Raw genomic sequence first — 52,471 nt, 5'->3', positions numbered from 1 at the left:
ACATGGTCACCAAGTGGGGCATGAGCGATAAGCTGGGCCCGCTGCAGTACGAGCAGACGCAGGAAGGCTACCTTGGCATGGGCGGCAGCCAGCGGACGATGGGCTCCGACGAGACCAACAAGCTGATCGACGCGGAGATCAAGGCGCTGGTCGAGGGCGCGCACGTGCGGGCGACCGAGATCCTTAAGGGCGAGGAGGACAAGCTCCACCTGCTGGCCCAGGCCATGCTGGAATACGAAACGCTGACCGGCGACGAGATCCGCGACCTGCTGGACAAGGGAACGATCGACCGGCCCGACAAGCCTGCGGCTCCGACGACCAGGCCGGTTCGTGGGTCGGCGATCCCGAAGTCAGGGCGACGGTTCGGCGGCGAGGCTCCACAGGGCGCGTAACCTAGCGCCGGACGTTGGGGGGCGGCTGCCAGCTTGTCTTCCCGGCTCGCGGCCAGTCCTTCAGCCTTCCGCCCGGAGGAACGCCGCCAGCGGCGTCAGGCTATTCAGGCGCGGGTCCCGGAATGGCGCTGGATGCCGGCTGGGCAGCGGTGGTTGTGGGACGCCTGGCTAGGGCGTCAGCGATGCGCGGCGCCACCGCGATGCCGTTGATCTTACCGACTTGCTCGATCGTCCGCCTGAGATCGGCCTCCCACGGCGCGCCCGGCGGCGTTTCCGCCAGCAGCACCAGCCAGTCGTCGATCGCGCCCTGGTGGTCGCCGCGGACATCGCGGTTCACCGCCAGGAAGTACCGCGCCCGCGCGTCCTTTGGATCGAGCTCCGCCGCCTTGCGGAACGCGGACAGCGCGCGCGGCGGCATGGGGCTGTTGGCGCTCGCCATCACCAGAGCTTCGCCCAGGCTCGACCACAGCGCTGCGTTGCGCGGGGCCGCCCCTGTCGCGCTGGCATAGGCTCTGGCCGCATCGGGGAAGCGGCCGGCGTCGAAATAGGCGAACCCCAGCCGTTGCCAGCCCGCCGCATCGCCGGGATTGGCGCGGGCTGCCGCCTCCAGCGCGGCCAGCGGGTCGTTCGCACCGGGTGTGGCAGATTGGCTCGCACTGCGGTCGGACACGAGCCGCCAGCCGATCGTCCCGGTCGCCAGTACCACCGCGGCGAGCGCCACCCATGCCCCTTTGCCGACCGGTCTGCGCACGCTGTTCCCCTTTGTTCAATGCAGCTGCGAGTAGCAGCGCCGCACATTCCCGGCAAACGCGCCCGCCGGCGTGATATGTGGGGATACCCGAGCGGGTAGGGCAGTGGCCGGCGCGGTTCCGACCAGGCCGGGAGGCGGCGGGGCCTAGCTCCCCATCGCCATCCAGGTGATGATGCCGGCGAACAGCCCGATCGCCACCCACGCGAACAGGCTCAGCGCCAGCATCCGCCAGATGCCGCCCGCCCGGCTGACCCCATAGGTGCCGCGCAGCTGGCGGTACATGTGATACGGCGCATAGAGCAGCAGCAGGCCCCCCGCCGCGCCCGCGTTGACGTAAAACAGGAGGCTGGCGACCGCCACCAGCGCGATCATGAAGCTGATCGAATAGGCCACGAACACCGTGTGGTCGTACCCCCGGAAGCGGCGGTTGAAGGGAAACAGCAGCCACACGAACGGCACGCTCAGCGGGATCAGCATCCAGCTGTATTTGTAGGCGCTGGTCTGCGCCTTGTAGATGGCGAGCTGCGGGTTTTCGCGGACGTGATCGATCGTCCGCGCCAGCTTGCTGTCTTTGGGGATGGGCGATTCGGTGAAGCCGTCTTCGAAGTCGTTCTGTACCGTCCCGACGACCGCCGTCATGGCCTGCTGATCCTCCTTGACCGAACGCAGACGTTCCTCAAGTGCCGCGCGCTCGGCACCCGTGGCCGAGGGGAGCTGCGCCTCGATCTCGTCGATCTGCCGGCGTTTTCGGCCTGCACGGCCTTGGCCTCTCCCAGGTTCGAAACAGCGGGATCGAACCCGCCCAGCATCGAAAACAGCGCGAAGCTGAGGAACACGACGAACAGGAACAGCGCGATGGGGCTGACGTAGCGGGCGCGCCGGCCGTCGATATACTCGCGCGTCAGCTTGCCGGGCTGCCAGGCGAGCATGGGGATAGTGCGCCAGGTCTTGCCTTCGAAATGCAAAACTCCGTGGAGCAGATCGTGGAAGAACGCGCCCAGCGTGCGGTGAACGTGTGCCCGCTGGCCGCACGCGTGGCAGTGCGATCCTACGAGCGGGGTCGCGCAGTTGAGGCAGGCGCCTTCGTGCGTACGGCCGTCGGCCGCATCCCCCCGTTCGCGCTCGACCGCGCCGGCGACTGACGCGCCGGTGCCGATGTCGGCGAGGCCGCCGGCGATCCCTTCGATGTCCCCCGTCATGCGCGCATCTTGCCCCACGCGAACCGCCGCGACTAGCGGGAACAAACATAGAACTTCGGAGGTTTTGTGGCGGTATCAGGAGACGAACCGATGACTGTCCAACACCCTAGCGAACACCCGAAGAGCGAACCTGTCTCGAACGCGGAAAAGGACCCGGCGGACTGGGTCACCGGCGGCGAACCGATGACCGGTGCGCAAGCGAGCTACCTCAAGACATTGACGGAAGAAGCGCACAATCCCGATGCCTACGACACCGAACTGACCAAGGCCGAGGCATCGGAGCGGATCGATGCGCTCCAGGAAGAAACCGGGCGCGGCAGATAACGGATGCCCGCGTAGCGGACACGAAAAGGGCCGCCTTCGCAGGCGGCCCTATTTCATCTGGGCGGAAGCCGGCGATCAGCCGTCGTAATCGCCGCCGACGCTGGTCGAACGCACCGGAGCCGCAGCGGTGATCCGCAACGCTTCGGCCGACTGGCTGAGGCTGCCGATCTCGTCTGCTTCATCCTCGTCATCGGGCAGGATCTTCTGCAGGCCCACGACGACCGATTCGTGCAGTTCTTTCGGACGCACGGTCTGGTCGGCGATTTCGCGCAGGGCGACGACCGGGTTCTTGTCACGGTCGCGGTCGACGGTCAGTTCGGCCCCGCCGGAAATCTCGCGGGCGCGCTGAGCGGCCAACAGGACGAGATCGAAGCGGTTGGGAATCTTGTCGACGCAATCTTCGACGGTAACGCGCGCCATCGGGCACTCCGAATAAACAGGTGTCTGCAGGAAAGCGCGCCAACTACCCGCCAGGCGTCGCCAAGTCAAGAAAATGCCTCTAGGCGCATCGCCGATGGAGTATGTCGACCCGCCCCCGTTCGAGATCGCAGCGCAGGGTCAGAAACTGGTGTTCTACCCGGGCGGCAAGGATCGCCTGGCCGCGCTGCTGGCGTTGATCGAAGGCGCGTGCACTACGATCCGGATGTGCTTCTACATCTTCGCCGAGGATGCGAGCGGGATCGCAGTGCGCGATGCCCTGGCGGCCGCCGCCAGGCGAGGGGTCAAGGTCAACCTGATACTCGACGGGTTCGGGGCAGATGCGCGGAAAGAGTTCTTTGCACCCATGTGCGACGCGGGGGGCAGCTTCTGCTGCTTCTCCCCCCGCATCTCGCAACGCTATCTGATCCGCAATCATCAGAAGATCGTCATCGTCGACGGCAGGACCGCGATGATCGGCGGCTTCAACGTGGAAGACAGCTATTTCGCGCCTCCGGACGCCAACGGCTGGAACGATCTCGGCATTGTGGTGGAAGGGTCAGCGGTCAGCGACCTGTCGCGCTGGTTCGATCAGCTCGACGCGTGGACGGCGAACCCGCGTGCCAGCTGGCGCGCGATCCGGCGCATGGTGCGCGCCTGGCAGCCGGGCCATGGCCCGGTGCAGGTGCTGATCGGGGGGCCGACGCGCGGGCTGTCGAGCTGGGCGAAATGCGTGCGCAGCGACCTGCACAGCGCCGACCGGCTGGACATGCTGATGGCCTATTTTTCGCCTTCCAACCGCGCCCTTCGAGCGATCGGCCGGGTCGCGCGGCGCGGCCACGCCAGGCTGGTGATGGCCGCGAAAAGCGACAACGGCGCGACCATCGGCGCGACCCGCTCGCTGTACGATTTCCTGCTGAAGCGCCGGGCCGAAATCTGGGAGTTCGAAGCGACCAAGCTGCACACCAAGCTGATCGTGATCGACGACAAGAGCTTCATCGGTAGCGCCAATTTTGACATGCGCAGCCTCTACCTCAACCTGGAGGTCATGCTGCGGATCGAGGATCGCGCGATGGCGGATCGATTGTCGGAATTCATCGACCACCTGATCCCCGCGTCGACCGCGATCACCCCCAGCCTGCACAAGTCACGGGCAGGATTGCTCAACCGCGTGCGGTGGAATGTCTCGTGGTTCCTGGTGGCGGTGGTCGACTACACTGTCAGCCGGCGGCTGAACCTGGGGCTGTAGGGCGCCCGCTCAGTCGTAGCCGTAGCTGTTTGCGCCCTCGGCCAGGTCGCTGAAGCGGGTGATCTTGGCTTCGAACTTCATCCGCACCTTGCCGGTCGAGCCGTGACGCTGCTTGGCGATGACGAGCTCGGCGAGGCCGAACACCGGGTCCATCTTACGGGCCCATGCCTCGTGGGCGTCGTGAACTTCCTGCGGATCGTCCGCGGCGGGCCGCTTGGGTTCGGACGCGGCGATGTAATAGTCTTCGCGGAAGATGAACCACACCATGTCGGCGTCCTGCTCGATGGAGCCGGACTCGCGCAGGTCGGACAGGATGGGGCGCTTGTCCTCGCGGCTTTCCACCGCACGGCTGAGCTGGGACAGCGCGATCACCGGCACGTCGAGTTCCTTGGCGAGCGTCTTGAGACCCCGGCTGATCTCGGAAATCTCGTTGACCCGGTTGTCGTTCGCCCGCCCGGTCCCCTGCAGCAGTTGCAGGTAGTCGACGATGATCAGGCCAATGTCGTGCTTGCGCTTCAGCCGGCGCGCACGGGTACGCAGCGCCGCGATGGTCAGCGCGGGCGTGTCGTCGATATAAAGTGGCAACTCGGACAGGCGCTGGCTGGCGAACGACAGCTTCTGGAATTCGTCGCGGCTGAGCTTGCCCATGCGCAGCGCCTCGCTCGAGATTTCCGCCTGCTCGGCCAGGATACGCGTGGCGAGCTGGTCGGCGCTCATTTCCAAGCTGAACAGCGCGACCCCGGCGCCGACCGAATCCTTTTCGGCGATCCCGTCGCGCCGGTCGCGCAGCAGCCGCTCGGCACAATTGAACGCGATGTTGGTCGCCAGCGACGACTTGCCCATGCCGGGGCGCCCGGCGAGGATGATGAGGTCGGAATTGTGCAGTCCGCCGACCTTGTCGTTGATCGAGGTGAGGCCCGTGGTCTTGCCCGAGACATGGCCGCCGGAATTGATCGCCTTCTCGATCATCCCCAGCGCTTTGCGCGTGGCGGAACCGAAGCTGGCGGCCTCGGTCGCGGTGGCGGCGCCCTCAGCGACTTCGAACAGCGCCGCCTCGGCTGCTTCGATCTGCGCCATCGGGGCGACGCTGTCGCTGGTGTCGAGCGCGCCTTCGACCAGGTTGCGTCCCACGCTGACCAGTTCGCGCAGCAGCGCCAGGTCATAGATCTGCTCGGCCAGTTCGCGCGGGGCGAGCAGGCCCTGCCCGTCCGCAGTAAGGCGGGCGAGGTAGGTGATTCCGCCCAGTTCCTTCAACGCCTCGTCAGCCTCGAAATACGGCTTCAGGGTCACGGGGGTGACCACCGCATTGCGGTCGAGCAGCGTCAGGATCCGGTCGTAGACCCGCTGGTGGACCGGTTCGAAGAAGTGCTGCGGACGCAGCGGGGTGGGCAGTTCCTCCAGCACCCGGTTGTCGATCAGCACCGCGCCCAAGAACGCGGCCTCCGCCTCGATATTGGCGGGCAGCGCGCGAACGGGGGACGAATCATTTGCTGGCGCCGCGGGGCGCATCAGGAGGTCGGTCTGGGCCATGCGCCCCTCTTGCTGCATCGCGGCGCCTGCGCAAAGCGCCTTTGCGATCACCACGGCGCACAGCCCTGTGGAAACGCTTGCCGCCAGGGGCGCGGTTCTGCGAAAGCGGGCCACAATGGCCGCGCACGAAGAGACCTGGCGGATCGCCAAGATCACGCTCGACGAGGATACGATCCTCTGGCGCAACGCGGATGTCGAACAGGAACGGCGGGTCGCGATCTACGACCTGATCGAAGAGAACACCTTCAAACCGCTGCGCGCGGTGGCTGCGGGGCATCATGGGCCGTACGCGCTGAAGCTGGCGGTGCAGGACGGGCGACTGGCGCTGACGATTGGCGACGAATCCGGCGAGCCGCTGGAAACGCTGATCCTGGGACTGGCGCGGTTTCGCCGCCCGATCCGCGACTATTTCGCGATCTGCGACAGCTATTACCAGGCGATCCGCAAGGCGACCGCGGCCGAGATCGAGACGATCGACATGGCCCGCCGCGCGATCCACAACGATGCCGCCGACCTGTTGCTCGACCGGCTCGCCGGGAAGGTTGAAACCGATCACCTCACCGCACGCCGCTTGTTCACCCTTATCTGCGTGCTCCATATCCGCGGCTGAGAACTAGGGTTTCGGGGCAGGGGCGCGATTCGTGGCAGGCAGGAAAAAGAGCATCGGCTGGCGCGCGCGCGTGCTCGGTGCATTGCTGCTGGGCCTGCTGGCGGCAGGAGCGTGGGCATGGTGGAGCCTGCAGCACTGGACGCCCGACCCGCGCGACTACCCTGATCAAGGCGCCCAGATCGGCGCCGCCGACGGCGATGTGCGATTCGGCACCTTGAAGGCGCTCGGCGGGGGGTTCGTCTATCTTGATGCTAGCAACGGCGCGCGGGGCAGCGATCCGCGCTTCGCCGCCAATCTGGCTGCCGCGCGCGATGCGGGGCTGAAAATCGGCGCGGTGCACCGGTTCGATCCCTGTGCGATGGCCGATGGGCAGTCGGCCAATTTCGTCGTGCTGGTGCCGCGCGGGCGTGACCTGCTGCCCCCGGCGATCGCGCTCGATGCGCTGGGTGACGAGTGCGGGGTGCGCGAAGCGGCGGTCGAAAGCGAACTGATGACGCTGATCAACCAGATCGAGGCGCACGCCGGACGTCCCGCCATCCTGCAGGTGTCGAAGACATTCGAGGACCGTTATGGCCTCGCCGGGCGGCTTGAACGCAACCTGTGGGTCGTCGGCACGTGGGCACGCCCCAGCTACGCGGGGCGTCCGTGGCTGATGTGGACCGCGAACACCGCGCTATCCACCGAGGCGGCCGACGAGGCGCTGCGCTGGGTGGTGGTGCGTCCGTGAGATTTGCCGGCTAAGGGCAGGGCATGACCGAATCCGAACTCATCGCCGCTGCCCGCACGGCCGCCGCGCAATCCTATTCACCCTATTCCAATTTCCCGGTCGGCGCGGCGCTGCTGTTCGATGACGGCAGCGTGGTGACCGGCACCAATATCGAGAACGCCAGCTACGGCCTTGGCCTGTGCGCCGAGACCGTGGCGGTGGGCAAGGCGATGGCGGGCGGCAAGCGCGGCGGGCTGGTGCAGGTGGCGGTGACCGGCCCGGGCGCCGAGCCGATCACCCCCTGCGGGCGCTGCCGGCAGGTGCTCAACGAACTCGCGCAGCTGGGCGGGACCGATCCCGAAGTGCTGTGCGTGGGGCCAGACGCGGTGAACCGGGTCAAGCTCAGCGCCCTGCTGCCCCACGCGTTCGGGCCGGCCAGCCTGGGCTAGGCCGTCTCCAGCCACTCCAGCAGGCTGGCGAGGCAGTCGCGCGCCAACAGCTTGGTGCGTTCCGGGCTCCACCCCTGCGCCGGATCGGGCAGGTCGTCGTTGTCCTTGAACGGCATTTCCAGCGTCATCGCGCAAGCGCCGAAGCGTTGGGCAAGCTGGTTGGTGCTCATCGACAGGTTGGCCGTGCCGGGCTTGGACTTGGCGTAACCCTTGGCGCTCTGGAAGTCGGGCGTCCGCCGTTCCAGGATGCTCTGGTAGCGGTAGTACCGGTCGCCCAGTTCGTCGGTCCACGACGGGATCCCCTCGAACCCCGCCAGGAACACCGCGGCGATCGCCTCGTCCCCGTGGACGTCCATCGCGAAGTCGACCCCGGTTTCGTCCATCGCATTGCGGATCGCGAGCACTTCGGGCGACTTTTCCGGCGTCGGCTCGTGCCACTCGCGGTTGAGGTTGGTGCCGGCCGCGTTGGTCCGCAAGTGGCCACGTCGGCTGCCGTCGGGATTGCAATTGGGCACCACGTGGAACGCGCACAACTGACGCAACCTGCGTGCCACAGGGTCGGCGGGATCGGTCAGGCACTCCAGCGCGCCTTCCATCCACCATTCGGCCATCGATTCGCCCGGATGCTGGCGCGCATAGAGCCACACCTGAGTGGAACCATCGCCCATTTCGAGGCAATCGAGCGGCTGGCCATCAAGCGTGGTGCCGAGGTGGCGATAGCTCACGCCTTCGGCCGCAGCGCATTCGGCGACGAGGTCGTGGTGGCGCTCCATCGAATAGGGCGCGAAATAGGCGAACCAGGCGATGTCGCTTGCCGGGGTGTAGGTGATCGTCAGCGTGCCGCCGTCGGCGTCCTTGTCATAAGTGGTGTCGGCGCGGCCCCAGAAGTCGCGGTCTTCCGACACGCAGGCGCGGTAGCCGGGCCAGCCTTCGGGGTAGGCGGAACTGGCGAGATCGACGATCCGCAAGGTCAGCTGGCGGCCCTTCGCGCCGGACACGCGGAAGTGGAACCACTGGCGGAATTCCGACTGGTGATCGGCCGGAATCGACAGGCGCGCAGTGGCGCCCTCGATGCCGAGAACTTCGATGTTGCCGCTGTCGAACCGGGCGTCGATGCGGATGGGGGAGTCTGTCTGGGGAGCGTTCATCGCGCCCCGATAGTCGCTCCCGATTCGCCTGGGAAGCCGGAGAACAGCTTCGCCGCCATTTCAGCCGACAGGCGGCGCGGTTCGGCGTCCTTCGACCGCTCGCCCGGACGGGCCTGGGCGCGGCCTTCCCACAAGTGGGTGCCCGCCGTATCCACAATCGTCACGGCCAGCGTGCTGTCCAGCGTGTCGCGAGACTTGTTGCCGCCGAGCAGGAAGCCGAGCCCCAGCCCCAGGTTGACCCCGCTGCGCCGGCCATACCAGCCGCCGCCCGAACCGACCCCCACGCCAACACTGACGCCCGAACCCGACTGCGCGCGCTGGTTCTCCAGCACGAGCTGATCGAGAGTCACTTCGGCCACCCGGGGCGCATCGGCCACGACGGTGAACCCCTGACGGGACAGCGCGGCAGCGACCGCATCGAGCCAGATCTGCGTTTCGAACGTGCCGGGGGTAAGCCCCGCGCCGGCACGCACCGCGATCGGACCCGGCATCGCCGCGCCAACGGTCTGCGCGGTGTGAAAGCGGGTGACCTCGACCGGCGTGGCCGCCGCCGCGGGAGCGGCGAGCGACAGCAACGCGAGCGCAGGCAGAATAGCCTTCTTCATGATGCGAAACCCCTTGGGATGGAGCAAGACGTGGATGTATGCCCCGAATATTGCAGCGTATTTACGCGATCGGGCATGGCCGCGCGATGAACGCCTTGCCGTTTGCGCGCGTTCGCTTACCGCACGCCGCATGACTCACGCGCACGACCCGCAGACTACTCCCGTCCTCGTCACCGGCGGGGCCGGCTACATCGGCAGCCACGCCGTGCTCGCGCTGCGCGACGCCGGATATCCGGTGGCGGTGATCGACAACCTGACCACGGGTTTCCGCTTCGCAATTCCCGATGACGTGGCGTTCTACGAAGGGGATATCGAGGATGCCGATCTGCTCGCCCGCATCTTCGCCGAACGGAACACGCGCGCCATCATGCACTTTGCCGGATCGATCGTGGTGCCGGAATCGGTCGAGAACCCGCTGAAGTATTATCACAACAACACGGTCAAGAGCCGGGCACTGATCGAAGCGGCCGTGACTGCGGGGGTACCGCACTTCATCTTTTCCAGCACCGCGGCGACGTATGGCATCCCGGACACCGACCGGGTGTCCGAAACCAGTCCGCAGGTGCCGATCAACCCGTATGGGTGGTCGAAGCTGATGACCGAGCGGATGCTGGCGGACACCGCCTTTGCCCATCCGCTGAATTACTGCGCCCTGCGTTACTTCAACGTGGCCGGCGCCGACCCCCAGGGGCGTAGCGGACAATCGACCGCGGGCGCCACGCACCTGATTAAGGTCGCGGTCGAAGCGGTGCTGGGCAAGCGCAGTCATGTCAGCGTGTTCGGGACCGACTATGACACTCCTGATGGAACCGGGGTGCGCGATTACATCCACGTCTCGGATCTGGCTGCGGCGCACGTCCATGCGCTGGAGGCGCTGATCGCGCAGCCCGGCCGGTCGCTGCAGATGAACTGCGGCTATGGCCGGGGGTTTTCGGTCACGCAGGTGCTCGACGCGGTGGACCGGCTGACCAACTGCCCGATCGAACGGCGGATCGAGCCCCGCCGCGCGGGCGATCCCGCCAGCCTGGTGTCGGACAACGCGCGCATCCTGGAAACCCTGCCGTGGCGGCCGCAGTACGACGACCTGCCGACCATCATCGGCCATGCGCTGGCGTGGGAAGAACGGCTGGGCGCACTGCGCGGCAGCTAGGCGCTACCCACCCGCGCGCGCCGCCAGCCAGTCGTCGCGGCGCACGAACGCGCCATCCGGCTGGCGGAAGAACGCGGCCTGCTTGCCGGCCGTTTCGGACAGTTCGGGCCAATGCTCCATCCGGTCGGTGCCGAACGTCAGCGACAGGAACACTGATCATTCAGGCAGGGTGCCGACTGCGGTCGAATGCAGGAAGCGCGTGCCGAACACGATGCCGTGGCCCATCCGGTAGTCGTACATCCGCTGCCGGCCGCGGGCATCCTCGTAGGTCAGGCCCATCGCCTCTGCATTGGGCGTGAGCGGCGCCATCAGCGTAAAGGCGTGATTGCCTTCGGTCGCCCAGTCATAGTGCATCCCCAGCGCGTCGCACCGGCTGCGGGTGACGAAGAACCCCGCATAGAGCCGGATTGCCGCGTCATGCGGAATGAACGGGGCAACCAGGCTGGCAAGGTCGAGCCGGTGGTACAAAGCCTCGAACCAGCGGTACGAGGGCTCGTCGGCATGGCTCAGCCAGCGGATGTCGCTGCCCCAGGTGGCGGACGGGCTTTCGGTGTAAAGCCGCACGCCGCTGGTCAGCGCATACGTCTCGCCGACGCATGTCATCGCCCGCGTCTCGGCCGCCAGTTCCGCTAGCTCGGCCAGGATGGCGGTGTCGATATCGATCTCGAGCGCATTGGCCGCCATCAGCCGGGTGTTGAGGAACACCTCTTGCCCCGGCTGGCGCAGCACGTCGCGGTAACGCGGGTCAGGCAAGGACGTGGGCGCGGCCATCGCCGGGTGCCGTGCAGCGGGCGGTACGCGAACGCAAGCGGCGCCTCCTTCGCAGGGTTGACTCGGCGCGGGACCGCCCCTAACCGCCGCGCTTCATTTTTCGAGTGATCCCGGCGTGCCGGGGCAATGGAACCAGCCATGAAAATCCGCAACAGCCTCAAGTCCCTCAAGGACCGTCACCGCGATTGCCGCGTGATCCGCCGCCGCGGCCGCACGTACGTGATCAACAAGACCAATCGCCGCTTCAAGGCCCGCCAGGGCTGATACGCGGCCAGGCGAGCCGTTCGCGGCCGCTGGCGATCTTGAAAGCCCCCGCCGCCGCGGGGGCTTTTTGCGTGTCTTGCCGGCAGACAAAAAAAGGGGTCCCCAGCCAAGGCTGGAGACCCGTCAAAGTGCACCCGAAAGTCGGAGAGGGGACCGGGTGATCGAAAGGATTACCTGGCGTTGCAGCGCGCGAGGTCTTCGGCATCGAGCGCCTTGCCGCCGGCGGTGAAGGTGTTCACCGGGCCCACCGCCTTCACCAGGCGGGCGCAGACGATGGCGGGGCGGCTGGTGCCCTTGCCGGCAGCGCATTCGGTCTCGGCACACTTCCACGCCACCCCGCCTGAGATGGCGCTGGTCTTGGCGGCGGGCGCGGCCAGTTCGGCACGGTAGTACGCGCCTTCGGCAGCATAGGCGGGAGCCGGCATCACAGCGGCGCCAATGGAAAGAGCCGTCCAGGCGAACGCGGCAATCGCGGCGAGGGGCTTGGCGGAACGGGGAAGAGCAAGGGTCATGGGTCGCATCCTGAGCTGAGCTTCAATTGCCAAACGAGTTTCGATTTGATACCCGTTGCGAATCGCTACCTAATCGAAGGCAATTTGAGTTGCAACCGAAAACTTACTTTTCCCTACAAGCTGCGGGTAATGGCGCTACAACATGGGCAACGAGAGGATCATCATGGACAAGATACGCGAACCCTTGCGCGACCTGAATGCCTGCGGCCTGCCCGAGGCACTCGAGGTGATGGGGGAACGCTGGTCGTTCATGATCCTGCGGGCGAGCTTCAATGGGCTGCACCATTTCGAGGAATTCCTGACCGAGCTGGGCATTGCCCGCAACATCCTGTCGAACCGGCTCGCCAAGCTGGTCGAGCACGGCATCCTCGATCGCCAGCCATGCGCCGACGATCGCCGCCGGATCGAATACCGTTTGACCGAGAAGGGTTTTCACCTCCTGCCCGCGATGGTCGCGCTGCGTGAGTGGGGCCAGCGCTATGGCGGCGGATTGGCCGAAGACCCGGTGCTGGTTGACGAGCAGGACCGCCTGCCCATCGGGCCGGTGTCGATCCTCGCGCACGACGGACGGGTGCTTTCGGGCAAGGATCTGCGGTTCGTTCAGCGGGCCGATCTGGGCAAGCGGGCCGATGGAACCCAGGCCCGGCCGGCGGCCGGGTTCGACCGGGCGCAGTCCGACGAGTCCGCCGCGCGCCAACCCCGCGTCGCCGCCGCCCGCTGACCGCTCCGCGCACACCTGACGGCCGCTACATCGTGGTGCGGGGCCGCTTGTGGCGCGCGAGCAACCCCGGCCTCCCGGAAGACGAGCGCGATCTACTGGTACAGGCGCTGATGGCCGCGCGCCGCGCGGTTCGGGACGCCGCCGGAGACGAGACCGCGCGCAAGGCCGCCCGCGCGCAGGTTCACGAGGCCAAAGTCGCGCTGGGTGAGCGAGGCCCAGTCTGGTGGAGCGACGGCGCGCCCGATTTCAACCGCAAGCTGGCGAAGAACACGCCCTATGCCGAGTGGGCCGAGCGGGTCGCCTCCGACAGCTGAGTGCCGCCCCTGTCGCGTCCTTCCTTTTCCCCCGCGCGCGAGCGCGGCTAGGTTGTGCCCGCGTGATTGGGCGAGGGGGTGCTCCGATGAAGAAAGTGCGCTGGGCGGTTGCCGCCGCGGCGATGATGCTGGGCGGGGCGTGGGCTTCCGCCGGGCAGGCGGACCAGACGCCTGGCGCTCGCACCACGATCGCGGCGCTCGACCTGCCGGGCGTCGTCGCAGCGCTCAACGAAGACCGGGCGGCGCTGACCTATTACCTGGCGGAGCTGCATCGGCGCTATCCGGACAAGGTGGAAGCGCCGGACATGGCCGGGCTGCCAGCGCTTGGAGCAGCGTCGGTTGCTGCGCTCCGCGCGATGAGCGACGATCAGGTCGCGAGCGAGATCGAGCGCGTGTCGGCAGAGGTGGACCGGCTGGTGGCCCGGGGGGAAGCGCTCAGCACCCCGGCCGCCGCGCCGCCTCCGGCCCCGGTCTCCCGCCCCGCGGTGGCTGCCGCCAGCGAAGCCGGCAGCGACAATCCGTATTGTTACAAGATGTACGGCAAAGCCTATTCGCTGTGCGCATCCGACGATCGCGGCTGCAAGATGATCGCGGCGAACGACTGGGGCATCTGCAAGAAAACCGGCCGCTGGCCCTGACCGGCAGGCGCCGGGGCAGGTTCACCCACGCCGCTGTTCGTAGCTTATACGAATCCGCACCCACTCGCCCACCAGCACCCGGCCGCCGACCTGCGGAGGGCGGACCTTGAACTGCCATGCCGCGGCCAGCACCGCCCGGCCGATCTGCGACCCCGAGGGATATTCGTCTTCCAGCTCGCAATCCTCGACGCGGTAACCGGGCGCGGTCTTGCAGGTGATGAGCGCCCAGCCGGGGCCGCTCGCGGTGGAGAGATACCCACGCAGCTCGCTGTCGGTCGGTTCGCGGTACCAGCGTGCGCCATAGACCGGCTCCCCGCCCGGCCGGCTGCCGACCCGCTGCGAATCTCCGCTCGACGGGCGATTAGGTGGGCCGATCGGGCCTTGCATGTCGTCGCGCACCACCGCGCGGGCCTTTGCCGTCGAGGGCGCGGGCGCCGCCTCCTGGCGGGGTGATGCCGGGATGATCGTGGCGGGCGGCGGCAATGGGATCGGCTCGCTGGTCGGCCGCGGCTGAACCTCCATTGGCACGATCTCGGGCTGGGGCGCGGGCACGGCTCTGGGCAAAGCGGTGGGCGGTGCCTCCTGCTCGGGCTGCGGGGGCTGGTCCGGAGCCACTGGTTCGGGCGCGAAATCAATTGTCGTCAGCGCCGCGGGAGCCTCTCGCTTGCCCGCCCCGGGGCCCAGCGTAAGCAACGCCAGGAACAGGGCCAGCTCGATCCCCAGCGCCAAGGCCAGACCGCCCGCGCGCCGGCGCAGCCCGGGCCAGCGCGCGTCCACCCGCGCCAGCCACGCGGAGCCGTTCGCCGGGGTTTCAGCGCGATCGGCTGATGTATGCTCGGCAGCGATCATGCGAACTCAGGCCATGCGACCGATTGGCGGCGCGGTCTAGGCGCGCGGAGCGACCCGGCGGTAACTCAACGCCTCGGCCACGTGGATGCGGCCGATCTGCTCAGCCCCGGCCAAGTCCGCGATCGTGCGGGCGACGCGCAGCATCCGGGTATAGCCGCGCGCCGACAACCGCATCGCCTGCGCCGCCTGCATCAGCAGCCCGGGGCGCCCGCCTCGTCAGGGGTGGCGAAGCGGTCCAGCGCCTCCCCGTCCAGCTCGGCGTTGGTGCGCGCGCCTGTCTCGCCCGCGCGGGCGGTCTGGATCGCGCGTGCCGTCGCGACGCGCGCGGCCACTTCCGCGCTGCCTTCGGCGGGCGGCGGCAGCGCGAGGTCGGCGGCGCTGACCGGGTCCACCTCGACATGCAGGTCGATCCGGTCGAGCATCGGGCCGGACACCTTGCTCTGGTAATCCGCCGCGCACCGCGGCGCTCTGGAACAGGCGAGCGCCGGATCGCCGAGGTGCCCGCAGCGGCACGGGTTCATCGCCGCGATCAGTTGCACCCGCGCCGGAAAGCTGACGTGCGCGTTGGCGCGCGCGACATCCACCTTGCCGGTCTCGATCGGCTGGCGCAGCGAATCGAGCACCGCGCGCTGGAATTCAGGCAGTTCGTCGAGGAACAGAATGCCGAGGTGCGCCAGGCTCACCTCGCCCGGCTTGACCCGCAGGCCGCCGCCGGTGAGCGCAGCCATGCTGGCCGAATGATGCGGCGCGCGAAACGGGCGCTGGCGGCTGATCTTGCCGCCTTCCAGGATGCCCGCGACCGAGGCGACCATGCTGGTTTCCAGCGCCTCGCCCGGCGTCAGCGGCGGCAGGATGCCGGGCAGGCAGCTCGCCATCAGCGACTTGCCCGCGCCGGGAGGGCCGATCATCAACAGGTTGTGCCCGCCCGCCGCGGCGATCTCCAGCGCGCGCTTGGCAGTTTCCTGGCCTTTCACCTGTTTCAGGTCCGGGCCGTAGCCCGGCTCCGCGACCTCTCCCGCCGGCGGATCGGGCAGCCGCTGAGTGCCCTTCAGATGATTGAGCAAGCTAACGAGATCGGGCGCGGCGAGGACCGGGACGCCGCTCGCCCAGCGCGCCTCGCTCCCTTGCGCGGCGGGACAGATCAGGCCGGCTTCCTGTTCGCTGGCGTGGATCGCCGCCAGCAGCACTCCGGGCGAGGGGGCGATGCGGCCATCCAGCGCCAATTCGCCAACCGCGATCCAGTCACCCAGCTGCTCGGCGTCGGTCACGCCCATCGCCGCCAGCACCGCGAGCGCGATCGGCAGGTCGTAATGACTGCCTTCCTTGGGCAGGTCGGCTGGCGACAGGTTGATGGTGATCCGCTTGGGCGGCAGCGACAGGCCCATGGCGGCGAGCGCCGCATGGACCCGCTCCTTGCTTTCGCCCACCGCCTTGTCCGGCAGGCCGACGAGGTTGAAGCGCGGCAGGCCGGGCGCGACCTGGCACTGCACCTCCACGGCGCGCGCCTCCAGCCCGAGATAGGCTACCGTCCTGACGAGTGCGACCACGAAACCCCCTGCGGCGCGGGTGATGGCGGAATTCGGGCGCCAAGTCGAGTGGCCGAGCGGTGCGGCCGACGAATTCGCAGGATGGTCAACGAATTCGCAAGCATGGCTCTTGGCAATTCGGCAAGCAGGCGGGGCGCACCTGAGTCCGATGCGCCGGTCCGCGATCCTTGCCGCCAGCCTGTTCGCGATGTTCGCGGCGCCCGGCCACGCGCAAAGCTTCGTCGTCCGTCACACGGTCACGGTAGAGGAATGGGTGGACGCAGGTGCCGAGCGGCTGGTCGCCGCCCGCGCCGCCGCGCTCGCCCAGGGGCCGGCATATGGGCCGTTCCGCGTGATCGACGGGCGCCGCGCTGCGCTGGTCGAAGCGACCGATGGCGCCTCGCCTGACTATTTCGCCGCCTTGCTGCGCGATCACCCGGACATCGCCGTGCTTGAAATGGTCGAGTGCCCCGGAACCGACGATGACGGCGCCAACCTGCGGCTGGGCCGGATGATCCGCGCCGCGGGTATCGCCACGCACGTGCCAGCAGGCGGTTCGGTTCGCTCAGGCGCGGTCGAGCTGTTCCTGGCCGGACGGACCCGCGCGATCGACGATGGGGCGGAGTTCGCGGTCCATGCGTGGCGGGACAGCGACGGGCTGGGTCCGGGCGACTACGGCGCGGATTCGCCGGTCAACCGCGCCTACCTCGATTACTACCGTGAGATGGGCCTGGCGCGGCCGCAGGCGTTCTACGACATGACCAACGCCGTACCGAATGACACCGCCCGCTGGCTCACCGCACAGGACATGCGCGAATGGGTGGGCGAGGGGCAGCCGGGCGGCACGGCGACAACCGCGCCGACTGCGGGCTCCGCGCCGGCGATCGCCTATCTTGACTTGGACCGCCGCTTCCCATAGTGGCGCCCACCTGACGGGCCTCCCGCGTGGGGGCCCTTTGCATTTAGACATCCGAGGATCCGATGAAGCGGACATTCCAGCCCAGCAATCTCGTGCGCGCCCGTCGCCACGGTTTCTTCGCCCGCAAGGCGACCCCCGGTGGGCGCAATATCCTGCGCGCCCGTCGCGCGCGCGGCCGCAAGAAGCTCTGCGCCTGACATCTATTCGGGCGCGCCTCCGCGCGCTCGTCCTCGCTGCTGTTCCTTCGGGGCTGTTGCGGGCGGCCGTTCGGCCTTGCGGGCTCCCTGGCCGGGAGCCCGTTTTAGTGCGCCCCGTTGCGCCGGTGTATTAGCCACCTATATCGCTTGATATGACCGTCGAGATCATCCGCAAGCGGGCCGATTTCATCAGCGCGAATCGCGGCATCCGCGTGGCGCGGCCGGGGTTTGTGCTGCTGGCGCATCCCAATGGCGGGCGCGGAACGCGGTTCGGGGTCACCGTCACCAAGAAGATCGGCAACGCGGTGGTCCGCAATCGGATGAAGCGGCGCTTCCGCGAATTGCTGCGCGCGGCGTTGCCCTCCGCCGGTCTCGCCGATCACGACCATGTGCTGATCGGCCGCGATGGGGGGGTGGAGCGCGACTTTGCCCTGCTCCGCGAGGAACTCGCCCTCGCGCTGTCCCGCGCGGCGGCGGGCAGGGGCGATCCCCCGCGCCGGCGCAAACCCCCAAGCTCCAAGCCCCAAAGCGCCGGGCGTTGAAGCAGGCGCTGATCCTGATCGCGCGGGCGTGGCAGTGGGGCCCCAGCCGTATTCTGCCGCCAAGCTGCCGCTACGCGCCCTCGTGCTCCCAGTACGCGATCGAGGCGCTGCAGAAGCACGGCGGATTGAGGGGTGGATGGATGGCCATGAAGCGTATAATGCGCTGCCACCCCTGGGGCGGGCACGGCTACGACCCGGTGCCCTGATGGCCAGACACTACCGCCAGACACGACTAAGCTAGACCGGGATCGATCTCTTTGGACAACCAGCGCAACCTTCTTCTCGCCGTGGTCCTGTGCGGACTGCTGCTGTTCGGCTGGGATGCCGGGACGAAGTGGTTTTACCCGCAACCCGCCGAGAGCGTGAAGACGCAGGAGCGGATCGAAGCGGCGGCCGACAATCCCGGCGCCGTCGTCCGCACCCGCGAGGGCGGCCTCACCAATCCGGCGGCCGAGGCGCTGGAGCGGCGCGATCTCGCCACCGCCCTGAAGAGCCCGCAGCGGGTGCGCATCGCCGGACCCGAGATTGCCGGCTCGATCGACCTCGTCGGCGCGCGGATCGACGACCTGACCTTGACCGCTCACCGCCAGACGGCCGACCGGGATTCCGGCCCGGTGCGCCTGTTCAGCCCCGCCGGCACGCCGGCGCAGCACTTCGCCCAGTTCGGCTGGGTCGGCAATGGCGTGAAAGTGCCCGATGCCAACACGGTCTGGCAGGCAACCGAGGGCCCGCTGTCGCCTGGTCGTCCCGTCACGCTGACCTGGGACAACGGGCAGGGCCAGCGGTTCGGGATCGAATTCGCGATCGACGAGAATTATCTCATCACCGCCAAGCAGACCGTCGCCAACGCCGGTGCCGGGCCGGTCGTGGTGCAGCCGTTCGCGCTGATCAACCGCACCAGCCAGACCGCCAGCATCGACCAGTGGACCATCCACTCGGGCCCGGTCGGGTATTTCGGCAGCGGGGTGAATTTCGGCAACAATTACGAGGACGTGGCGGAGGCCGGAAAGGTCACGCCCGAAGGCGACGCCGGCTGGATCGGGTTCACCGACATCTACTGGCTGTCGGCGCTGGTCCCGCAGTCGAACGCGACGGTCGACGCCGATTTCCGCTCGCTCGGCAATGACAAGTTCCGCGCCGACGTGATCTACAACCCTCTGACCGTGCCCGCCGGGCGCCAGATCGCCCGCACCACCCGCCTGTTCGCCGGCGCCAAGGACAGCCAGGTCCTGGGCGATTACGAACGCGCGGGCATCGCCGGGTTCGACAACGTGATCGACTGGGGCTGGTTCGGGATCATCGAGAAGCCGATCCTGTGGCTGCTACGCACGCTCTACGGGCTGGTCGGCAACTTCGGCCTCGCGATCATCCTGCTGACCGTGATCGTGCGCGGCGTGATGTTCCCGATCGCGCAGAAGCAGTTTGCCAGCATGGCGGCCATGCGCGCGGTCCAGCCCAAGATGAAGGCGATTCAGGAACGCTACAAGGACGACAAGGCCAAGCAGCAACAGGAGATCATGGGGCTCTATAAGAGCGAAGGGATCAACCCGCTGGCTGGATGCCTGCCGATCCTGCTGCAGATTCCCATTTTCTATGGTCTGTACAAGGTCCTGATGGTCGGCATCGAAATGCGCCACAAGCCGTTCGCCTTGTGGATCCAGGATCTCTCCGCTCCGGACCCCGCGCATATCCTCAACCTGTTCGGTCTGCTGCCGTTCACGCCGCCCAGCTTCCTGGCGATCGGCGTGCTGGCGGTGCTGCTCGGCATCACGATGTGGGCGACGTTCCGCCTCAACCCGACGGCGATGGACCCGATCCAGCAGAAGATGTTCTCGATCATGCCGTGGGTGCTGATGTTCGTGATGGCGCCGTTCGCGGCAGGATTGCTGATCTACTGGATCACCTCCAACATCCTGACGCTGGCCCAGCAGAGCTATCTGTACTCCAAGCATCCGCAGCTGAAGGCGCAGGCCGACAAGGACAAGGTCGACCGCGACCGGGCCGTGGCGCGCGACGGGAAGGTCAAGGGGTGACCCCCGAAGACGCGCAGGCGGAGCTGGAGGAGCGGGCGCGGCGGCTGCTGACCGGCAAGGTCGAATTCCTGCTGTCCGCCCCCAAGCTGGAGTTTCTGCCCGAACCGGTCGTGCCCGAAATTGCTTTTGGCGGGCGTTCCAACGTGGGCAAGAGTTCGCTGCTCAATGCGCTGACGAACCGCAAGAGCCTGGCCCGCGCGTCGGTGACGCCGGGCCGGACGCAGGAGCTGAACTTCTTCGAAGTGGGCGAGCCGCTCGCGCTGCGGCTGGTGGATATGCCCGGCTACGGCTTTGCCAAGGCCCCGCTCAACGTCGTCGAACGCTGGAAAATGCTGGTGCGCGATTATCTGCGCGGGCGGCTGGTGCTGAAACGCGCGCTGGTGCTGATCGACAGTCGCCACGGCGTGAAGGACGTCGACCGCGAGATGATGAAGATGCTCGACGAGGCGGCCGTGGGCTATCGCATCGTCCTGACCAAGGCGGACAAGATCAAGGCGAGCGATCTTGCCGCGGTTCACGCCAGCACGCTGGCGGAAGCGCGCAAGCGCACCGCGGCATTCCCGCACGTCCACGTCACCAGCTCCGAAAAAGGCATGGGCATCGCCGAATTGCGCGCAGCGGTCTTGGCTGACGCGGAAAGCTGAGCGGGCGGAACGATTGCCGGGCGGTGACCGTATTCTTCGGCAACCGGGACCCGCTGGTGGGTCGCCGCGCAGGAGACGAGCGCTGCCCCCGCCCACCAGAGAGCACCTGCTGGACCGCTCCCCGTTCGCCGAGCGGCTGAACGGCTTGCTCGCCCACGCGTGGGCACGCGGCTGGTGCGAAGACCCCCCGCTGACGGCCGAGGCGTTATGGGCCAAGGCCTCTCGCGGGTTTCAGCACGCCGACGAGGCCGGTGGCCGCAGTGCCGACGAGGTCGAAGACTTCCGCACCCGGCTGGAGCGCTTGACCGACAGCATCCGCGGTGACGCCGATCTCAATCCGCTCGGCCGGACGATCGCGCATGGCCAGTTGGTGCGGGTGATTCGTCAACGCCTCGCGCTCGGGCGGCTATGGCGCGCCCGGCCCCACCTCCTGGACACCCAACTGGCACCGCCGATCATCGTGGTGGGCCAGATGCGGTCGGGCACCACCCGCCTGCACCGGCTGTTGTCCGCTGACCCACGCTTCAGCTCCACCCGCTTCTGCGACAGCTGGCTGCCGGTGCCAAGCCGGGTCGACCTGCGCCGGTGGCAGGGCGCGGGCGCGCTGTGGTTCGCGCGGCTGCTCAATCCCTGGCTCGACACCCTGCACCCGTTCGGCTCGGCCCGGGCGGACGAGGAACTCGGCTGGTTGGCGGCGGCGCTCGACCATTGTGCGTACGAGGCGCAGTGGAGAATTCCCGCATTCACCGCGTGGAGCGAGGCGCGCGGCGCCCTGCCGGTCTACCGCGAATTCGCCCGAATTCTCGCCACCGATGCCGCGCACCGGCGCAACGCTGCCCTACCGCGGGTACTGAAAGTGCCGCAATTCAGCGAGGATCTGGCCGAGCTGTTGCAGGTCTTCCCCACCGCCCGCGTGATCCGCTGCCAGCGCGATGCCGAAGCGGTGGTGACCAGCGCGGTCTCGCTGTGCGCCAACCAGATGGCGATGCAGAGTGACAGCATCTCGGTCCCCGAGCTCGAGCGCGAGGCCCGGCGCAAGCTCGCCCTGCGTGAAGCGCGCACCAACGCGGCGCTGGCGCGCTTTGCCGGGCGCGTCGCGACGGCCGGATTCGACGCCCTCCAGCGCGACTGGCGCGGCAGCATCGCGGCGATCTATCGCACGCTCGGGCTAGAAGTCACCCCGGCGGCGTGGGCGGCGATGGAGCGCGAATGCGCGGCTGCGGCCAGCGACCCGCACCACCACCATCGCCAGGATCTTCAGCGGCTGGCGCCCCGCCGGCTGGACCCGTCGCTGTCCTGACGTTCGCTCAATCCATCAAAGGAGTCTCACCAATGTCCGATCGCCGCACCGCACAGCTTTACCGCATGATCCTGCCCGACCACACGTGCCCGTTCGGGGTGCGCGCGAAGGAACTGCTGGAAAGCGCCGGTTACGAGGTCGACGACCAGATCCTGTCCTCCCGCGAGGAAGTCGACGCCTTCAAGGAAAAGCACGGCGTCGAAAAGACCCCGCAGGTGTTCGTCGAGGGTGAACGGATCGGCGGCAGCGAAGAGCTGGAGCAATACCTCTCGCGCTAGCGGCTACCAGTCGCCGGGCCCGTGGGTCCAGGCGGTCGCCAGCCGCAGGAACTTGTCACCGCAGTCTCCCGTCATCAGCTCGCCGAATTCGATCGTCTGCGCCAGGCATTCCGCGCTCAGCGGCTCTTCGAACCGCAGCCCGCAGCGGATATCTCCCTTCCACACCACGCGGGCGAACACTGAGAAGTTGAGCCAGCACAGTCGGCCGTCCTCTAGCGGACGCGCCTGCTTAAGGCGGATGCACGCCCCGCTGGCGGAGATGTCTTCCAGCTGCACTCGCGTGTTGGCACCCGGCGTGACGAACCTGGCTGACAGATCGAGCCGATGACGCAAATCCTCCCGCCGGCCGACCAGGATGTCCTCAGCAGCCGGCAAGGACTGGGGGATTGCCAGGTGAGCGATTGGAAGTGGCGCGACCCGTTCCATCGTCAGCGCTGCCTTAAGTCAGCGAAATCGTCGCGGCCGCTCCCGCCGGGCGGCCTGTCAGCCATGACGCATCGCGCCACGGCGGTAATCCTTGATTCGGTCCTGCGCACGAAAACCCTCCAGAGTCCCTGCGAACTCTACGTGGATTTGCCTATGTCGTTCCGCGATGTGTCAGATATTACTGGTTTATTTCAGGTAAACGGCGCGGTGCGGCGGCGCAGGCAGGGCAAGCGTCGCGGGCCGGGCCGCTTACGTCGCGAACAGGCTGGCGAGGCTGGCAAACGCTTTCATCTCGATCGCGTTGCCGCTGGGATCGCGGAAGAACATGGTGGCCTGTTCGCCCGGCTGTCCCTTGAAGCGGGTATAGGGCGCGATCTCGAACACCACGCCAGCCGCCTGCAGCCGCTTGGCGAGGCTATTGAAATCCGCCAGCGTCAGCACGACGCCAAAATGGGGCACCGGAACGCCGTGACCGTCGACGTGGTTGACCGCCGCATCGCGGGCCGATGCCGGGGCAAGATGCGCCACGATCTGGTGCCCGAAGAAATCGAAATCGATCCACTCGGCGCTGGAGCGTCCCTCCGCGCAGCCGAGCAGTCCCCCATAGAACGCCCGCGCCTCCGCCAGATCGCGAACCGGGAAGGCGAGATGGAACGGGCGTAAGGACATGGCGGCTGCCTACCCGACCGGATCGGATTTTCCTACAGCCCCGCTGCCGTGCGAGTGGAGCCAACCGAAAGGATCGCGGGGAAGCGAAAAGATCAGCTGAACAGTGTGACACGTGTGACACCGTTCAGCCTCGACACCTTGGCGATGAACGCCTAGGCCGCGCGCTGGTGGGACTACAGGTGGCGCAAGTGAAGCTGATTATCGGCAACCGCAACTATTCAAGCTGGAGCCTGCGTGGCTGGCTGGCCTGCAAGCAGTCCGGCCTCGCGTTCGAGGAGCTGACCGTCAGCCTCTATGGCGACGAGTGGGAGCAGGTGAAGCGCGATATGGGCGACCTGCAGCCGTCGAGCGGCAAGGTCCCGGTCCTGTGGGATGGCGACGCGGTGATCTGGGATAGCCTGGCGATCCTCGAATACCTCGCCGACAAAGTGGGACGCGACCGCTTCTGGCCCAAGGACGATGGCGCACGCGGCATGGCGCGCGCGCTCGTGGCCGAAATGCACTCCAGCTATCTCGCCCTGCGGCGGGAATGCCCGATGAACGTGCGGATGCGCCACCAGGGGCTGCGCATTTCCGATGACGCCAAGGCCGATATCGTGCGGATCTTGCAACTGTGGGCCGAAGCGCGCGCGAGGTTCGGTCGCGGCGGGCCGTTCCTGTTCGGCACGTTCGGCGCAGCCGACGTGTTCTACGCACCCGTGGTCAGCCGCTTCATGACTTACGGCATCGGCGTGCCCGGCTTCGCGCAGGCATACATGGAGGCGATGTGGGAACACGAGTGGATGCAGGCGTGGATCAAGGCATCCGAGGACGAGCAATGGGTAATCGAACAGTACGACAGTATCTCCGCCGCCTGACCGGCGCGCTGGCTGCGCTGCTGGCGCTGGCGCAGCCGGGCGCGGCGCAGGCGTGGGGCTATTACGGCCACCAGACTACCGGGCGGATCGCACTCGCCAACGTGGAGCCTTCGACACGGACGGCCATCGCGCGGCTGATTGCGCACAACCGCGAACTGGGCACTCCCGATTGCCAGATTCGCGACCTCGCGACCGCCGCGACCTGGCCCGATTGCCTGCGGTCGGAAAGCTGGCGCTGGGGGTATACCTTCGCCTGGCACTACCAGACGGAGCCGGTCGGAGAGCCCTATGACGCCCGCAAGAACTGCAGCGGCGGCGCCTGCGTGTCTGCCCAGATCGAGCGCAACCAGCGCATCCTGGCCGACGAAAGCCTGCCCGCCAACGTGCGGCTTGAGGCGCTGGCGTTCATGGTCCACTTCGCCGGCGACATTCACATGCCGCTCCATTCTGGCGACAACGACGACCGGGGCGGCAACTCGATCGACACCACGTACGGCATCGCGCCGGGCTTCAACCTCCATTCGGTGTGGGACAGCGCTCTGGCGGAACGGGCGATCTCGGGTGCCACACCGCCGCTGGTGCGGCGGTACTCTGCGGCCGAACGCGCCGCTCTGGCGGGCGGCGGCCCCGCCGACTGGGGGCGCGAAAGCTGGGAGCTGGCGGGCCGCTTCGTTTACCCCAACGCGCTGGGTCGTCCGCTGGCCGCGGGCGAAGCCTCGCCCGAAGAAGCGACCTTGACGCAGGAGGCGATCGTCGCGGCGGTGCCGGTGGCCGAGCGGCGCATCACGCAGGCGGGTCTGAGGATCGCGGAACTGCTGGACGCGGCGTTCGCGCCCGGACCCCTGCCGCAACCCACGGCGGCGCTGGCGCGATGACGGACGTCGCGGTCCTGGCCGAACGTCTGATCGCCTGGCCCAGCGTCACGCCGGCATCGGGGCCGGTGTTCGACGAGCTGGCGGCGATGCTGACGCCGCTCGGGTTCGAGATCGAACGCTTCGTGGCGGGCGAGGAGAAGGTCGAGAACCTGTTCGCCCTCCGCCGCGGGCCGCCGGGTAGCCGCCATTTCGCTTTTGCAGGACACCTTGACGTGGTGCCGCCCGGTGAGGGGTGGTCGGCCATGCCCTTCGCGCCCGAACGGCGGGGAGAGCTGCTCTACGGCCGCGGCGCGGTGGACATGAAGGGGGCGATCGCCGCGATGGTCGCCGCGGTGGCCGAAGTGCCGATCGACGCCGGCACGATCAGCTTCATCATCACCGGCGACGAGGAGGGCCCGGCGATCCACGGCACCCGCGCGCTGATCGACCGCATTCGCGCGCGCGGCGACCTTCCCGACCTGTGCCTTGTAGGAGAGCCTACCTCGACCGTCCGGCTGGGTGACATGATTAAGATCGGCCGGCGCGGATCGGTCAACATCTGGCTGGAAGTTGACGGCACCCAAGGGCACGTCGCCTATCCCCACCTGGCCGACAATCCGATTCCCAAGCTGGTGAAGATGCTGGAGGAACTCGGCTCCATCGAACTGGACCGCGGGACCGAATGGTTCCAGGCGTCCAATCTCGAACTGACCGATCTCGCGGTCGGCAACCCTGCCACCAACGTGATCCCGGCCAAGGCCACCGCGCGTCTGTCGATCCGCTTCAACGCGCTGCACACCGGCGCGGACCTGGTGCAGCGGGTGGCGGAGGTGGCCGAGCGGCACGGCGGCAGGGCGCTGGCGATGATCAGCGGTGAGGCGTTCCTGACCCCTCCCGGCGCGTTTTCGGCGCTGGTGGCGGACGCGATCCACGCCGAAACCGGTCTCACCCCGGAGCTGTCGACCACCGGGGGCACCTCGGACGCCCGGTTCCTGAAGGACCTGTGTCCGGTGATCGAGTTTGGATTGCTGAACGCCACGATGCACAAGACCGATGAAGCGGTGGCGCTGGCCGACCTTGAGGTGCTAGCGCGCATCTACACCCGGGTCGCCCGCACGGCGCTTAGCCACGGTTCCGGGGCCACGGTTTAGGGGAGGAAGCGAGTGACGGGCGAAGCGGTAGCGGAGATCGAAGCCGAAGAAGGGGGGCCGGACTATGGCCGCCTGCAGTGGCGCATCGCCGCCGGGTTCGTGCTGGGCTTGGTCGCCGGCATCCTGGCCTATACCTTCGCGCGCGATGCGGCGTGGGTGGAAACGTTGGTCACCTACGTCACCAACCCGCTCGGTCAGATCTTCCTGCGCCTGCTGTTCATGCTGGTGATCCCGCTGCTGGTCAGCGCGCTGGTGGTCGGCATCGCCGACATGGGAGAAGTGCGCGCGCTCAAGAAAGTGGGCCTGCGAACGCTGCTCTACACCATCATCGTGTCCTCGATCGCGGTCGCGATCAGCATCGCGATCACCAACCTCATCAAGCCGGGGGCCGGGGTCGATCCGGCGGAGGCGCGGGCGCTGCTGGCGCAGGGCGGCGAAGGCGCGCGCAGCATCATCGAGCGCTCGGGCGAGGCGAAGACCGGCGTGGACGCGGTGATCGGGATCATCCCGTCGAACTTCATCACCGCCATGGGCGACAACGACATCCTGGCGGTGATGTTCTTCGCGCTGTTCTTCGGCATCGGCCTGCTGCTCATGAGCTCGCCCCGGACCGAGGTGCTCAAGCAGGCATTCGAGGGCGTGTTCGAGGTATCGATGAAGCTGATCGGGCTGGTGATCCAGCTCGCCCCGATCGCGGTGTTCTGCTTCATGTTCAACCTCGCGGCGCAGTTCGGGTGGGACCTGCTCGCTAAACTGGCCGCGTTCGTTGCGGTGGTGCTGCTAGCCTTGGGCCTGCAGATGTTCGGGGTGTTCCCGATCCTGCTGGCGTTCTTCGCGCGCATGAACCCGATCACGTTCTTCAAGGAGACGCGCGAAGCCAGCCTGATGGCGTTCTCCACCGCGAGCTCCAACGCCACCTTGCCGACCGCGCTGCGGGTCGCGGAAACCCGCCTGAAGCTGCCGCCCCGGGTGTCGCGCTTCGTCCTGACGATCGGCGCGACGGCGAACCAGAACGGCACCGCGATGTTCGAAGGGGTGACCGTGCTCTTCCTCGCCCAGTTCTTCGGCGTGGACCTGTCGCTGACCGATCAGATATTCGTCATGGTGATCTGCATCCTGGCCGGGATCGGCACGGCCGGCGTGCCGGGCGGATCGCTGCCGGTCATCGCGCTGATCCTGGGCGGGGTTGGGGTGCCGCCCGAAGGCATCGGGCTGATCCTGGGGGTGGACCGCTTCCTCGACATGTGCCGGACGGTGCTGAACGTGATCGGCGACCTCGTCTGCGCGACCGTGATCAGTGCGTATTCGAAGGACGTGCTGGGGGACGCCGGGGCGGTTCCAGCACCTTCGCTTTAAAGCGGCACAGGTCTACCACGGGGCAGCGCCAGCATTCGGGGGTGCGCGCCTTGCAGGTGTAGCGGCCGTGCAGGATCAGCCAGTGATGCGCATGGCGGCGGAACGGTTGCGGGACCCTGCGGTCCAGCTTCGCTTCGACCTCGTCCACCGTCTTGCCGGGCGCGAGGCCGGTGCGGTTGCCGACCCGGAACACATGGGTGTCGACCGCGAAGGTGTCCTGCCCGAACGCGCAGTTGAGCACGACGTTGGCGGTCTTGCGGCCCACGCCGGGCAGCCGGACCAGTTTGTCGCGGGATGTGGGCACCTCGCCGCCAAAGTCGTCAATCAACATCTGGGACAGGGCGATCACGTTCTTCGCCTTGGTGTTGAACAGGCCGATCGTCTTGATCTGCTCGCGCAGGGCCTCTTCTCCCAGATCCAGCATCTGCTGCGGGGTGGTCACCTGAGTGAACAGCTGCCGGGTCGCCTTGTTGACGCTGACGTCGGTCGCCTGCGCGCTGAGCGCGACCGCAACCACCAGCTGGAAGGGATTGCCGTAGTCTAGTTCGGTCTCAGGATCGGGGTTGTCTTCGGCGAGTCGGCGGAACAACTCGAACACGTCCGCCTTGGTCAAAGGCCGAGCACCTGCGGCATCGTGTAGCGCCCCGGCTCCCGCCCGATCAGCCAGGCCGCGCCCGCCACCGCACCGCGAGCGAAGATCATCCGGTCCTCCGCGCTGTGCGACAGCACCAGCCGCTCCTGCTCTCCGGCAAGGATCACGCTGTGCTCGCCGGCCACGGTGCCCCCGCGGAGCGATGCGAACCCGATCGCGCCCTCGCTGCGTTCGCCGGTGTGCCCGTCGCGCCCGCGCTCGCTGCGGCTCGCCAGATCGATCCCCCGCCCGTCAGCCGCGGCTTGCCCAAGCAGCAGCGCGGTGCCGCTGGGCGCGTCTACCTTCATCCGGTGATGCATCTCCAGCACCTCGATGTCCCATTGCGGCCCCAGCCGCGCCGCGGCCTCGCGCACCAGATGCGCTAGCAGCGTCACGCCCAGCGAGGTGTTGCCGGTCTGGAGAACCGGGATGGCGCCGGCGGCGGAATCGATGGCGGCAAAGTGCCGTTCTTCCAGTCCCGTGGTCCCCACCAGGATCGGAATGCCGGCTCCGACCGCGGCATGGAGGTTCGTCTCCAGCGCGGCTGGCGACGTGAAATCGAGCAGCGCATCGCTGGCTTCGGCCAGGTTCGCGGTGTTGCCCCCCTGGTCCACCCCGCCGGCGCATGTGTGGCCTGCTTCGGCAAGCGCGCGCGCGAGTGCCTGGCCCATGCGTCCGTCACTGCCGATGATGCCGATCCGCGCCATTGCCACTCCCGATTGCCCGTGCTTCATGCGCGACATGCGCTCTATCCGCAATATCGTCATCCTGACCGGCGCTGGGATCAGCGCCGAGAGCGGGATCGATACGTTTCGCAGCGGTGCCGATGGCGGTCCCAGCTTGTGGGAGCAGCACCGGGTGGAGGACGTCGCCACGCCTGAGGCGTTCCGCCGCGACCCGGAGCTCGTGCAACGGTTCTACGACATGCGCCGCGCGGCAATTCAGACGAAGCAGCAGAATGCGGCTCACAACGCGCTCGCTCGGCTCGATGCCGAATGGACCGGCGAATTGCTGATCGTCACGCAGAATGTAGATGACCTGCACGAACGGGCCGGCGCCCGCCGCGTGCTGCACATGCACGGCGAGCATCTCAACGCCTGGTGCACCGCGTGCGACACGCGTTCCCGCTGGACCCAGCCATTGGTCGACCGGCCGCCCTGTCCCCGTTGCGGCGAGCGGTCGCTGCGCCCCGACGTCGTCTGGTTCGGCGAAATGCCGTATCGGATGGACGAGATCTATTCGGCGCTTCGCGCGGCCGACCTGTTCGTCTCGATCGGCACGAGCGGCGCGGTTTACCCGGCGGCGGGATTGGTCCGCGATGCGCGCGAACTTGGTATCGCGACGCTGGAACTGAACCTCGAACGTAGTCAGGGCTCGGCGTGGTTCGACGAGACGCAGCTGGGCCCGGCGAGCGAACTTGTGCCCGCGTGGGTGGAGCAGATGCTGGCGCGATCGGTTAGCTGACGTCCTCGCCGGCCGCCCCGCAGGTCCGGCATCCGGGGTCCTTGGCGACCCGGAAACTGCGCATCGACGGGGCCAGACCATCGAGCAGATGGAGCGTGCTCCACTGTGGTTCGCCCATGGCCGGGGCTACCAGCAACCGGACTGCCTGGAGCGCGGCCAGGGTGCCCGCCCAGCCGGCCATCGCGCCCAACATGCCGTCCTCGGCGCAGGTATCGCAGTCGTCGGCGTCGAACGCGTCGCCGACATAGCAGCGGTAGCACGCCTGGTCGGGCAAGTGGCCGGCGAAGGCGCCGACCTGCCCCTGGAAGCGTCCGACTGCGGCAGATAGCAGCGGGACACTCTCCGCAACGCATGCGTCGGCCACGGCAAGGCGCGTCGCGAAAGTGTCGGTCCCGTCGAGCACCAGGTCAGCGCCCGCGATCATGCCCGGCGCGCTCTCCGCATCGATCCGCCGGTCATGCAGCGTGAGGGTGAGCTTGTGATCGAAGGTGGCCAGCCAGCGGCTCGCGGCGACTACTTTGCCATGGCCGATGTCGCGCTCGGAATAGATCGTCTGGCGATGGAGGTTGCCAAGCTCGACCTTGCCGTCATCGATGAGCGTCAGCCGGCCAATTCCCGCTCCCGCGAGATACTGCAGCGCCGGCGACCCGATCCCGCCGAGGCCGACGAGAGCGACATGCGCTTGCGCGAGCGTGAACTGGCCGGCGCCGCCCACTTCGGGGATGACGATCTGGCGCGCGAACCGGTCCAGACGCTCGGGGGAAAACTCCATGGACAGGCTGTTGGCAGGCTGCGCACAGGCTGTCGACAGGGCTGTGGGCAGCCCTGTGCATGCATTGTCAGCGGATTGTGGAGGGTCAGCTCTCCAGCTGGCGCAGCAGGCTCCGCACGTCGCCATCCATGTCCGCATCGCGCAGGCGCAGATCCTCGATCAGGCGAACCGCGTGGATGACCGTGGAATGGTCCCGCCCGCCGAACTTGCGCCCGATCTCGGGATAGCTGCGCGGGGTGAGAACCTTGGCGAGGTACATCGCCACCTGCCGCGGGCGGACCACCGCGCGCGCGCGGCGCTTGGAGCCCATTTCCGAACGATCGATGCGGTAGAACTGGCACACCGTCCGCTGGATTTCGTCGATCGTGATCCGGCGCCGGTTGGCCGAAAGAATGTCGGTCAGCTGCTCTTCGGCAAGCTGGAGCGAGACTTCCTGCCCGGTCAGCTGGGCATAGGCGATCAACTTGTTGAGGCCGCCGACCAGCTCGCGGATATTGCGCGTGATCGTGCGCGCGAGGAAATCGATCACGTCCTCGGGCACCTCGAGCGGCGCGAAGCGGACCAGCTTCGACTGCAGAATCGATCGGCGCAGCTCGATATCGGCGGCCTGGATGTCAGCCACGAGGCCCATGCTGAGGCGGCTGAGCAGGCGCGGCTCGACCCCGTCCAGGGCCTGCGGCGCGCGATCGGCGGCAAACACCAGCCGCTTGCCTTCAGCAAGCAGCGCATCGATCGTGTAGAGCAGTTCTTCCTGCGCGGATGCCTTGCCGATGATGAACTGGATGTCATCCACCAGAAGCAGGTCGAAGCTACGTAGCCGCGCCTTGAATTCGATCGTCTGGTTGGATTTCAGCGCCTGGACGAATTCGACCATGAACCGCTCGGCGCTGCAGTAGAAGATCCGCGCGCGTGGATGTGCCGTGAGATACGAATGACCGATGGCGTGGAGCAGGTGGGTCTTGCCCTGGCCGGTCGCCGCCTTGAGGTAGAGCGGCGAGAACTGCGGAGCCTCGTTTGCGGCCATCCGCTGCGCTGCGTTGCACGCGAGCACGTTCGCCTCACCCGTGACGAACGCCCCGAAAGTCAGCGTGGGATCGAGCCCGACCGATGAGGTGAACCCGCGATCGCCGATCGTGCCTGCGGCCACCGCGATCATGCTGGTGTCACCGTCGTTCGCCGGACGGCGGCCATCGGCCAGGCTGAGCTCGGGCAGCTTGCGGCGGCCCGGGTGCACGGTGATGCGCAGCTGGCGCACTTCGCCCCGCGCGATCTTCCACGCCAGGCTCAGCCGGTCATGGAAGCGGTCGTTCACCCAGTTGGCGGAAAATTCGGTCGGCAGGTACAGTTCAAGCGTGCCGGTATCTTCGCACAGCGAGCCAACCTGAATTGGCTTGATCCATTGGCTGTGGATCTGATGGCCGAGGTCTTTACGCAGGCCCTGGCTGATGTCGGCCCAATCGGCCGCCAGGTTCACCGCTTCGAGATCTTCCATGCCATTCCCACTGTTGCGCCGCGCGGCGTTGCCGCCGCCGATGATGCTGTCCATCGGATGCCTGTCCCCAATTGCCCGACCGAGATCGGACCGTTTCCCCCCTGGACAAAGCTTCGCCACCACCCGGAATCGCAAGGATTGCCGGGTTTGCCGTGAGTCCAGACCTAAAAGAGCTCGCGCCGTCCAAGCCGCGAACGAGGGCTCTTTTTGAACACCACCGGGCGACTGGCAAGGCCGGCGGTGCAAAAAAAATGAAATATTGGCTGTTGACTCGGTCTAACCGGCAGAGCTGCGTCCAAGTCGTTGAAAATTTTGGGCAAAGCCAATGCATGGCGCGCGAATCGCGGGAATTCCGTCATTTGCATCAGATGCACGAAGCGCAAACGACAACGCCGGCGGAATCACCGCCGGCGTCGTTCGCTTTTGTTCCGCTTATCCGCCCCGGTGTCTGCCGGGGTTAGGCCGAATCAGAGGCCGGCGACTCGCTTGGAGAGGCGGCTCATCTTGCGGCTGGCGGTGTTCTTGTGAAGCACGCCGCGGGCAACGCCGCGCGCCAGTTCGGGCTGGGCAGCCTTGAGCGCATCGGCGGCGGCAGTCTTGTCGCCTCCGGCGATCGCGGTCTCGACCTTCTTGATGAAGCTGCGGATGCGGCTCACGCGGTTGGTGTTGATCTCCGCGCGGGCATTGTTGCGGCGGATGCGCTTCTTGGCTTGCGGCGTGTTGGCCATAAGGGTCCTCGGGTCTGTCCTCGATGGGCCGACGGAGCGCGGCCTGAAGTCTTGTGTTTGCGTGATTGCTCGCGACGGGCGGACCCGCCGGGAAAGGCGCGCCCCTAGCGTCGCTACCCGATTCCGTCAAGCTAGCGCTGGCATTTGGGACAGAACCAGGTGCTGCGGCCGCCCTGTACCAAGCGGGATACCGTGCCGCGATCCTCGCGCAGGCATGCCTCCCCCTCGCGCCCATAGACGGCAAAGCGGGTAGCGAAGTAGCCGAGGCTTCCATCGGGCTGGGCATAATCGCGCAAGGTCGAGCCGCCGTCGTCGATCGATCGCTCCAGCACGTCACGAATGGCCGGCACCAGACGCTCGAGCGCAGCTTTGGAGACTTTGCCCGCCGCCTTGCGCGGGTTGATGCGCGCGTGCCACAGCGCTTCGCACACGTAGATGTTGCCCAGGCCAGCGACGATACGCTGGTCGAGAAGCAGCAGCTTGATCGCCTGCTTGCGCCCGTCGAACGCCGCCTTCAGATGCGCCGCGCTCAGCGTTTCGCCGAGCGGCTCGGGTCCCAGCGCCGCGAACGCCGGCCAATTGTCGAGGGCCGGGGTATCGACCAGATCGACGAACCCGAACCGGCGTGCGTCATTCAGCGCATAGCGGTGATCGGCGGTTTCCAGCACCAGATGATCGTGCTTGTCGGCTTGCGACGGATCGATCCGCCAGCGCCCGCTCATACCCAGGTGGAATACCAGCGTGGTGTCGCGATCGGTGTGGATCAGACCGTATTTGGCCCGCCGGCCGAGCCCCGTGACCCGCGCCCCCGTCAAGGCCTGGACCAGCCCTTCGGGGAAGGCCCGGCGCATGTCGGGGCGGTTCAGCGAAACGCGTGCGATCCGGGCGCCGTCAAGCGTTGCAGCCAGCCCGCGCACGGTGGTTTCGACCTCGGGAAGCTCGGGCATCGCCGCTCCTCTAACAGCCTTTGCGCAACCTGCAATTGCCCGGCCCATTCGATCACATCGCCTGAATGGCGAAAACCGGTTCCCACTTGTCGGTGCGATGCTAAGGCGCGTGCCATGAGCGAACCTGCGCGCGACACCGTGTCCTTCGGCTACGAAGAAGTGGACCCCGAAGAGAAAACCCGCCGCGTCGGTGCGGTGTTCTCCGGCGTGGCGGCGAAGTACGATGTCATGAACGACGCCATGAGCGGCGGGATGCACCGGTTGTGGAAGGACACCTTCGTGCGCCGGGTCAAGCCGCAGCCGGGTGAGGCGATTCTCGACATGGCGGGCGGCACCGGCGACATCGCCTTCCGGCTGGCCGACCGCGGCGCGAGCGTGACGGTGGCGGACATCAACCAGGAGATGCTGGACGTCGGTGTCGAACGAGCGCTGGAACGCGGCATCGACGGGCTCGTGTGGAGCCGGCAGAACGCCGAGGACCTGCGGTATCCCGCGCGCAGTTTCGATGCCTACACGATCGCATTCGGCATCCGCAACGTGACCCGTATCGATCGCGCGTTGGCGGAGGCGCACCGGGTGCTGAAATTCGGCGGACGGTTCTTCTGCCTGGAGTTCTCGAGCACCGAGTGGCCGGGGTTCAAGGACGCTTACGACTTCTATTCGCACCGGCTGGTCCCCCGGATCGGCGAGGCGATTGCCGGAGACGCGGACAGCTATCGCTACCTGATCGAATCGATCCGCCGTTTTCCCACCATGCCCGCGTTCGAAGCGATGATCCGCGACGCTGGCTTTGCGCGGACCAAGGTCGAGCCGATCCTGGGCGGACTGGTGGCGATTCATTCGGGGTGGAAAGTCTAGCGTGACCCGTCCGGCAACGCACATCTGGCGGCTGTTTCTGTGGGGCATGACGGCGGCCCGTCATCGCGCGCTCGTGGGGATCGAAACCGATCCCAACACTCCGGCACCGGTGTCGCGGATGGCGCGCCTGGCGCGCTGGGCCGCGCTGACCAGCAAGGCGGGGCAGCCCGACTATGCAGCCGCGTTCCAGAAGATCGGACCGGCGGCCATCAAGCTTGGTCAGTCGCTCGCTACCCGGCCCGATCTTGTCGGCGAAGAGGCGGCGCATAACCTGTTGGCCTTGCAAGACAGCCTGCCCCCGGTCCCATTCGCGGCGATCGAGGCCGAGATCGCGCGCAGCTTCGATGCGCCGGTGGCGTCGCTGTTCGCCTCGATCGACCCGGTCCCGGTCGGGTCCGCTTCAATCGCGCAGGTGCACCGCGCGGTGACGACCGAAGGGCGAACGGTCGCGATCAAGGTGCAGCGGCCCGGGATCCGCGACAAGCTGGCGCGGGACATCGCGACCTATGAATGGGCGGCCGCGCATCTGGAGGCGATGGGCGGGGAGGCATCGCGCCTGCGCCCTCGGCTCACTATCGCCAATTTCAAGCGCTGGACCAACCGCGAGCTTGACCTGCGCCGGGAAGCCGCCAGCGCTTCGGAACTGGCTGACGCGATGCGGGGCTTTGACGGGTACTGCATCCCGACGATCGACTGGGATCGCACCAACGGCCGGGTGATGACGATCGAGTGGATCGACGGCGTCAAGATTTCCGATCGTGCCGCGCTCATCGCGGCGGGTCACGACCTCCCCGCGCTTGCCCGCCGGCTGGTGCTCGCGTTCCTGCAGCAGGCGATCAGCGCCGGGTTCTTCCACGCCGACATGCACCAGGGTAACCTGTTCGTGCGCGCCGACGGAACGATCGTGGCGATCGACTTTGGCATCATGGGCAGGATCGACCGGCGCGCGCGCCAGTGGCTGGCGGAGATCCTGTATGGCCTGACCACCGGCAACTACAAGCGCGTGGCCGAAATTCATTTCGAAGCGCAGTACGTCCCGGCCTACCACTCGGTCGACGAATTCGCGACCGCACTGCGCGCGGTGGGTGAGCCGATGCGCGGGAAGCCGGTCAGCGAGCTCAGCGTCGGGCAGATGCTCGACGGGTTGTTTGCCATCACTCGCGACTTCGACATGCAGACCCAGCCGCACCTGCTGTTGCTGCAAAAGACGATGGTGATGGTCGAGGGTCTCGCCACCAGTCTCGATCCGTCGATCAACATGTGGGAGGTCTCGGCACCGTTCGTGCGCGAATGGATCCGCGACGAACTGGGCCCGGAAGCCGCGCTGGCCGATCGGCTGCGCACCGATGTCGAGACGCTGTTCCGGCTGCCCGAACTCGTCCGCCGGATCGAGGAGCGCTATCCCGCGCGCGGCGGGGCGCCCGAGCCGCCGCCGCTGCCGGTCATCCCGCTGATGTGGGAGCGGAGCCTGGGACGACCGCGCTGGCCCGGTTATCTTCTGGCCGCAGTGGCCGGTGGCGCGGCTGTGGCTGCCGCTTCGCTGGGCGGGTTGCTGACTTGATCGCTCACGTCAGCCGGTGAGGCAGCACGCGGCCGCCGACAAGCGAGAGGATGACCGCGATCGCCTCGACAATCATCGGTGACCAGAACTGCGGGTAAGGCCCGTCGGCCAGCAGGCTGACGAACCGGCCGAGCAGCGCGATGCCGAAGATCGCCGCGGGCACCAGCAGCAAGTCCCCGTTGCGCTTCCACGCGCCCCAGATCATCGCCCCGCCGCCGACGAAGAACAACGCCGGGAAATCGGCCCGCAGCACGGCCAGTCCGCCTGCCCCGTCGGGCGCGAGGTGGAAGCTGGTCACGGTGCTGGCGGGCATCACCAGGAAGCCGAGCCCCATGACAAGGAAGAACAGCCCTTCGATGAAGATCAGGGCGGTCAGGATCAGGCGCATGGTGTTTCCCCCTCGGATTGCAGGTCTTGTGAAGGACGCGCCAAACTTGCGCTAGCGCAATCTTAACCACCGCCCCCCTAGGGCTGGCGCGGATTGTGCGCCTTGGCTATCCTGGCGCAATGGTGGTGATGCGAGGGGTTTCATGCACGAGCTGGTCGGTCAGCGACCGCACCGCGAGCCGTCTCGTTTGAGCGGGCCCAAGGTCCTGCTCGTGATCGGCGGCGGGATCGCTGCGTACAAATCGTGCGAGCTGGTGCGCTTGATCCGTCGCGGCGGGGGCGAAGTCACCTGCGTGCTGACGGAAGGCGGGAGCCAGTTCGTCACCCCGCTGGCGCTGGCGGCGCTGAGCGAGAACAAGGTCTATACCAGCCTGTTCGACCTGAAGGACGAGGTCGAGATGGGCCACATCCAGCTCAGCCGCGCGGCCGATCTGGTCGTGGTCTGTCCCGCGACGGCGGACCTGCTCGCCAAGATGGCGGCCGGCATCGCGGACGATCTAGCCACCACGCTGATCCTGGCGACCGACAAGCCGGTGCTCGCGGTTCCCGCGATGAACGTGAAGATGTGGCTGCACGAGGCCACCCGCCGCAACGTGGCCTGGCTGCGCGAAGCGGGCGTTGACGTGATGGAGCCCGACGAGGGCCCGATGGCGTGCGGCGAGTTTGGCCCCGGTCGCCTGCCCGATCCCGAAGTAGTATGGGCGGAGATCGCCGCGCGGTTCGGCCTGGTTGCCGATTGCGAAGGCGGGCTGGTCGAGGCGCTGGAGCCCGAGGCCGAGGTGGACGGCGGCGGGCGTCTGAGCTCGCTGCTTTCCTCCCTCGTGCCGCGCACGACCGCGCTGCGGCAGCCGTCCGACGGTGACGATGACCTGGCCGCGCCGCTGCCCCCCGTGGAGGAGGACGAGCATGCTCGAACGCCGGATTTGTCGTCCCCGTTGATGGCCAAGAAAGGCAAGGCGCGGGCCGCTCCGCCGACGGACGCCGCGGCCCTCAACCACACGGTGCTTACCGGTGCCGGCGAGCAACTGCCCGAGGCGCTGCCCGATCCGCTATCCGGACAGCCCGACTTCGACATCGATCCGGTGCACCGCCCACTCTACGGCCGCCACGTACTGGTCACGGCCGGTCCGACTCACGAACCGATCGATCCGGTGCGCTACATCGCCAACCGGTCGAGCGGGAAGCAGGGTTTCGCCATCGCGGCCGCCGCTGCCGCCCTGGGTGCCAGGGTCACGCTGATCGCTGGACCGGTGTCGCTGCCGACCCCATCAGGGGTCGATCGCATCGACGTCGAGTCCGCGCGCGAGATGGCCGAAGCGGTCAAGCAGACGCTGCCGGTCGATGCGGCGGTAATGGTGGCCGCGGTCGCCGATTGGCGGAGCAAGGATTACGCGCCCGAAAAGATGAAGAAGCGCGGGTCCGCCCCGCCGGCGCTGCTGCTGACGGAGAACCCCGACATCCTGGCGCAGGTCGCCAGTGGCAAGCAGCGGCCCAAGCTGCTGGTCGGTTTCGCCGCGGAAACCGAGGACGTGGTGCAAAACGCGATCGTGAAGCGCAAGCGCAAGGCGGCGGACTGGATCGTCGCCAACGACGTGTCGGGAGACGTCATGGGGGGCGATGCCAACACGGTGCATATCGTCACGAGCGAGGGGATCGAGGACCTGCCGCCGATGGCCAAGAACGACGTCGCGCTGGCACTCGCCGAGCGGCTGGCGAAGGCGCTCGACAGGATCGATCCTCGCGATGAGTGAGGCAATTGGCGTCGAGGTAAAGCGACTGCCGCACGGCGTAGGGCTGGCATTGCCCGCTTACGCAACCGGCGGCGCGGCGGGGATGGACGTCCTTGCCGCGGAACAGGTGACCATCGCGCCCGGCGCCCGCCACGCCGTTGCCACCGGATTGGCGCTCGCCATCCCGGCCGGGTTCGAAATCCAGGTGCGCCCGCGTTCGGGCCTGGCGCTCAAGCACGGTATCAGCGTGCCGAACGCGCCCGGCACGATCGACAGCGATTACCGCGGCGAGCTTAAAATCATCCTGATCAACCACGGCGCGGAATCATTCGCCATCGAACGCGGAGACCGGATCGCACAGCTCGTGCTGGCGCCTGTCCTGCGGGCGGACTGGCACGAGGTTTCGCAGCTGTCCGACACCGAGCGCGGATCGGGCGGGTTCGGCTCGACCGGTGGACACGCGCGCCTCTCACGGGAGTGAGCGGATGGCGTTGATCTTCTATGCCGAAGACGATTCGCTGATGGGCGAGCTGGTCCAGGCCACGCTGCTGGATGCAGGTCACGCGGTCGGGGTGCTGGGCGACGGCGAGGATGCCCTGCGCGCGCTGCGTCGCCGCAAGCCGGATCTCGCGATCGTGGACATGGCGATGCCGCAGATAAGCGGGTCCGAGTTGATCAAGATCGTCCGCCGCGATCCCGAGCTCTACGCCATTCCGATCCTAGTACTGACCGCCCGGCGATCCGCTGAGGATGAGGCGATCGCTCGCCAGGCAGGCGCCAACGGTTATCTGCGCAAGCCGTTCGAGCCCGAGCGGCTGGTCAGCATGGTCAATCAGTTGCTCGAATGGTCCCGCACCCGCGAGGCGCCCAAGCCACCCGAAGAGCGGGCCCTCTAGGCGCGCAGGCTTTCGAGCCGCTGAAGATAGCGCGCGACGGTGTCGATCTCGAGGTTGACCTCGGACCCTTGGGCCAATTCCCCCAGCGTGGTGACCTCAGCGGTGTGCGGGATGATGTTGAGCCCGAAATGGACCGAGCCGTTGCTCCGATCTTCCACCGAATTGACCGTCAGCGATACGCCGTCGACCGTGATCGAGCCCTTGGCGGCGATGAACGGCGCGAGTTCGCGCGGGGCGAGCACGGTTACCCGCATGGAATCGCCCTCCGGTTCCCAGTTGGCCACCTCGCCTACCGCGTCCACGTGCCCTGAGACGATGTGCCCGCCCAGTTCGTCACCGACCTTGAGCGACGGTTCGAGATTGATGCGCGCGCCTTGGTGCCACATGCCGCGGGCGGTGCGGCTGACAGTCTCGGCCGAGACGTCGACTGCGAACCACGCGTCGCCCGCCTCCCCGCCGCGCTCGACCACCGTCAGGCACACGCCGGCGCAGGCGATCGAGGCACCGATGGTGATCCGATCGGGATCCCACGGACAGGCAATCCGCACCCGCATGTCGCCGCGCTGCTCGACGCTCTCGATAGTGCCGACGGCAGTGACGATACCGGTGAACATCAGGCCTCTCCTTCTCGGACGCGGCGATAAGCGGTGAACTGGTCGCTGCCAACCCGGGCCTGCTCGGTGACAGCCCAGCGTCCGTGAGTCGCTGCCAAGTCGGACACGCCAAGGGAGGTCAAAGCCCGCAAGCCATCGCCGATGACGATCGGAGCATGATAAATCTCCAGCCGATCGATGAGATCGACCGACAGAAATGCCGCCGCCGTCCGCGCGCCGCCCTCGATGTAAAGGTAGTGCACGCCGTCCATTGACCGGATGTCATCGGGCGCGGCGATGGTCTGCGCTCCGTCGGCAGCCTGGCGGCTCAGCACCCACCGCTCCGGCGAGCGATGCTCCAGCCCGGGGAGCCGGACGTCGAGGCGCGGCGCATCCACGCGCCACGTTCCGCCCCCGACCAGGATCGCATCGGCCCGGGCGCGCCGGGCGTGGACATGCGCCCGCGCCTTGGGGCCCGTGATCCACTGGCTGGTACCATCGCCAAGCGCGATGCATCCATCGAGGGACATGGCCAATTTCAAAGTGACATGCGGCCGGCCCAGCCGGGCGCGGGTCAGGTACCCTTCCAGGCTATCCGCTGCAGCGGCGGACCGGACCAGTTCGGCAGCGATCCCGGCGTCGCGCAACCGGGCAAGTCCACTGCCGGCGGTGCGCGGGTCTGGATCCTCGACCCCCACGACCACGCGCGCGGGGCGCGCCGCGACCAGCAGGTCCGCGCACGCTGGCCCCCGTGCCGACAAATGCGCGCAAGGCTCCAGCGTGACGTAAACGGTCGCCCCGTATGCGCGGTCGCCGGCGGCTCGCAGCGCGATGGCTTCGGCATGCGGACGCCCGCCCGGCGCGGTCCAGCCGCGCGCCAGCACCTGGTCATCGCGGACGATAATGCAGCCGACCGCCGGGTTCGGCCGGGTCAGCCCGCGCCCGCGGGCCGCCAGCCGTGCCGCAGCAGCGAGCCACTGCGGATCATCGGGCAGGGCGGGCGGCTCCGCTGGCGCTAGCACTGGGTTGCGCTTGCGCTTCCTGACGGGCGATCTCGCGTTCCATCGCATCCACATCGAGCCCGGTCGCCCGGCCGAGCGCGCGGTAAGCATCCTTCGCCTCTTCCTCGCGCCGGGCCAGCTCGGCCTGCCAGCGGTCCTGTACCGCCTGATTGGCGATGTTCGACGCCTGGATTTCCGCATCGCTGCGGCCATCGGCAAAGGTGGAGATGAAGGTCACCTCCGGCGGCCGGGGCGGGACGATCACCCGCTCCTTGGTGAACTGATACATCAAGGTGAAGGTCATCAGCCCCGCGAGCGCGAGCACCCCGACGCGGATTCGCACGTGCTCGGCGATGGCCGCGGCAATGGCAACTCCCGCGATCAGCGCCAGCGCGGCGCCCACCAGCCAGTCGAAGTCCGCGGCGCGATCGCTCAGCAGCAACATGAGGGACGCGGTCAGCAGCGCAGAGCCGCCGAGGATCGGCCACCGGTATGGATTGGGCCGTTTGAACTCGGTCCAGAAATCGGCGATGCCCGGACCGGGGTTGAGGCGCTGGATGATCCGCATGGCACCCAATCTAGGAGCTGGTTCCGCCTTCGCCTAGCCGAAGCTGGCGTAAAGTGAGAGGCCGTGCGCCTTAATCCATGCGTCTGCGGCCGCGAGGTCGCCTTCGAACAGTTCGCCGAGCGCCGCGTGAAACGCCGGGCTATGGTCGAAGTGCAGGCAATGCGCGACTTCGTGCGCGACCACCGATCGGCGCACCGCATCCGGCGCCTGCACCAGCCGCCAGTTGATTCGCACCGTGCCGTTGGTCGAGCAACTGCCCCAGCGGCGTTGCGCCCGGCTCAGCCGCAGTTGCGGTGTCGGTATCCGCGCCCGGGCGGCGTAGAAGGCGAGGTCTTCGACCAGCAGCGCCTGTGCCGATCGCTCGAGCCAGCGCTGAAGACGCGGCGCGATCTGATCGGCCGGACCGCCGAGGACGATGCGGTGGTCCTCCAGCTGCGGGGTGCGTGGATGGACCGTTCGGTGGTCGATCGCCAGTTCCCCTCCGCGATAGAAGATCGTTCCACCGGCGCGCGGTGCGCGCTGTTCCGGCACCCGGGCGAGCTGGTCTGCCAGCCATTGCGTACGCGCCCGGACGAACCCCAGCGCTTCGCGCTCCGGGCACCAGCGCGGGAGCGTCAGGCGCACTTCGCTGCCGTCCGGCGCAAGGCGCAGGGTCAGGCGCCGGGCTCGCGCGTCGCGGCGCAACGCCACGGGGAGGACCCGCCCCGCTATCTCCACTGTCGGACCGGCCGCATCGCGCGCCAGCCAGCCGATCATGCGTCCGCGTCCTCGTCCAACCGGATCCAGTCCACGACGTGATTTTCGAGCGGCCCAGCCACGGTTTCGCTGATGACCCGGCCCGCGACGCCGGGGCCATCGGCGTGGACCGACTCCCGGTTGCCACTCACGAGATAGTGCCATTCCGCCAGCGGCTGGTTGTCCGCCCGCAAACGATAGGCGCATGTCTCGGGCAGCCAGCTGACCTGTTTGACCAGGCGGGGCGTCAGGCGCATGCAATCGGGCACGAAAGCCTTGCGGTGCCGGTATTCCCCGCACAGCGCGGTGCCGGTGTCGAGCAGCTTGCAGGCGACGTTGGTATGGGCGATCTCGCCCGTATCCTCGTCCTCCAGCTTATGCAGGCAGCATAGACCGCAGCCATCGCACAACGCCTCCCACTCGTCGCGGGAGAGGTCTGCGAGGGGCAGGTTCCAGAAGTCGTCCCTTAGCGCACCCATTTCGCCAGTTCCTTGGCCACGGCGGATGCGCCCTGATCGGTCGGCAGGGTTGCGAGCGGGAGCCCGGCGGGGTCGAACAAGTACGTGATGCCGGAATGGTTCACGAGATAGGCCCCGCCGTCTTCCTGCTCGCCCTTGGAATGATAAACCTTGAAGGCATCCGCAGCGGCCTGCACCTGTTCAGGCGTGCCGGTGAGAGCGACCATCTTGGGATCGAACGCGGCGGCGAACTGGCCGACCACCTGGGGGGTGTCCCGCTCGGGATCGATGGTGATGAAGATTTGCTGGACCTTGGCCCGCAAATCCGGGTGCTCGCGGGCAAACTCCTTCAATCCCTGCGTGGTTCGCTGGACATCCGTCGGGCAAATGTCGGGGCAGTAGGTATAGCCGAAATACACCACCGCATACTTGCCGCGGAAGTCGGCCCAGCGCTTCGTTTGCCCATGCTGGTCGGTCAGCGTGAAATCACCGCCGATCGTTGCGCCCGCCAGGGGAGGCTCGTCCGCTGGCGCGGGGGACTGCTGACATCCCGCGAGAGACAGAAAGAGGAGGGCTGCTGTAAGGAGGCGAGGCATGGCGCGGCGGTTCATGGTCTGCTAACGGGTGGGCGGCAAGGGCGCCGTTGCCGACTGGCGCGTTTACGTAAGGTTTGAAGAGAGGGGCTGAAAGATGCCGGGGGTCGTTTTCCGCAATCTGGCCGCGTTTCTGGCGTTCGGCGCCATGTTCGCTTCCGCGCCTGCGGCGGCACAGATGCGCGATGGCTATAGCTTCCTGAAGGCGGTCAAGGATCGCGACGGGACGAAGGCGACCGAGTTCTTGAGCGAACCGGGTAGCACCCTGATCAAGACGACTGATCAGACCACTGGCGAGACCGCGCTGCACATCGTGGTGCAGCGGCGGGACGAGACATGGACCCGGTTCCTGCTCGACCGCGGGGCGGATCCCAATAAGAGCGACAAGCGAGGCGTCACCCCGCTGGCCCTGGCGGCGGGTCTCGGGTTTACCGAAGGGGTGGAGCTTCTCCTGAAAAGGGGCGCTCGGGTCGATGTCGTCAACGCGTCGGGCGAAACGCCGCTGATCGCGGCGGTGCATCGGCGCGACGTCCCAATGATCCGGCTGCTGCTGCAGCACGGCGCAAGCGCTGATCGGGCCGACACTTCGGGACGCTCGGCGCGCGAATACGCGAAACTCATGGGCGGTTCGGCCGGGGTCACAGCGGAGATCGACCGCGCGGAAGCGGCGCGCAAGGCTGCCCCGCAATCGGAAACTTACGGTCCCGGTCTGTGACGGCGGCGAGCGCTGACCTGACCCTGGACGAACTGCGAGTGGCGCTGGCCCCGGCGATCGCCGATGCGGCCGTGTTCGACGGGTGGACTGACGCCGCGCTTGTATCCGCCGCGCAGATGGACGCGGTCGACGCCGATGTGGCGCGGCTCGCCTTTCCCGGCGGAGCGATGGACATGATTGCGGCATGGGTCGGCAGCGTCGACCTGGCGATGGCGCATGCCCTGCCGCCCGAGACCCTCGGCGCGCTCAAGATTCGTGAGCGCATACGTGCGCTGGTGCAGGCGCGTCTCGCGGCGATTGCCGGACGGGAAGAGGCGCTGCGGCGCGCGCTTGCGATCATGTCGCTGCCGCAGAACGCGGTGCGCGCTGGGAAGCTGGGCTGGGCCAGCGCGGACGCGATGTGGCGGCTCGCAGGCGACACGGCGACAGATTACAACCACTACACCAAGCGGGCCCTGCTCGCCGGCATCTACGCCGCCACCCTGGCGGTATTTGTCGACGATGAGAGCGAGGGAAAGACCTCCACCGGCGCCTTCCTCGACCGCCGGATCGAGGGCGTGATGCAGTTCGAGAAAGTTAAGGCGCAGCTTCTGCGGCCCAGCGGCGAGCGGTTCAGCGTCGCGCGCTTCTTGGGGAGGCTGCGCTACCCGGCGTCCTGATCCACTATTGCAAATCAGTTGCAACTAGCGGCGCGTTTGCCTACCTGCGAATAATGACTCTGGAGGGACTTGAACGCGGTCACCGCGCGCGCATCGTGGCAGTGGACTGGGATCGCCTCGCCCCTCAGGATGGAATGCGACTACGCGCTTTGGGTCTCGACGCGGGCGCGCGGGTGGCGATTGCACATCGCGGCGTATTTGGCGGACGCGACCCGATTGCGGTGATGATCGGCCGGATGACCGTGGCGGTACGCCGGGTCCATGCCTCGGCCATGGAGATCGAGCCGCTGTGAGCCGACTGCGCACTGCCGCGCTGGTCGGCAACCCCAATGCAGGCAAGAGCGCACTATTCAACGCGCTGACAGGCGCGCGCCAAAAGATTGCCAACTATCCGGGCGTCACCGTCGAACGCAAGGCGGGCCGCCTTACGCTGCCGAGCGGAGAACCGGTCGAACTGATCGACCTGCCGGGCGCCTATTCCTTCGACCCGTCGAGCCCTGACGAAGAAGTCACGCGAAAGGTCGTGCACGGTGAATTCGCCGGTGAAGCGACTCCTGAAGTGCTCATCGTGGTGCTCGACGCGGCTAACCTCGAACAGCATCTGGTGTTCGCGCAGGAGGTGATTGCGCTGGGCCGGCCCACCGTGGTCGCGCTCAACATGGTCGACCTTGCCGAACGGGACGGGCTGACGCTTGATCCCGCGGCACTGTCACAAGGCTTGGGCGTGCCGGTGATCCCGACCGTTGCCGTGCGCCGGAGGGGCCTGACCGAGTTGAGCGAGGCGATCGCTAGTGCGGAGCGGCACGCCGAGGCGCATGAGTTGCACCCCCGCGCGCACCTGACGCTTCCCGAACGGCGTCTGGCCGCGGCCAACATCGCGCGCGGCGCAGTGCTGTCGGAAACCGCCCAGCACCGGCTCCACGCGGGTCTGGACCGGGTGCTGCTTCACCCGTGGTTCGGGCCGCTGATCCTGTTTGGCCTGCTGTTCGTCGTCTTTCAGGCAGTCTTCGCCTGGGCCACTCCGTTCGCGGATGGGCTGGAGATGTTCGCGGGCATGATCTCCGATTCGATCCGCAACAACGTCGGCGCCAGTCTGGTGCGCGACCTGGTGACGGAGGGGATTATCGGGGGTGTTGGCTCGGTCGTCGTCTTCCTGCCGCAGATCGTGATCCTGTTCGCCTTCATCCTTGCGATGGAAGCGTCCGGTTACATGGCGCGTGCCGCGTTCCTGATGGACCGGATGATGCAGGGCGTGGGGCTGTCCGGGCGCAGTTTCATTCCGCTTCTCTCCAGCTTCGCCTGCGCCATTCCCGGCATCATGGCGACCCGCTCGATCGCCGATCCCAAGGATCGCCTGACCACTATCCTGATCGCCCCGCTGATGACCTGTTCAGCACGGCTGCCGGTCTATGCGGTGATCATTGCGGCGTTTATCCCCCGCACGGCGATCGGTCCGGAAGGATTCGAAATTATCGGCCTGCAGGGACTGGTGCTGTTCGGCCTGTACGTGGCGGGTATCGTCGGCGCGATGGCGGCAGCGCTCGTGCTGCGGCGAACTGTCGCGAAGGGCGCAGCCTCGGGGTTCATCATGGAATTGCCCCGTTATCAGATGCCGCTGCTCAAGGACCTGGCGATCGGGCTATGGCAACGTGCATGGGTGTTCCTGCGGCGCGCCGGCACGATTATCTTCACCGTCACGGTCGTGCTGTGGGTCCTTCTCAGTTTCCCGCGCGCGGCGCCGGGCGAAAGCCAGGTGGAGGCGTCGATCGCCGGTCAGGTTAGCAAGGGGCTGGCGGTCGTGGTGGAGCCGATCGGCTTTAACCGCGAGATCGCGCTGGCGCTCATTCCCGCGATGGCCGCACGCGAGGTGGCCGTGTCGAGCTTGGCCACGACCTACGCAGTCGACGCCCCTGACGAGGAAGCGGCGGCGCAGGGCCTCGCCAGCCAGTTGTCCGCGAAGTGGAGCTTGCCGACCGCGCTCGCCTTCCTGGCGTGGTTCGTGTTCGCGCCGCAGTGCCTTTCGACGATCGCCGTCACCCGGCGCGAGACGAACGGGTGGAAATGGCCGGCGTTCATGCTCGCGTACCTGTTTGGGCTCGCTTATATTTTCGCCGGCCTCACGTTCTGGACAGCGACCGCGCTCGGCCTTTAGCCAAGCTTCGGGCATAAGCGGCTGACGGCTGGTTGAGGGACGGCGGCGCCGGCCCTACATCGAGGCGAGAATCACTTAACAGGCGCGCCTGCGGATGCAGTCGTGTTTGAGCTGTAGAAGGGAAGCGAGAGAGATGGCGGGCAGCCTCAACAAGGTCATGCTGATCGGAAACCTGGGCGCGGATCCCGAGGTCAAGAGCTTCCAGAACGGCGGGCGCATCGCCAACCTGCGCATCGCGACGTCCGAGAGCTGGAAAGACAAGAACTCTGGCGAGCGCAAGGAACGCACCGAATGGCACACGGTGGTGCTGCAGTCGGACGGCCTGATCGGGGTGGCCGAACGCTATCTGCGCAAGGGCAGCAAGGTTTATATCGAAGGCAGCCTGCGCACCCGCAAGTGGCAGGATCAATCGGGTAACGATCGCTACTCGACCGAGATTTCCGTCGGCGGGCCGGGCGCGGTCATGACGATGCTCGACGGCGCGCAAGGCGGTGGCGGTGGCGGTGGCCAGCGCGGCGGCGGTGGCGGCGGCAATGACTGGAGCGGCGGCAGCTCTTCGAGCGGCGGCTCTTCGGGGGGCGGCTGGAACCAGGGCGGTGCAGCGGGCGGCGCGTCGTCGGGCGGCGGATCGAACTACGACGATCTCGACGACGATATTCCCTTTTGATCGTCCAATGATCACCGGCCGCGCGGGGGACGAGGTGCCGCTAGGTCGGCTTGAGGCCTCTTAGCAGTTCGGCAAGCGGACCTTCGGCTTCGCCTTCAGGGGCAATGCCCGCCTCGCGCCGGACAGCGTCGGCATTTGGCCCTTCGGCGTAAGGGTCGATCGCTAGGCCAAGGCTTTGGGCGACCGCTTCGCCGATGTCGAAACTATCGCCGGTGAATTCGATTTCATCCGGCTCGTCGGCAGGCAGCTCGGCCTCTTCCTCGGGATCAACCGCGCGCACTTCGCGCATGAACCGCAGGCTCAGCGGCTCCTCCACTTTCACCGGAAAGTCATCGCCGGAGACCGCGCACGCCTGAATCAACTGCGCTCTCAGGAAGCCCCGCGCGTCGACAGCATCGCCGTCTGGCTCAAACGTCAATTCGGCGCTGAAGCTGGTAATGCCCACTACGCCGAACCGCGCGGCAAGGGCGGCCCGTTCCCCTTCGTCCGCTTCGATCGTCACGCGCTCGGGCACGGCCGGCCGCACGCGGACCATCCGGGAAAATTCCACGCCGGGATCCTCGGTGGCCATCACCGTGCGATCTTTCCTGCGACCAATTCGTCGTCAGACGTTCGCGCGAGCCGACCGGCGAAGTCCCGCAAGCAACCTGCGACCGCGGCGACATCGCCGCCTTCACGCACGGTCAGGTTGCGCTGTACCGCGTCTTGCAGGGCGGTTTCATCACCAGCGAGCCCTGCGCGGTATGCCGACAGACGCCCCCCCATCGATCCCACCAGCTTGCCCACGTGCTTGCCGACAACCGGATCGCCCACGCCCAGTTCGCGCAGTTGGCCGTCCATGTCGTGCACGAACAGCTCCGTCAGGTAGACCGAGGATCGCAGGAGCGGCGGCGCCGCCTCCATTCGCACCAGCACCGCTGCAAGCACCGCAGTCACCATGTCGAACCGCCCGGGGACCGAATCTTCCACTCCGAATTCGGCGTACCAGACGGGACGACGCGCCTCGTCCACGATCGCTTGCCACAGGGGCCGCAGGTCTTCGCGTTCGTCAGGCTTGCGCGCGAACAGTCGGTGCAAAAGGGTCATGCGCCGTCATGTCGCGTGCATTCACCGCCAATTCAAGCAGCAGGGCACAGGCGGACGCGGTCGCGCGATTGCCAGCGTGGTTCCGCCACCCTAAGGCGAGCGGCGACGGGCGAGACTCCCGGTTAGGACAAAGAGGTTTTCGATGACGGCTGTTCGGTTCCTGGGCGCGGGCGCGCTGGCAGCAGTGGCGCTGGCGATGGGCGGTTGCGCCTCGATCAAGGAGAGCCGCGGCTATATCGTCGACCAGACGCTAACCAGCTCCATCCAGCCGGGTATCGACAATCGGCAGTCGGTTCAGGGTACCCTCGGCCATCCCAGCTTCGAAAGCCAGTTCGGCCAGCCGACCTGGTATTATGTATCGAGCCGTACGGCGCGGCGGCCGTTCTCGGACCCCAAGATTGCCGAACACCAGGTGCTGGCCGTCCAATTCGACGCCGCGGGCAACGTCGCCAATGTGCAGCGCACCGGCCTTGACCAGGTCGTGTTCCTCAATCCGGATGGTGACGAGACCGCGACCGTCGGCCGCAACCGCGGGTTCTTCGAAGACCTGTTCGGAAACATCGGCGCGGTCGGCGCGCCTGGCGCCGGCGGCGCGGGCCCTACCGGCCCCTAACCTCGCTTGAAGCGCACCAGCCGCCCCCCATATGCGGCGGCATGGATGAGAGACATTCGGCGCACGGCCTGACCCCGTGGCATGGAACCACCATCATCGGCGTCAAGCGCGGGGACCGGACGGTCGTCGCGGGCGACGGTCAGGTGTCGATGGGCAATACCGTCATGAAGCCGAACGCGCGCAAGGTGCGTCGGATCGGCCCCAGGGACACGAACGGGGAAGGCGCCGTCATCGCAGGCTTCGCGGGAGCGACCGCTGACGCCTTCACCCTGTTCGAGCGGCTGGAGAAGAAGCTGGAGCAATACAGCGGCCAGCTGATGCGCGCAGCGGTCGAACTCGCCAAGGACTGGCGCACCGATAAATACCTGCGCAACCTTGAAGCCCTGATGATCGTAGCGGACAAGGACGTGTTGCTGGTGCTGACCGGCAATGGCGATGTGCTGGAGCCGGAAGGCGGGATCGCCGCCATCGGCAGCGGGGGCAATTACGCTCTCGCCGCGGCCAAGGCGTTATCCGATTACGAGGACGATCCCGAAAAGATCGCCCGCCGCGCGATGCAGGTTGCAGCCGAAGTGTGCGTATTTACCAATGACCGCGTGACGGTCGAAACGGTCTGAAACTCATGGACAACCTGACCCCAAAGGCGATTGTCGCCGCGCTCGACGAGCACATCATCGGCCAGGCCGACGCCAAGCGCGCGGTCGCCGTGGCCTTGCGCAATCGCTGGCGGCGCCAGCGCCTTTCGCCTGAACTGCGCGACGAGGTCAGCCCCAAGAACATCCTGATGATCGGGCCCACCGGGTGCGGAAAGACCGAGATCAGCCGGCGCCTGGCGAAGCTTGCCGAAGCGCCGTTCGTGAAAGTGGAGGCGACCAAGTTCACCGAAGTCGGCTATGTTGGCCGGGATGTTGAACAGATCGCGCGCGACCTGGTCGAAGAAGCGATCCGGCTGGAGAAAGACCGCCGGCGCGAGGCGGTGCGCGAGGCTGCGAGCAGGGCCGCGATGGACCGCCTGCTGAAAGCGCTCGTCGGCGAGAACGCCAGCGAAGCGACGCGCGAAAGCTTTCGCGAGCGGATCACGCAGAACGCCATGAACGACGTCGAGGTCGAGATTGAGGTCGAGGAAGCGGCGGCCATGCCGTTCGACCTGGGCGGGATGGGCGGCAACGTCGGCATGATCAATCTTGGCGATATGATGTCCAAGGCCATGGGCAAGTCGCCTTTGAAGCGTCGCAAGCTCAAGGTGCCGGACGCGTGGGACAAGCTTGTCGAAGAAGAAGCTGAAAAGCGGATGGACCAGGACGACGTGGCCCGCGTCGCCCTGGCCAACGCCGAGAGCAACGGCATCGTTTTCCTCGACGAGATTGACAAGATCGCGGTGAGCGACGTGCGCGGCGGCTCAGTCAGCCGCGAGGGCGTCCAGCGTGACCTGTTGCCGCTTATCGAAGGCACCACCGTTTCGACCAAGTACGGGCCGATGAAGACCGACCATGTCCTGTTCATCGCGAGCGGGGCGTTTCATGTGGCGAAGCCGTCCGACATGTTGCCTGAATTGCAGGGGCGTCTGCCCATCCGCGTCGAATTGCAGTCGCTGACCGAGGAAGATTTCGTGCGCATCCTCAGCGAGACCCGCGCTAACTTGGTCGCGCAGTACAAGGCGCTGCTCGGCACCGAGGAGGTCACGCTCGAACTGGGCGAAGATGCCGTGCGCGAGATCGCACGCATCGCGGCGCAGGTGAACCAGAGCGTCGAGAACATCGGTGCGCGCCGCTTGCAGACGGTGATGGAAAAGCTGCTCGAAGAACTCAGCTTCGAGGCGGAGGATCGTAAGGGCGAGACCGTGACGATCGACGCGCCTTACGTGCGCGACCGGCTCGGCGCACTGGCTGGGGACAGCGATCTGTCGAAATTCATTCTCTAGCTGGCGGCGTCATTCGCGCGGGCGGTGGCGGCGCTTGCTTCGCGGCCTGTGCTGCCACTACACTCGGCCCGCCAGACGAGGGAGATGGTTATGGCGAGCGGAGGCTGCCACTGCGGTGCGGTGCGCTATACGGTGGACGGAGAGATGCATCACAATGCGGTGTGTCACTGTAGCGACTGCCGGCGCAGCAGCGGGGCGATCATGGTGCCTTGGGCAGCCTTCGCGAAGGACGCCCTTACGGTGGAGAGCGGTACGCCGAGCGTCTATCGATCGTCCGAATACGGTGAGCGGCACTTCTGCGGCCGGTGCGGCACGGGGTTGTTCTACTACAACGAACAGATGCTGCCCGGGATCGTCGATATACAGGCCGTCTCGTTCGACGATGCGGCGGAGCGCGCGCCGCAGGCTCATATCCAGGTTGCCGACAGTCTTCCGTGGGAAGAGTCCCTCGGCACTCTGCCGCGATTTGACCGCTATCCCGGGGCCTGACGGCGGTTATTCCGCGGCTTCGCCCAGGATCTCGCTTTCGGACTGCTGGCGGTTCCACATTTCCGCGTAGAGTCCGCCTTTCCGTAGCAGGGCAGGGTGACTGCCCTGCTCTGCCAGCCGGCCTTGATCGAGCACCAGGATCTGGTCCGCGTCGGCGACCGTCGACAGACGGTGAGCGATGCTGAGCGAGGTGCGATGCGCGCTCACCCGGTGCAGCGTCGCCAGGATGTCCTGCTCCGTGCGCGAGTCCAGGGCGCTGGTCGCCTCGTCGAGCACCAGGATCGGCGGATCCTTGACCAGCGTCCGCGCGATGGCAACGCGCTGCTTCTCGCCGCCCGACAGCTTCAACCCGCGTTCGCCCACCTCGGTGGCGAAACCTTGCGGCAAGCGCTCGATAAGGGGCAGGATCGCGGCGCCTCGCGCTGCTCGAACAATATCCTCGTCGCTCGCACTGCCGAGCGCGGACGGGCGGCCGTAGGCGATGTTGTAACCGATCGTATCGTTGAACAGGACGCTGTCCTGCGGCACGATGCCGATGGCAGCCCGGACGGACGCCTGCGTCACCTCCGAGATATCCTGCCCATCGATCAGGACCCGGCCGGACCAAGGATCGTAAAACCGGAACAGCAACCTGGCGATGGTGCTCTTACCCGCGCCTGATGGACCGACGATCGCCACCTGCGCGCCTGCCGGCACCTCGAAGCTGAGGCCGTGCAGGATAGTCCGATCGGGCTCGTAACCGAAAATCACATCTTCGAACGCGACGGTGGGACGCCGGACGATGAGCGCAGGTGCGCCTGGGACGTCAGCCACTTCGATGTCGGCGTCGATCAGCTTGAACATCGCCGCCATGTCGATCAGTCCCTGCCGGATGGTGCGATACACCATGCCGAGCATATCGAGCGGGCGGAACAACTGGGTGAGGTACGTCTGCACCGCCACCAGATCGCCGACCGACAGGCGCCCCTGGCTCCATTGCCAGACCGTGAAACCCAGCGCGAACAGCATCAGGCCGTTCATGATCAGCGCCTGGGTGATGTTGAGCAGGCCCAGCGAGTTCTCAGACTTGATCGCCGCTTCGGCATAGGCGCCGGCAGCCCGGCCGTACCGTTCCCGCTCCCGCTCTTCAGCGCCGAAGTACTTCACCGTCTCGTAGTTGAGGAGCGAATCCACTGCCCGCGCGAGCGCGGTCCCGTCGAGGTCGTTCATCTGCTTGCGCAGCGCCGTGCGCCATTCGGTGATCACGCGGGTGGCGACGATGTAGATCGCGACGGTGATAGCGGTTGCGATCACCAGGGGCAGGCCGAACAGCGTATAGAAGATCACCGCCACCGCGATCAGTTCAAGGATGGTCGGCGCGATGTTGAACAGCAGGAAATAGAGCATCGAATCGATGCTCTTGGT

67 protein-coding genes and 1 pseudogene (2 of these 68 only partly in view) are annotated in these 52,471 nt (G+C 67.1%); 38 read left to right on the top strand and 30 right to left on the bottom strand.

Annotated features, from left to right (window positions below; all coding sequences use genetic code 11):
• On the top strand, window positions 1-392 hold the end of the coding sequence (gene ftsH / locus C0V74_RS06600; RefSeq protein ID WP_143251109.1) for an ATP-dependent zinc metalloprotease FtsH. 1,570 nt of this gene lie to the left of the window's left edge; 392 of the gene's 1,962 nt are visible here — the last part of the coding sequence; its start codon lies beyond the left edge, outside the window; the stop codon is at window positions 390-392.
• 100 nt (window positions 393-492) lie between these two features.
• Here the strand turns inward: ftsH and C0V74_RS06595 are convergent, their stop codons facing one another.
• The 3 genes from C0V74_RS06595 to C0V74_RS13320 all read right to left on the bottom strand — a co-directional run bounded on the left by C0V74_RS06595 (window position 493) and on the right by C0V74_RS13320 (window position 2,342).
• The gene (locus C0V74_RS06595) at window positions 493-1,143 is read right to left on the bottom strand and encodes a tetratricopeptide repeat protein (protein ID WP_143251108.1); all 651 of its coding nucleotides are present in this window, start codon (window positions 1,141-1,143) and stop codon (window positions 493-495) included.
• A 144-nt stretch (window positions 1,144-1,287) separates the two neighbouring features.
• The gene (locus tag C0V74_RS13325; RefSeq protein ID WP_143251107.1) at window positions 1,288-1,782 is read right to left on the bottom strand and encodes a hypothetical protein; all 495 of its coding nucleotides are present in this window, start codon (window positions 1,780-1,782) and stop codon (window positions 1,288-1,290) included.
• Window positions 1,779-2,342 carry a DUF3667 domain-containing protein gene (locus C0V74_RS13320; RefSeq protein ID WP_143251106.1) on the bottom strand — a complete coding sequence of 188 codons (564 nt, stop codon included), beginning with the start codon at window positions 2,340-2,342 and terminating at the stop codon, window positions 1,779-1,781. Before C0V74_RS13320 ends, C0V74_RS13325 begins: the two co-directional genes overlap by 4 nt.
• A 90-nt stretch (window positions 2,343-2,432) precedes the next feature.
• Here C0V74_RS13320 and C0V74_RS06580 point away from each other — a divergent pair, with 90 nt between their 5' ends.
• Window positions 2,433-2,666 (top strand): DUF3072 domain-containing protein, encoded by a 234-nt coding sequence (locus C0V74_RS06580; RefSeq protein ID WP_143251105.1) that lies wholly within the window; start codon window positions 2,433-2,435, stop codon window positions 2,664-2,666.
• A gap of 75 nt (window positions 2,667-2,741) precedes the next feature.
• Here C0V74_RS06580 and rpoZ read toward each other — a convergent pair whose 3' ends face one another.
• Window positions 2,742-3,086, bottom strand: a complete 345-nt coding sequence (rpoZ, locus tag C0V74_RS06575) for a DNA-directed RNA polymerase subunit omega (RefSeq protein WP_131622612.1) — start codon at window positions 3,084-3,086, stop codon at window positions 2,742-2,744.
• A gap of 94 nt (window positions 3,087-3,180) precedes the next feature.
• On the opposite strand from rpoZ, the gene C0V74_RS06570 reads away from it, so the two are divergent.
• Window positions 3,181-4,332, top strand: coding sequence for a phospholipase D-like domain-containing protein (locus C0V74_RS06570; protein ID WP_246844776.1), 1,152 nt, complete (start codon window positions 3,181-3,183; stop codon window positions 4,330-4,332).
• A gap of 9 nt (window positions 4,333-4,341) precedes the next feature.
• On the opposite strand, the gene C0V74_RS06565 is transcribed toward C0V74_RS06570, so the two are convergent.
• Window positions 4,342-5,862, bottom strand: a complete 1,521-nt coding sequence (locus C0V74_RS06565) for a replicative DNA helicase (protein ID WP_143251103.1) — start codon at window positions 5,860-5,862, stop codon at window positions 4,342-4,344.
• A gap of 115 nt (window positions 5,863-5,977) precedes the next feature.
• Here C0V74_RS06565 and C0V74_RS06560 point away from each other — a divergent pair, with 115 nt between their 5' ends.
• From C0V74_RS06560 to C0V74_RS06550, 3 genes are read left to right on the top strand one after another with little or no spacing between them, the layout of a single operon-like run.
• A complete protein-coding gene (locus C0V74_RS06560) occupies window positions 5,978-6,472 on the top strand; it encodes a UPF0262 family protein (protein ID WP_131622606.1) in 495 nt (164 codons plus the stop codon).
• 31 nt (window positions 6,473-6,503) lie between these two features.
• Complete coding sequence (locus C0V74_RS06555; protein WP_143251102.1) at window positions 6,504-7,199, top strand: glycoside hydrolase family 25 protein; 696 nt, start codon at window positions 6,504-6,506, stop codon at window positions 7,197-7,199.
• A 23-nt stretch (window positions 7,200-7,222) separates the two neighbouring features.
• Complete coding sequence (locus tag C0V74_RS06550) at window positions 7,223-7,627, top strand: cytidine deaminase (RefSeq protein WP_143251101.1); 405 nt, start codon at window positions 7,223-7,225, stop codon at window positions 7,625-7,627.
• Here the strand turns inward: C0V74_RS06550 and C0V74_RS06545 are convergent.
• On the bottom strand, window positions 7,624-8,775 hold the full coding sequence (locus C0V74_RS06545; protein ID WP_143251100.1) for a M14-type cytosolic carboxypeptidase: 1,152 nt from the start codon (window positions 8,773-8,775) through the stop codon (window positions 7,624-7,626). The two genes, C0V74_RS06550 and C0V74_RS06545, sit on opposite strands and share 4 nt — an antisense overlap.
• Complete coding sequence (locus C0V74_RS06540; RefSeq protein WP_168194168.1) at window positions 8,772-9,380, bottom strand: DUF4136 domain-containing protein; 609 nt, start codon at window positions 9,378-9,380, stop codon at window positions 8,772-8,774. The genes C0V74_RS06545 and C0V74_RS06540 overlap by 4 nt, the downstream gene beginning before the upstream one ends.
• 130 nt (window positions 9,381-9,510) lie before the next feature.
• Between C0V74_RS06540 and galE the strand changes: the two genes are divergently transcribed.
• Window positions 9,511-10,530, top strand: a complete 1,020-nt coding sequence (gene galE / locus C0V74_RS06535; RefSeq protein ID WP_143251098.1) for a UDP-glucose 4-epimerase GalE — start codon at window positions 9,511-9,513, stop codon at window positions 10,528-10,530.
• A gap of 3 nt (window positions 10,531-10,533) precedes the next feature.
• Here the strand turns inward: galE and C0V74_RS12870 are convergent, their stop codons facing one another.
• Window positions 10,534-10,683, bottom strand: a complete 150-nt coding sequence (locus C0V74_RS12870) for a hypothetical protein (protein ID WP_168194167.1) — start codon at window positions 10,681-10,683, stop codon at window positions 10,534-10,536.
• A 3-nt stretch (window positions 10,684-10,686) separates the two neighbouring features.
• Window positions 10,687-11,301, bottom strand: a complete 615-nt coding sequence (locus tag C0V74_RS06530; RefSeq protein WP_143251097.1) for a hypothetical protein — start codon at window positions 11,299-11,301, stop codon at window positions 10,687-10,689.
• A gap of 138 nt (window positions 11,302-11,439) precedes the next feature.
• On the opposite strand from C0V74_RS06530, the gene ykgO reads away from it, so the two are divergent.
• On the top strand, window positions 11,440-11,565 hold the full coding sequence (gene ykgO / locus C0V74_RS06525; protein ID WP_029941846.1) for a type B 50S ribosomal protein L36: 126 nt from the start codon (window positions 11,440-11,442) through the stop codon (window positions 11,563-11,565).
• A gap of 170 nt (window positions 11,566-11,735) precedes the next feature.
• Here the strand turns inward: ykgO and C0V74_RS06520 are convergent, their stop codons facing one another.
• A complete protein-coding gene (locus C0V74_RS06520; protein ID WP_143251096.1) occupies window positions 11,736-12,077 on the bottom strand; it encodes a hypothetical protein in 342 nt (113 codons plus the stop codon).
• Window positions 12,078-12,240: 163 nt separating this feature from the next.
• Here C0V74_RS06520 and C0V74_RS06515 point away from each other — a divergent pair, with 163 nt between their 5' ends.
• The 3 genes from C0V74_RS06515 to C0V74_RS06505 all read left to right on the top strand — a co-directional run bounded on the left by C0V74_RS06515 (window position 12,241) and on the right by C0V74_RS06505 (window position 13,750).
• Window positions 12,241-12,798 (top strand): helix-turn-helix domain-containing protein, encoded by a 558-nt coding sequence (locus C0V74_RS06515; protein WP_210413386.1) that lies wholly within the window; start codon window positions 12,241-12,243, stop codon window positions 12,796-12,798.
• Window positions 12,799-12,830: 32 nt separating this feature from the next.
• Complete coding sequence (locus tag C0V74_RS06510; RefSeq protein ID WP_246844775.1) at window positions 12,831-13,112, top strand: hypothetical protein; 282 nt, start codon at window positions 12,831-12,833, stop codon at window positions 13,110-13,112.
• Between the two features lie 86 nt (window positions 13,113-13,198).
• Window positions 13,199-13,750 (top strand): hypothetical protein, encoded by a 552-nt coding sequence (locus C0V74_RS06505; protein ID WP_131622589.1) that lies wholly within the window; start codon window positions 13,199-13,201, stop codon window positions 13,748-13,750.
• 21 nt (window positions 13,751-13,771) lie between these two features.
• On the opposite strand, the gene C0V74_RS06500 is transcribed toward C0V74_RS06505, so the two are convergent.
• Together C0V74_RS06500 and C0V74_RS06495 are read right to left on the bottom strand one after the other, a co-directional pair.
• Entirely contained in the window at window positions 13,772-14,599 is an 828-nt protein-coding gene (locus C0V74_RS06500) for a hypothetical protein (protein WP_143251094.1), read from the bottom strand.
• Between the two features lie 36 nt (window positions 14,600-14,635).
• Window positions 14,636-16,146, bottom strand: a pseudogene (locus C0V74_RS06495) (YifB family Mg chelatase-like AAA ATPase).
• A gap of 148 nt (window positions 16,147-16,294) precedes the next feature.
• On the opposite strand from C0V74_RS06495, the gene C0V74_RS06490 reads away from it, so the two are divergent.
• The 8 genes from C0V74_RS06490 (at window position 16,295) to C0V74_RS06455 (ending at window position 22,038) form a co-directional block, all read left to right on the top strand.
• A complete protein-coding gene (locus C0V74_RS06490; protein WP_210413385.1) occupies window positions 16,295-17,044 on the top strand; it encodes an alpha/beta hydrolase in 750 nt (249 codons plus the stop codon).
• A 62-nt stretch (window positions 17,045-17,106) separates the two neighbouring features.
• Complete coding sequence (gene rpmH / locus C0V74_RS06485) at window positions 17,107-17,241, top strand: 50S ribosomal protein L34 (protein WP_131622583.1); 135 nt, start codon at window positions 17,107-17,109, stop codon at window positions 17,239-17,241.
• Window positions 17,242-17,393: 152 nt separating this feature from the next.
• A complete protein-coding gene (rnpA, locus tag C0V74_RS06480; protein WP_143251093.1) occupies window positions 17,394-17,783 on the top strand; it encodes a ribonuclease P protein component in 390 nt (129 codons plus the stop codon).
• The gene (gene yidD / locus C0V74_RS06475) at window positions 17,780-17,989 is read left to right on the top strand and encodes a membrane protein insertion efficiency factor YidD (protein WP_131622579.1); all 210 of its coding nucleotides are present in this window, start codon (window positions 17,780-17,782) and stop codon (window positions 17,987-17,989) included. Before rnpA ends, yidD begins: the two co-directional genes overlap by 4 nt.
• 51 nt (window positions 17,990-18,040) lie before the next feature.
• Window positions 18,041-19,816: a membrane protein insertase YidC gene (yidC, locus tag C0V74_RS06470; protein WP_143251092.1), complete on the top strand. Its 1,776-nt coding sequence runs from the start codon at window positions 18,041-18,043 to the stop codon at window positions 19,814-19,816.
• Window positions 19,813-20,460, top strand: coding sequence for a ribosome biogenesis GTP-binding protein YihA/YsxC (gene yihA, locus C0V74_RS06465; protein ID WP_143251091.1), 648 nt, complete (start codon window positions 19,813-19,815; stop codon window positions 20,458-20,460). Before yidC ends, yihA begins: the two co-directional genes overlap by 4 nt.
• A 145-nt stretch (window positions 20,461-20,605) precedes the next feature.
• Window positions 20,606-21,760 carry a sulfotransferase gene (locus C0V74_RS06460; protein WP_246844774.1) on the top strand — a complete coding sequence of 385 codons (1,155 nt, stop codon included), beginning with the start codon at window positions 20,606-20,608 and terminating at the stop codon, window positions 21,758-21,760.
• A 32-nt stretch (window positions 21,761-21,792) separates the two neighbouring features.
• Entirely contained in the window at window positions 21,793-22,038 is a 246-nt protein-coding gene (locus C0V74_RS06455) for a glutaredoxin domain-containing protein (protein ID WP_143251090.1), read from the top strand.
• Window positions 22,039-22,041: 3 nt separating this feature from the next.
• On the opposite strand, the gene C0V74_RS06450 is transcribed toward C0V74_RS06455, so the two are convergent.
• On the bottom strand, window positions 22,042-22,464 hold the full coding sequence (locus C0V74_RS06450) for a PilZ domain-containing protein (RefSeq protein WP_143251089.1): 423 nt from the start codon (window positions 22,462-22,464) through the stop codon (window positions 22,042-22,044).
• 249 nt (window positions 22,465-22,713) lie between these two features.
• Window positions 22,714-23,133 carry a VOC family protein gene (locus tag C0V74_RS06445; RefSeq protein WP_131622570.1) on the bottom strand — a complete coding sequence of 140 codons (420 nt, stop codon included), beginning with the start codon at window positions 23,131-23,133 and terminating at the stop codon, window positions 22,714-22,716.
• Between the two features lie 188 nt (window positions 23,134-23,321).
• Here C0V74_RS06445 and C0V74_RS06440 point away from each other — a divergent pair, with 188 nt between their 5' ends.
• Genes C0V74_RS06440 through C0V74_RS06425 form a run of 4 tightly spaced genes read left to right on the top strand, consistent with a single transcriptional unit; the run spans window position 23,322 to window position 27,351 of the window.
• Window positions 23,322-23,990, top strand: coding sequence for a glutathione S-transferase family protein (locus C0V74_RS06440; protein ID WP_131622568.1), 669 nt, complete (start codon window positions 23,322-23,324; stop codon window positions 23,988-23,990).
• Window positions 23,951-24,865, top strand: coding sequence for a S1/P1 nuclease (locus tag C0V74_RS06435; protein WP_143251088.1), 915 nt, complete (start codon window positions 23,951-23,953; stop codon window positions 24,863-24,865). Before C0V74_RS06440 ends, C0V74_RS06435 begins: the two co-directional genes overlap by 40 nt.
• Window positions 24,862-25,995: a succinyl-diaminopimelate desuccinylase gene (gene dapE, locus C0V74_RS06430; protein ID WP_143251087.1), complete on the top strand. Its 1,134-nt coding sequence runs from the start codon at window positions 24,862-24,864 to the stop codon at window positions 25,993-25,995. Before C0V74_RS06435 ends, dapE begins: the two co-directional genes overlap by 4 nt.
• A 12-nt stretch (window positions 25,996-26,007) precedes the next feature.
• Window positions 26,008-27,351 (top strand): dicarboxylate/amino acid:cation symporter, encoded by a 1,344-nt coding sequence (locus C0V74_RS06425; protein ID WP_168194166.1) that lies wholly within the window; start codon window positions 26,008-26,010, stop codon window positions 27,349-27,351.
• Here the strand turns inward: C0V74_RS06425 and nth are convergent.
• Together nth and dapB are read right to left on the bottom strand one after the other, a co-directional pair.
• Window positions 27,290-27,964, bottom strand: coding sequence for an endonuclease III (nth, locus tag C0V74_RS06420; RefSeq protein WP_143251086.1), 675 nt, complete (start codon window positions 27,962-27,964; stop codon window positions 27,290-27,292). The two genes, C0V74_RS06425 and nth, sit on opposite strands and share 62 nt — an antisense overlap.
• A complete protein-coding gene (dapB, locus tag C0V74_RS06415) occupies window positions 27,961-28,689 on the bottom strand; it encodes a 4-hydroxy-tetrahydrodipicolinate reductase (RefSeq protein ID WP_131623023.1) in 729 nt (242 codons plus the stop codon). The genes nth and dapB overlap by 4 nt, the downstream gene beginning before the upstream one ends.
• A gap of 34 nt (window positions 28,690-28,723) precedes the next feature.
• On the opposite strand from dapB, the gene C0V74_RS06410 reads away from it, so the two are divergent.
• A complete protein-coding gene (locus C0V74_RS06410; protein ID WP_143251085.1) occupies window positions 28,724-29,446 on the top strand; it encodes an NAD-dependent deacylase in 723 nt (240 codons plus the stop codon).
• Here C0V74_RS06410 and C0V74_RS06405 read toward each other — a convergent pair.
• The 4 genes from C0V74_RS06405 to mutM form a co-directional block, all read right to left on the bottom strand.
• Window positions 29,439-30,218 carry a HesA/MoeB/ThiF family protein gene (locus C0V74_RS06405; RefSeq protein WP_143251084.1) on the bottom strand — a complete coding sequence of 260 codons (780 nt, stop codon included), beginning with the start codon at window positions 30,216-30,218 and terminating at the stop codon, window positions 29,439-29,441. The genes C0V74_RS06410 and C0V74_RS06405 overlap by 8 nt on opposite strands.
• An 85-nt stretch (window positions 30,219-30,303) precedes the next feature.
• Window positions 30,304-31,764: a chromosomal replication initiator protein DnaA gene (dnaA, locus tag C0V74_RS06400; RefSeq protein ID WP_131622558.1), complete on the bottom strand. Its 1,461-nt coding sequence runs from the start codon at window positions 31,762-31,764 to the stop codon at window positions 30,304-30,306.
• A 413-nt stretch (window positions 31,765-32,177) separates the two neighbouring features.
• The gene (rpsT, locus tag C0V74_RS06395) at window positions 32,178-32,438 is read right to left on the bottom strand and encodes a 30S ribosomal protein S20 (protein ID WP_131622556.1); all 261 of its coding nucleotides are present in this window, start codon (window positions 32,436-32,438) and stop codon (window positions 32,178-32,180) included.
• 131 nt (window positions 32,439-32,569) lie between these two features.
• Window positions 32,570-33,385, bottom strand: a complete 816-nt coding sequence (gene mutM, locus C0V74_RS06390; protein ID WP_143251083.1) for a bifunctional DNA-formamidopyrimidine glycosylase/DNA-(apurinic or apyrimidinic site) lyase — start codon at window positions 33,383-33,385, stop codon at window positions 32,570-32,572.
• 114 nt (window positions 33,386-33,499) lie between these two features.
• Between mutM and C0V74_RS06385 the strand changes: the two genes are divergently transcribed.
• Entirely contained in the window at window positions 33,500-34,243 is a 744-nt protein-coding gene (locus tag C0V74_RS06385; protein ID WP_131622552.1) for a class I SAM-dependent methyltransferase, read from the top strand.
• A gap of 1 nt (window position 34,244) precedes the next feature.
• Window positions 34,245-35,804: a 2-polyprenylphenol 6-hydroxylase gene (gene ubiB, locus C0V74_RS06380; RefSeq protein WP_143251082.1), complete on the top strand. Its 1,560-nt coding sequence runs from the start codon at window positions 34,245-34,247 to the stop codon at window positions 35,802-35,804.
• A gap of 4 nt (window positions 35,805-35,808) precedes the next feature.
• Here the strand turns inward: ubiB and C0V74_RS06375 are convergent, their stop codons facing one another.
• Entirely contained in the window at window positions 35,809-36,192 is a 384-nt protein-coding gene (locus C0V74_RS06375) for a DUF4345 family protein (protein ID WP_143251081.1), read from the bottom strand.
• Between the two features lie 142 nt (window positions 36,193-36,334).
• Here C0V74_RS06375 and C0V74_RS06370 point away from each other — a divergent pair, with 142 nt between their 5' ends.
• From C0V74_RS06370 to C0V74_RS06360, 3 genes are read left to right on the top strand one after another with little or no spacing between them, the layout of a single operon-like run.
• Entirely contained in the window at window positions 36,335-37,942 is a 1,608-nt protein-coding gene (locus C0V74_RS06370; RefSeq protein ID WP_168194165.1) for a bifunctional phosphopantothenoylcysteine decarboxylase/phosphopantothenate synthase, read from the top strand.
• Entirely contained in the window at window positions 37,935-38,402 is a 468-nt protein-coding gene (dut, locus tag C0V74_RS06365; protein WP_143251080.1) for a dUTP diphosphatase, read from the top strand. Before C0V74_RS06370 ends, dut begins: the two co-directional genes overlap by 8 nt.
• 4 nt (window positions 38,403-38,406) lie before the next feature.
• Complete coding sequence (locus tag C0V74_RS06360) at window positions 38,407-38,817, top strand: response regulator (RefSeq protein ID WP_143251079.1); 411 nt, start codon at window positions 38,407-38,409, stop codon at window positions 38,815-38,817.
• On the opposite strand, the gene C0V74_RS06355 is transcribed toward C0V74_RS06360, so the two are convergent.
• The 6 genes from C0V74_RS06355 to C0V74_RS06330 are packed head-to-tail and all read right to left on the bottom strand — an operon-like array spanning window position 38,814 to window position 42,783.
• Window positions 38,814-39,431 (bottom strand): riboflavin synthase, encoded by a 618-nt coding sequence (locus C0V74_RS06355; RefSeq protein ID WP_143251078.1) that lies wholly within the window; start codon window positions 39,429-39,431, stop codon window positions 38,814-38,816. The two genes, C0V74_RS06360 and C0V74_RS06355, sit on opposite strands and share 4 nt — an antisense overlap.
• Window positions 39,431-40,432: a bifunctional diaminohydroxyphosphoribosylaminopyrimidine deaminase/5-amino-6-(5-phosphoribosylamino)uracil reductase RibD gene (gene ribD, locus C0V74_RS06350; protein ID WP_246844983.1), complete on the bottom strand. Its 1,002-nt coding sequence runs from the start codon at window positions 40,430-40,432 to the stop codon at window positions 39,431-39,433. The genes C0V74_RS06355 and ribD overlap by 1 nt, the downstream gene beginning before the upstream one ends.
• Complete coding sequence (locus C0V74_RS06345; RefSeq protein ID WP_131622541.1) at window positions 40,395-40,979, bottom strand: hypothetical protein; 585 nt, start codon at window positions 40,977-40,979, stop codon at window positions 40,395-40,397. Before C0V74_RS06345 ends, ribD begins: the two co-directional genes overlap by 38 nt.
• Window positions 40,980-41,012: 33 nt before the next feature.
• Window positions 41,013-41,735, bottom strand: a complete 723-nt coding sequence (locus C0V74_RS06340) for a SprT family zinc-dependent metalloprotease (protein WP_143251077.1) — start codon at window positions 41,733-41,735, stop codon at window positions 41,013-41,015.
• A complete protein-coding gene (locus C0V74_RS06335) occupies window positions 41,732-42,193 on the bottom strand; it encodes a YcgN family cysteine cluster protein (protein WP_143251076.1) in 462 nt (153 codons plus the stop codon). The genes C0V74_RS06340 and C0V74_RS06335 overlap by 4 nt, the downstream gene beginning before the upstream one ends.
• Window positions 42,181-42,783, bottom strand: coding sequence for an SCO family protein (locus C0V74_RS06330; RefSeq protein WP_143251075.1), 603 nt, complete (start codon window positions 42,781-42,783; stop codon window positions 42,181-42,183). The genes C0V74_RS06335 and C0V74_RS06330 overlap by 13 nt, the downstream gene beginning before the upstream one ends.
• A gap of 79 nt (window positions 42,784-42,862) precedes the next feature.
• Here C0V74_RS06330 and C0V74_RS06325 point away from each other — a divergent pair, with 79 nt between their 5' ends.
• The 5 genes from C0V74_RS06325 to ssb all read left to right on the top strand — a co-directional run bounded on the left by C0V74_RS06325 (window position 42,863) and on the right by ssb (window position 46,958).
• Window positions 42,863-43,480 carry an ankyrin repeat domain-containing protein gene (locus C0V74_RS06325; protein WP_143251074.1) on the top strand — a complete coding sequence of 206 codons (618 nt, stop codon included), beginning with the start codon at window positions 42,863-42,865 and terminating at the stop codon, window positions 43,478-43,480.
• On the top strand, window positions 43,477-44,139 hold the full coding sequence (locus tag C0V74_RS06320) for a COQ9 family protein (protein WP_143251073.1): 663 nt from the start codon (window positions 43,477-43,479) through the stop codon (window positions 44,137-44,139). Before C0V74_RS06325 ends, C0V74_RS06320 begins: the two co-directional genes overlap by 4 nt.
• A 53-nt stretch (window positions 44,140-44,192) precedes the next feature.
• Entirely contained in the window at window positions 44,193-44,432 is a 240-nt protein-coding gene (locus C0V74_RS06315) for a FeoA family protein (protein ID WP_143251072.1), read from the top strand.
• Complete coding sequence (locus C0V74_RS06310) at window positions 44,429-46,291, top strand: ferrous iron transporter B (protein WP_143251071.1); 1,863 nt, start codon at window positions 44,429-44,431, stop codon at window positions 46,289-46,291. The genes C0V74_RS06315 and C0V74_RS06310 overlap by 4 nt, the downstream gene beginning before the upstream one ends.
• 133 nt (window positions 46,292-46,424) lie before the next feature.
• Window positions 46,425-46,958, top strand: a complete 534-nt coding sequence (gene ssb / locus C0V74_RS06305) for a single-stranded DNA-binding protein (RefSeq protein ID WP_143251070.1) — start codon at window positions 46,425-46,427, stop codon at window positions 46,956-46,958.
• Between the two features lie 40 nt (window positions 46,959-46,998).
• Here ssb and C0V74_RS06300 read toward each other — a convergent pair whose 3' ends face one another.
• Both C0V74_RS06300 and C0V74_RS06295 read right to left on the bottom strand, forming a co-directional pair.
• A complete protein-coding gene (locus C0V74_RS06300) occupies window positions 46,999-47,529 on the bottom strand; it encodes a DUF177 domain-containing protein (RefSeq protein ID WP_143251069.1) in 531 nt (176 codons plus the stop codon).
• Window positions 47,529-48,044: a ubiquinol-cytochrome C chaperone family protein gene (locus tag C0V74_RS06295; protein ID WP_143251068.1), complete on the bottom strand. Its 516-nt coding sequence runs from the start codon at window positions 48,042-48,044 to the stop codon at window positions 47,529-47,531. Before C0V74_RS06295 ends, C0V74_RS06300 begins: the two co-directional genes overlap by 1 nt.
• Before the next feature lie 142 nt (window positions 48,045-48,186).
• On the opposite strand from C0V74_RS06295, the gene C0V74_RS06290 reads away from it, so the two are divergent.
• From C0V74_RS06290 to C0V74_RS06275, 4 genes are all read left to right on the top strand, one after another.
• Entirely contained in the window at window positions 48,187-48,657 is a 471-nt protein-coding gene (locus tag C0V74_RS06290) for an outer membrane protein assembly factor BamE (protein ID WP_143251067.1), read from the top strand.
• Between the two features lie 41 nt (window positions 48,658-48,698).
• Window positions 48,699-49,274, top strand: a complete 576-nt coding sequence (gene hslV / locus C0V74_RS06285) for an ATP-dependent protease subunit HslV (protein WP_131622520.1) — start codon at window positions 48,699-48,701, stop codon at window positions 49,272-49,274.
• A 5-nt stretch (window positions 49,275-49,279) separates the two neighbouring features.
• Window positions 49,280-50,578, top strand: a complete 1,299-nt coding sequence (hslU, locus tag C0V74_RS06280) for an ATP-dependent protease ATPase subunit HslU (RefSeq protein WP_131622518.1) — start codon at window positions 49,280-49,282, stop codon at window positions 50,576-50,578.
• A gap of 90 nt (window positions 50,579-50,668) precedes the next feature.
• Window positions 50,669-51,067 (top strand): GFA family protein, encoded by a 399-nt coding sequence (locus C0V74_RS06275; RefSeq protein ID WP_143251066.1) that lies wholly within the window; start codon window positions 50,669-50,671, stop codon window positions 51,065-51,067.
• Window positions 51,068-51,073: 6 nt separating this feature from the next.
• Here C0V74_RS06275 and C0V74_RS06270 read toward each other — a convergent pair whose 3' ends face one another.
• Window positions 51,074-52,471, bottom strand: the 3' portion of a protein-coding gene (locus tag C0V74_RS06270; RefSeq protein ID WP_143252194.1) for an ABC transporter ATP-binding protein/permease. Its footprint extends 432 nt past the window's final position; the window shows 1,398 of its 1,830 coding nt (coding positions 433-1,830); the start codon falls outside the window, past its right edge; the stop codon is at window positions 51,074-51,076.

Source organism: Altererythrobacter sp. TH136 (genome assembly GCF_007065885.1).
In the GTDB taxonomy this organism is placed as follows: Bacteria; Pseudomonadota; Alphaproteobacteria; order Sphingomonadales; family Sphingomonadaceae; genus Tsuneonella.
This window is presented reverse-complemented; position numbering and strand designations above follow the sequence as displayed.

Bases quoted from the DNA above. Each gene is read 5' to 3' on its own strand.
- C0V74_RS13325 (WP_143251107.1), bottom strand. From the start codon at position 1,782: ATGACGGCGGTCGTCGGGACGGTACAGAACGACTTCGAAGACGGCTTC.
- C0V74_RS13320 (WP_143251106.1), bottom strand. From the start codon at position 2,342: ATGACGGGGGACATCGAAGGGATCGCCGGCGGCCTCGCCGACATCGGC.
- C0V74_RS06580 (WP_143251105.1), top strand. From the start codon at position 2,433: ATGACTGTCCAACACCCTAGCGAACACCCGAAGAGCGAACCTGTCTCG.
- rpoZ (WP_131622612.1), bottom strand. From the start codon at position 3,086: ATGGCGCGCGTTACCGTCGAAGATTGCGTCGACAAGATTCCCAACCGC.
- C0V74_RS06570 (WP_246844776.1), top strand. From the start codon at position 3,181: ATGGAGTATGTCGACCCGCCCCCGTTCGAGATCGCAGCGCAGGGTCAG.
- C0V74_RS06565 (WP_143251103.1), bottom strand. From the start codon at position 5,862: ATGGCCCAGACCGACCTCCTGATGCGCCCCGCGGCGCCAGCAAATGAT.
- C0V74_RS06560 (WP_131622606.1), top strand. From the start codon at position 5,978: ATGGCCGCGCACGAAGAGACCTGGCGGATCGCCAAGATCACGCTCGAC.
- C0V74_RS06550 (WP_143251101.1), top strand. From the start codon at position 7,223: ATGACCGAATCCGAACTCATCGCCGCTGCCCGCACGGCCGCCGCGCAA.
- C0V74_RS06545 (WP_143251100.1), bottom strand. From the start codon at position 8,775: ATGAACGCTCCCCAGACAGACTCCCCCATCCGCATCGACGCCCGGTTC.
- C0V74_RS06540 (WP_168194168.1), bottom strand. From the start codon at position 9,380: ATGAAGAAGGCTATTCTGCCTGCGCTCGCGTTGCTGTCGCTCGCCGCT.
- galE (WP_143251098.1), top strand. From the start codon at position 9,511: ATGACTCACGCGCACGACCCGCAGACTACTCCCGTCCTCGTCACCGGC.
- C0V74_RS06530 (WP_143251097.1), bottom strand. From the start codon at position 11,301: ATGGCCGCGCCCACGTCCTTGCCTGACCCGCGTTACCGCGACGTGCTG.
- ykgO (WP_029941846.1), top strand. From the start codon at position 11,440: ATGAAAATCCGCAACAGCCTCAAGTCCCTCAAGGACCGTCACCGCGAT.
- C0V74_RS06520 (WP_143251096.1), bottom strand. From the start codon at position 12,077: ATGACCCTTGCTCTTCCCCGTTCCGCCAAGCCCCTCGCCGCGATTGCC.
- C0V74_RS06515 (WP_210413386.1), top strand. From the start codon at position 12,241: ATGGACAAGATACGCGAACCCTTGCGCGACCTGAATGCCTGCGGCCTG.
- C0V74_RS06505 (WP_131622589.1), top strand. From the start codon at position 13,199: ATGAAGAAAGTGCGCTGGGCGGTTGCCGCCGCGGCGATGATGCTGGGC.
- C0V74_RS06500 (WP_143251094.1), bottom strand. From the start codon at position 14,599: ATGATCGCTGCCGAGCATACATCAGCCGATCGCGCTGAAACCCCGGCG.
- C0V74_RS06490 (WP_210413385.1), top strand. From the start codon at position 16,295: ATGCGCCGGTCCGCGATCCTTGCCGCCAGCCTGTTCGCGATGTTCGCG.
- rpmH (WP_131622583.1), top strand. From the start codon at position 17,107: ATGAAGCGGACATTCCAGCCCAGCAATCTCGTGCGCGCCCGTCGCCAC.
- rnpA (WP_143251093.1), top strand. From the start codon at position 17,394: ATGACCGTCGAGATCATCCGCAAGCGGGCCGATTTCATCAGCGCGAAT.
- C0V74_RS06455 (WP_143251090.1), top strand. From the start codon at position 21,793: ATGTCCGATCGCCGCACCGCACAGCTTTACCGCATGATCCTGCCCGAC.
- C0V74_RS06450 (WP_143251089.1), bottom strand. From the start codon at position 22,464: ATGGAACGGGTCGCGCCACTTCCAATCGCTCACCTGGCAATCCCCCAG.
- C0V74_RS06445 (WP_131622570.1), bottom strand. From the start codon at position 23,133: ATGTCCTTACGCCCGTTCCATCTCGCCTTCCCGGTTCGCGATCTGGCG.
- C0V74_RS06435 (WP_143251088.1), top strand. From the start codon at position 23,951: ATGGGTAATCGAACAGTACGACAGTATCTCCGCCGCCTGACCGGCGCG.
- dapE (WP_143251087.1), top strand. From the start codon at position 24,862: ATGACGGACGTCGCGGTCCTGGCCGAACGTCTGATCGCCTGGCCCAGC.
- dapB (WP_131623023.1), bottom strand. From the start codon at position 28,689: ATGGCGCGGATCGGCATCATCGGCAGTGACGGACGCATGGGCCAGGCA.
- C0V74_RS06410 (WP_143251085.1), top strand. From the start codon at position 28,724: ATGCGCTCTATCCGCAATATCGTCATCCTGACCGGCGCTGGGATCAGC.
- C0V74_RS06405 (WP_143251084.1), bottom strand. From the start codon at position 30,218: ATGGAGTTTTCCCCCGAGCGTCTGGACCGGTTCGCGCGCCAGATCGTC.
- dnaA (WP_131622558.1), bottom strand. From the start codon at position 31,764: ATGGACAGCATCATCGGCGGCGGCAACGCCGCGCGGCGCAACAGTGGG.
- rpsT (WP_131622556.1), bottom strand. From the start codon at position 32,438: ATGGCCAACACGCCGCAAGCCAAGAAGCGCATCCGCCGCAACAATGCC.
- mutM (WP_143251083.1), bottom strand. From the start codon at position 33,385: ATGCCCGAGCTTCCCGAGGTCGAAACCACCGTGCGCGGGCTGGCTGCA.
- C0V74_RS06385 (WP_131622552.1), top strand. From the start codon at position 33,500: ATGAGCGAACCTGCGCGCGACACCGTGTCCTTCGGCTACGAAGAAGTG.
- C0V74_RS06375 (WP_143251081.1), bottom strand. From the start codon at position 36,192: ATGCGCCTGATCCTGACCGCCCTGATCTTCATCGAAGGGCTGTTCTTC.
- C0V74_RS06370 (WP_168194165.1), top strand. From the start codon at position 36,335: ATGCACGAGCTGGTCGGTCAGCGACCGCACCGCGAGCCGTCTCGTTTG.
- dut (WP_143251080.1), top strand. From the start codon at position 37,935: ATGAGTGAGGCAATTGGCGTCGAGGTAAAGCGACTGCCGCACGGCGTA.
- C0V74_RS06360 (WP_143251079.1), top strand. From the start codon at position 38,407: ATGGCGTTGATCTTCTATGCCGAAGACGATTCGCTGATGGGCGAGCTG.
- C0V74_RS06355 (WP_143251078.1), bottom strand. From the start codon at position 39,431: ATGTTCACCGGTATCGTCACTGCCGTCGGCACTATCGAGAGCGTCGAG.
- C0V74_RS06345 (WP_131622541.1), bottom strand. From the start codon at position 40,979: ATGCGGATCATCCAGCGCCTCAACCCCGGTCCGGGCATCGCCGATTTC.
- C0V74_RS06340 (WP_143251077.1), bottom strand. From the start codon at position 41,735: ATGATCGGCTGGCTGGCGCGCGATGCGGCCGGTCCGACAGTGGAGATA.
- C0V74_RS06335 (WP_143251076.1), bottom strand. From the start codon at position 42,193: ATGGGTGCGCTAAGGGACGACTTCTGGAACCTGCCCCTCGCAGACCTC.
- C0V74_RS06330 (WP_143251075.1), bottom strand. From the start codon at position 42,783: ATGAACCGCCGCGCCATGCCTCGCCTCCTTACAGCAGCCCTCCTCTTT.
- C0V74_RS06325 (WP_143251074.1), top strand. From the start codon at position 42,863: ATGCCGGGGGTCGTTTTCCGCAATCTGGCCGCGTTTCTGGCGTTCGGC.
- C0V74_RS06315 (WP_143251072.1), top strand. From the start codon at position 44,193: ATGACTCTGGAGGGACTTGAACGCGGTCACCGCGCGCGCATCGTGGCA.
- ssb (WP_143251070.1), top strand. From the start codon at position 46,425: ATGGCGGGCAGCCTCAACAAGGTCATGCTGATCGGAAACCTGGGCGCG.
- C0V74_RS06300 (WP_143251069.1), bottom strand. From the start codon at position 47,529: ATGGCCACCGAGGATCCCGGCGTGGAATTTTCCCGGATGGTCCGCGTG.
- C0V74_RS06295 (WP_143251068.1), bottom strand. From the start codon at position 48,044: ATGACCCTTTTGCACCGACTGTTCGCGCGCAAGCCTGACGAACGCGAA.
- C0V74_RS06290 (WP_143251067.1), top strand. From the start codon at position 48,187: ATGACGGCTGTTCGGTTCCTGGGCGCGGGCGCGCTGGCAGCAGTGGCG.
- hslV (WP_131622520.1), top strand. From the start codon at position 48,699: ATGGATGAGAGACATTCGGCGCACGGCCTGACCCCGTGGCATGGAACC.
- hslU (WP_131622518.1), top strand. From the start codon at position 49,280: ATGGACAACCTGACCCCAAAGGCGATTGTCGCCGCGCTCGACGAGCAC.
- C0V74_RS06275 (WP_143251066.1), top strand. From the start codon at position 50,669: ATGGCGAGCGGAGGCTGCCACTGCGGTGCGGTGCGCTATACGGTGGAC.